The 56212-nt window shown below is 70.9% G+C and carries 54 protein-coding genes and 1 tRNA gene (1 of these 55 running past the window's edge); 34 read left to right on the top strand and 21 right to left on the bottom strand.

All coding sequences use genetic code 11. The annotated features are described in order from the left end of the window. Positions 1-7 precede the first annotated feature (7 nt). Genes rsmI through P8R59_RS17390 form a run of 3 tightly spaced genes read left to right on the top strand, consistent with a single transcriptional unit; the run spans position 8 to position 3363 of the window. Positions 8-826, top strand: a complete 819-nt coding sequence (rsmI, locus tag P8R59_RS17400; RefSeq protein ID WP_278102084.1) for a 16S rRNA (cytidine(1402)-2'-O)-methyltransferase — start codon at positions 8-10, stop codon at positions 824-826. 48 nt (positions 827-874) lie between these two features. After that, entirely contained in the window at positions 875-2449 is a 1575-nt protein-coding gene (metG, locus tag P8R59_RS17395; RefSeq protein WP_278102083.1) for a methionine--tRNA ligase, read from the top strand. Then, complete coding sequence (locus P8R59_RS17390) at positions 2446-3363, top strand: TatD family hydrolase (RefSeq protein WP_278102082.1); 918 nt, start codon at positions 2446-2448, stop codon at positions 3361-3363. Before metG ends, P8R59_RS17390 begins: the two co-directional genes overlap by 4 nt. A gap of 56 nt (positions 3364-3419) precedes the next feature. Here P8R59_RS17390 and P8R59_RS17385 read toward each other — a convergent pair whose 3' ends face one another. Further along, positions 3420-4874, bottom strand: a complete 1455-nt coding sequence (locus tag P8R59_RS17385; protein WP_278102081.1) for a sugar porter family MFS transporter — start codon at positions 4872-4874, stop codon at positions 3420-3422. A gap of 67 nt (positions 4875-4941) precedes the next feature. Between P8R59_RS17385 and rsmA the strand changes: the two genes are divergently transcribed. Further along, a complete protein-coding gene (gene rsmA, locus P8R59_RS17380) occupies positions 4942-5781 on the top strand; it encodes a 16S rRNA (adenine(1518)-N(6)/adenine(1519)-N(6))-dimethyltransferase RsmA (protein WP_278102080.1) in 840 nt (279 codons plus the stop codon). A 215-nt stretch (positions 5782-5996) separates the two neighbouring features. Further along, the gene (locus P8R59_RS17375) at positions 5997-6932 is read left to right on the top strand and encodes a phosphodiesterase (protein ID WP_278102079.1); all 936 of its coding nucleotides are present in this window, start codon (positions 5997-5999) and stop codon (positions 6930-6932) included. Here P8R59_RS17375 and P8R59_RS17370 read toward each other — a convergent pair. After that, positions 6883-8466 (bottom strand): stealth family protein, encoded by a 1584-nt coding sequence (locus P8R59_RS17370; protein ID WP_278102078.1) that lies wholly within the window; start codon positions 8464-8466, stop codon positions 6883-6885. The two genes, P8R59_RS17375 and P8R59_RS17370, sit on opposite strands and share 50 nt — an antisense overlap. A 243-nt stretch (positions 8467-8709) precedes the next feature. Between P8R59_RS17370 and P8R59_RS17365 the strand changes: the two genes are divergently transcribed. The 7 genes from P8R59_RS17365 (at position 8710) to P8R59_RS17335 (ending at position 15292) form a co-directional block, all read left to right on the top strand. Then, the gene (locus tag P8R59_RS17365; RefSeq protein WP_077051890.1) at positions 8710-9642 is read left to right on the top strand and encodes a 4-(cytidine 5'-diphospho)-2-C-methyl-D-erythritol kinase; all 933 of its coding nucleotides are present in this window, start codon (positions 8710-8712) and stop codon (positions 9640-9642) included. Positions 9643-9779: 137 nt separating this feature from the next. Then, positions 9780-10082, top strand: coding sequence for a DUF427 domain-containing protein (locus P8R59_RS17360; RefSeq protein WP_077051889.1), 303 nt, complete (start codon positions 9780-9782; stop codon positions 10080-10082). A gap of 13 nt (positions 10083-10095) precedes the next feature. Further along, positions 10096-10920, top strand: coding sequence for an ABC transporter ATP-binding protein (locus P8R59_RS17355; protein WP_278102077.1), 825 nt, complete (start codon positions 10096-10098; stop codon positions 10918-10920). After that, a complete protein-coding gene (locus tag P8R59_RS17350; RefSeq protein ID WP_077051887.1) occupies positions 10917-11597 on the top strand; it encodes an ABC transporter permease in 681 nt (226 codons plus the stop codon). The genes P8R59_RS17355 and P8R59_RS17350 overlap by 4 nt, the downstream gene beginning before the upstream one ends. Next, positions 11594-12355 carry an ABC transporter permease gene (locus P8R59_RS17345; RefSeq protein WP_278102076.1) on the top strand — a complete coding sequence of 254 codons (762 nt, stop codon included), beginning with the start codon at positions 11594-11596 and terminating at the stop codon, positions 12353-12355. Before P8R59_RS17350 ends, P8R59_RS17345 begins: the two co-directional genes overlap by 4 nt. A 35-nt stretch (positions 12356-12390) precedes the next feature. Next, a complete protein-coding gene (locus tag P8R59_RS17340; protein WP_278102075.1) occupies positions 12391-13305 on the top strand; it encodes an ABC transporter substrate-binding protein in 915 nt (304 codons plus the stop codon). A 196-nt stretch (positions 13306-13501) separates the two neighbouring features. Further along, positions 13502-15292 carry an ABC-F family ATP-binding cassette domain-containing protein gene (locus tag P8R59_RS17335; RefSeq protein ID WP_278102074.1) on the top strand — a complete coding sequence of 597 codons (1791 nt, stop codon included), beginning with the start codon at positions 13502-13504 and terminating at the stop codon, positions 15290-15292. Between the two features lie 42 nt (positions 15293-15334). Here P8R59_RS17335 and P8R59_RS17330 read toward each other — a convergent pair whose 3' ends face one another. Next, positions 15335-15847 (bottom strand): hypothetical protein, encoded by a 513-nt coding sequence (locus tag P8R59_RS17330; protein WP_278102073.1) that lies wholly within the window; start codon positions 15845-15847, stop codon positions 15335-15337. After that, complete coding sequence (locus P8R59_RS17325; protein WP_278102072.1) at positions 15844-16341, bottom strand: MarR family winged helix-turn-helix transcriptional regulator; 498 nt, start codon at positions 16339-16341, stop codon at positions 15844-15846. Before P8R59_RS17325 ends, P8R59_RS17330 begins: the two co-directional genes overlap by 4 nt. Before the next feature lie 68 nt (positions 16342-16409). Here P8R59_RS17325 and P8R59_RS17320 point away from each other — a divergent pair. The 6 genes from P8R59_RS17320 (at position 16410) to P8R59_RS17295 (ending at position 22003) form a co-directional block, all read left to right on the top strand. After that, positions 16410-16481, top strand: a tRNA-Gln gene (locus P8R59_RS17320). 1 nt (position 16482) lies between these two features. After that, complete coding sequence (gene glmU, locus P8R59_RS17315) at positions 16483-17931, top strand: bifunctional UDP-N-acetylglucosamine diphosphorylase/glucosamine-1-phosphate N-acetyltransferase GlmU (protein WP_278102071.1); 1449 nt, start codon at positions 16483-16485, stop codon at positions 17929-17931. After that, the gene (locus P8R59_RS17310) at positions 17921-18955 is read left to right on the top strand and encodes a ribose-phosphate diphosphokinase (protein ID WP_076493865.1); all 1035 of its coding nucleotides are present in this window, start codon (positions 17921-17923) and stop codon (positions 18953-18955) included. The genes glmU and P8R59_RS17310 overlap by 11 nt, the downstream gene beginning before the upstream one ends. Positions 18956-19066: 111 nt before the next feature. Then, positions 19067-19570 (top strand): hypothetical protein, encoded by a 504-nt coding sequence (locus P8R59_RS17305; RefSeq protein WP_278102070.1) that lies wholly within the window; start codon positions 19067-19069, stop codon positions 19568-19570. A gap of 4 nt (positions 19571-19574) precedes the next feature. After that, on the top strand, positions 19575-20450 hold the full coding sequence (locus P8R59_RS17300) for an FAD:protein FMN transferase (protein WP_278102069.1): 876 nt from the start codon (positions 19575-19577) through the stop codon (positions 20448-20450). After that, positions 20450-22003: an FAD-dependent oxidoreductase gene (locus P8R59_RS17295; protein ID WP_278102068.1), complete on the top strand. Its 1554-nt coding sequence runs from the start codon at positions 20450-20452 to the stop codon at positions 22001-22003. The genes P8R59_RS17300 and P8R59_RS17295 overlap by 1 nt, the downstream gene beginning before the upstream one ends. Before the next feature lie 42 nt (positions 22004-22045). On the opposite strand, the gene P8R59_RS17290 is transcribed toward P8R59_RS17295, so the two are convergent. The 7 genes from P8R59_RS17290 to P8R59_RS17260 form a co-directional block, all read right to left on the bottom strand. Further along, positions 22046-22816 carry a hypothetical protein gene (locus tag P8R59_RS17290; protein WP_278102067.1) on the bottom strand — a complete coding sequence of 257 codons (771 nt, stop codon included), beginning with the start codon at positions 22814-22816 and terminating at the stop codon, positions 22046-22048. A gap of 151 nt (positions 22817-22967) precedes the next feature. Further along, positions 22968-24413 carry a sensor histidine kinase gene (locus tag P8R59_RS17285; RefSeq protein ID WP_077052666.1) on the bottom strand — a complete coding sequence of 482 codons (1446 nt, stop codon included), beginning with the start codon at positions 24411-24413 and terminating at the stop codon, positions 22968-22970. Between the two features lie 44 nt (positions 24414-24457). After that, entirely contained in the window at positions 24458-25192 is a 735-nt protein-coding gene (locus P8R59_RS17280) for a response regulator transcription factor (RefSeq protein ID WP_077051876.1), read from the bottom strand. A gap of 22 nt (positions 25193-25214) precedes the next feature. After that, positions 25215-25643: a VanZ family protein gene (locus P8R59_RS17275; protein ID WP_278102066.1), complete on the bottom strand. Its 429-nt coding sequence runs from the start codon at positions 25641-25643 to the stop codon at positions 25215-25217. A gap of 29 nt (positions 25644-25672) precedes the next feature. Continuing rightward, the gene (gene gndA / locus P8R59_RS17270) at positions 25673-27277 is read right to left on the bottom strand and encodes an NADP-dependent phosphogluconate dehydrogenase (RefSeq protein WP_077051875.1); all 1605 of its coding nucleotides are present in this window, start codon (positions 27275-27277) and stop codon (positions 25673-25675) included. An 85-nt stretch (positions 27278-27362) separates the two neighbouring features. Continuing rightward, positions 27363-27881 carry a gluconokinase gene (locus tag P8R59_RS17265; protein WP_278102065.1) on the bottom strand — a complete coding sequence of 173 codons (519 nt, stop codon included), beginning with the start codon at positions 27879-27881 and terminating at the stop codon, positions 27363-27365. 27 nt (positions 27882-27908) lie between these two features. After that, entirely contained in the window at positions 27909-28604 is a 696-nt protein-coding gene (locus tag P8R59_RS17260; protein ID WP_278102064.1) for a FadR/GntR family transcriptional regulator, read from the bottom strand. A 139-nt stretch (positions 28605-28743) separates the two neighbouring features. Here P8R59_RS17260 and P8R59_RS17255 point away from each other — a divergent pair, with 139 nt between their 5' ends. The 3 genes from P8R59_RS17255 to P8R59_RS17245 are packed head-to-tail and all read left to right on the top strand — an operon-like array spanning position 28744 to position 31927. Next, positions 28744-30132, top strand: coding sequence for a GntP family permease (locus P8R59_RS17255; protein WP_278102063.1), 1389 nt, complete (start codon positions 28744-28746; stop codon positions 30130-30132). Next, positions 30129-30908, top strand: a complete 780-nt coding sequence (locus tag P8R59_RS17250; protein ID WP_278102062.1) for an SDR family oxidoreductase — start codon at positions 30129-30131, stop codon at positions 30906-30908. The genes P8R59_RS17255 and P8R59_RS17250 overlap by 4 nt, the downstream gene beginning before the upstream one ends. A gap of 17 nt (positions 30909-30925) precedes the next feature. Further along, on the top strand, positions 30926-31927 hold the full coding sequence (locus tag P8R59_RS17245) for a zinc-binding dehydrogenase (RefSeq protein ID WP_278102061.1): 1002 nt from the start codon (positions 30926-30928) through the stop codon (positions 31925-31927). Between the two features lie 63 nt (positions 31928-31990). Here the strand turns inward: P8R59_RS17245 and P8R59_RS17240 are convergent, their stop codons facing one another. Next, on the bottom strand, positions 31991-32116 hold the full coding sequence (locus P8R59_RS17240; RefSeq protein WP_272918310.1) for a hypothetical protein: 126 nt from the start codon (positions 32114-32116) through the stop codon (positions 31991-31993). Between the two features lie 289 nt (positions 32117-32405). Here P8R59_RS17240 and P8R59_RS17235 point away from each other — a divergent pair, with 289 nt between their 5' ends. Continuing rightward, a complete protein-coding gene (locus P8R59_RS17235; protein ID WP_278102060.1) occupies positions 32406-33044 on the top strand; it encodes a 50S ribosomal protein L25/general stress protein Ctc in 639 nt (212 codons plus the stop codon). Between the two features lie 105 nt (positions 33045-33149). Beyond that, a complete protein-coding gene (pth, locus tag P8R59_RS17230) occupies positions 33150-33731 on the top strand; it encodes an aminoacyl-tRNA hydrolase (RefSeq protein WP_278102059.1) in 582 nt (193 codons plus the stop codon). 36 nt (positions 33732-33767) lie between these two features. Here pth and P8R59_RS17225 read toward each other — a convergent pair whose 3' ends face one another. The 3 genes from P8R59_RS17225 to P8R59_RS17215 form a co-directional block, all read right to left on the bottom strand. Continuing rightward, positions 33768-34094, bottom strand: a complete 327-nt coding sequence (locus P8R59_RS17225; RefSeq protein WP_278102058.1) for a hypothetical protein — start codon at positions 34092-34094, stop codon at positions 33768-33770. A gap of 262 nt (positions 34095-34356) precedes the next feature. Beyond that, positions 34357-34875 carry a hypothetical protein gene (locus P8R59_RS17220; protein ID WP_278102057.1) on the bottom strand — a complete coding sequence of 173 codons (519 nt, stop codon included), beginning with the start codon at positions 34873-34875 and terminating at the stop codon, positions 34357-34359. A gap of 116 nt (positions 34876-34991) precedes the next feature. Continuing rightward, entirely contained in the window at positions 34992-35462 is a 471-nt protein-coding gene (locus tag P8R59_RS17215) for a hypothetical protein (RefSeq protein ID WP_278102056.1), read from the bottom strand. A 98-nt stretch (positions 35463-35560) separates the two neighbouring features. On the opposite strand from P8R59_RS17215, the gene mfd reads away from it, so the two are divergent. After that, complete coding sequence (mfd, locus tag P8R59_RS17210; protein ID WP_278102055.1) at positions 35561-39148, top strand: transcription-repair coupling factor; 3588 nt, start codon at positions 35561-35563, stop codon at positions 39146-39148. A gap of 16 nt (positions 39149-39164) precedes the next feature. On the opposite strand, the gene P8R59_RS17205 is transcribed toward mfd, so the two are convergent. Continuing rightward, on the bottom strand, positions 39165-40118 hold the full coding sequence (locus P8R59_RS17205) for an NAD(P)-dependent alcohol dehydrogenase (RefSeq protein ID WP_278102054.1): 954 nt from the start codon (positions 40116-40118) through the stop codon (positions 39165-39167). Between the two features lie 58 nt (positions 40119-40176). Here P8R59_RS17205 and P8R59_RS17200 point away from each other — a divergent pair, with 58 nt between their 5' ends. From P8R59_RS17200 to P8R59_RS17190, 3 genes are all read left to right on the top strand, one after another. Further along, a complete protein-coding gene (locus P8R59_RS17200; RefSeq protein ID WP_278102053.1) occupies positions 40177-40641 on the top strand; it encodes a hypothetical protein in 465 nt (154 codons plus the stop codon). Beyond that, positions 40641-40856, top strand: coding sequence for a helix-turn-helix transcriptional regulator (locus tag P8R59_RS17195; RefSeq protein WP_077051863.1), 216 nt, complete (start codon positions 40641-40643; stop codon positions 40854-40856). Before P8R59_RS17200 ends, P8R59_RS17195 begins: the two co-directional genes overlap by 1 nt. Before the next feature lie 61 nt (positions 40857-40917). Continuing rightward, complete coding sequence (locus P8R59_RS17190) at positions 40918-41517, top strand: gamma carbonic anhydrase family protein (protein ID WP_278102052.1); 600 nt, start codon at positions 40918-40920, stop codon at positions 41515-41517. 66 nt (positions 41518-41583) lie between these two features. On the opposite strand, the gene P8R59_RS17185 is transcribed toward P8R59_RS17190, so the two are convergent. After that, entirely contained in the window at positions 41584-44256 is a 2673-nt protein-coding gene (locus P8R59_RS17185) for a phosphoenolpyruvate carboxylase (protein WP_278102051.1), read from the bottom strand. A gap of 353 nt (positions 44257-44609) precedes the next feature. On the opposite strand from P8R59_RS17185, the gene P8R59_RS17180 reads away from it, so the two are divergent. Together P8R59_RS17180 and hisS are read left to right on the top strand one after the other, a co-directional pair. Beyond that, the gene (locus tag P8R59_RS17180) at positions 44610-45200 is read left to right on the top strand and encodes a MazG family protein (protein ID WP_278103851.1); all 591 of its coding nucleotides are present in this window, start codon (positions 44610-44612) and stop codon (positions 45198-45200) included. A 169-nt stretch (positions 45201-45369) separates the two neighbouring features. Further along, entirely contained in the window at positions 45370-46617 is a 1248-nt protein-coding gene (hisS, locus tag P8R59_RS17175; RefSeq protein ID WP_278103850.1) for a histidine--tRNA ligase, read from the top strand. Between the two features lie 15 nt (positions 46618-46632). Here the strand turns inward: hisS and P8R59_RS17170 are convergent, their stop codons facing one another. Then, on the bottom strand, positions 46633-47490 hold the full coding sequence (locus P8R59_RS17170) for a helix-turn-helix transcriptional regulator (RefSeq protein ID WP_278102050.1): 858 nt from the start codon (positions 47488-47490) through the stop codon (positions 46633-46635). A 124-nt stretch (positions 47491-47614) separates the two neighbouring features. Between P8R59_RS17170 and P8R59_RS17165 the strand changes: the two genes are divergently transcribed. Then, entirely contained in the window at positions 47615-49057 is a 1443-nt protein-coding gene (locus P8R59_RS17165) for an MFS transporter (protein ID WP_278102049.1), read from the top strand. A 48-nt stretch (positions 49058-49105) separates the two neighbouring features. Here P8R59_RS17165 and P8R59_RS17160 read toward each other — a convergent pair whose 3' ends face one another. The 3 genes from P8R59_RS17160 to P8R59_RS17150 are packed head-to-tail and all read right to left on the bottom strand — an operon-like array spanning position 49106 to position 52362. Further along, entirely contained in the window at positions 49106-50563 is a 1458-nt protein-coding gene (locus P8R59_RS17160; RefSeq protein WP_278102048.1) for an aldehyde dehydrogenase (NADP(+)), read from the bottom strand. 20 nt (positions 50564-50583) lie between these two features. Continuing rightward, positions 50584-51753: a fumarylacetoacetate hydrolase family protein gene (locus P8R59_RS17155; RefSeq protein WP_278102047.1), complete on the bottom strand. Its 1170-nt coding sequence runs from the start codon at positions 51751-51753 to the stop codon at positions 50584-50586. A gap of 33 nt (positions 51754-51786) precedes the next feature. After that, complete coding sequence (locus tag P8R59_RS17150; protein ID WP_278102046.1) at positions 51787-52362, bottom strand: Lrp/AsnC family transcriptional regulator; 576 nt, start codon at positions 52360-52362, stop codon at positions 51787-51789. A 127-nt stretch (positions 52363-52489) separates the two neighbouring features. Between P8R59_RS17150 and P8R59_RS17145 the strand changes: the two genes are divergently transcribed. The 4 genes from P8R59_RS17145 to P8R59_RS17130 all read left to right on the top strand — a co-directional run. Further along, the gene (locus tag P8R59_RS17145; protein WP_278102045.1) at positions 52490-53734 is read left to right on the top strand and encodes a pyridoxal phosphate-dependent aminotransferase; all 1245 of its coding nucleotides are present in this window, start codon (positions 52490-52492) and stop codon (positions 53732-53734) included. A gap of 69 nt (positions 53735-53803) precedes the next feature. Beyond that, the gene (locus P8R59_RS17140) at positions 53804-54613 is read left to right on the top strand and encodes an SGNH/GDSL hydrolase family protein (protein ID WP_278102044.1); all 810 of its coding nucleotides are present in this window, start codon (positions 53804-53806) and stop codon (positions 54611-54613) included. Then, positions 54606-55514: a cytochrome c oxidase assembly protein gene (locus P8R59_RS17135; protein ID WP_278102043.1), complete on the top strand. Its 909-nt coding sequence runs from the start codon at positions 54606-54608 to the stop codon at positions 55512-55514. The genes P8R59_RS17140 and P8R59_RS17135 overlap by 8 nt, the downstream gene beginning before the upstream one ends. 31 nt (positions 55515-55545) lie before the next feature. Then, positions 55546-56212 carry the 5' portion of an O-methyltransferase gene (locus tag P8R59_RS17130; protein WP_278102042.1) on the top strand. Its footprint extends 41 nt past the window's final position, so only the first 667 of its 708 coding nucleotides appear in the window; the start codon lies at positions 55546-55548; the stop codon falls past the right edge of the window.

The following is a 56212-nucleotide window of genomic DNA, read 5'->3' as shown; positions in this document are numbered from 1 at the left end:
TGGGGCGGTGATCATCCTCGCGGCGACCCCCATCGGCAACCTGGGCGACGCGTCGCGGCGGCTGGTGGAAGCGCTCGAGAACGCCACGGTCGTCGCGGCCGAGGACACTCGCACCACCCAGCGGCTGCTCGCCGGTCTCGGCGTCGCCAACCGCCCGCGGCTGATCGCGCTCCACGACCACAACGAGAAGGAGCGCGCCGCCGAACTCGTCGAGCTCGCCCGCGAGGACGACCTGCTCGTGCTGAGCGACGCCGGCATGCCCACGGTCAGCGATCCGGGCTACGGGCTCGTCGCGGCGGCCGCCGCCGCGGGCGTCACGGTCACCGCGATTCCGGGCCCGAGCGCCGTCGTCACGGCCCTCGCCGTCGCCGGGCTCCCCACCGACCGCTTCGCGTTCGAGGGCTTCCCGCGCCGCAAGCCCGGGGAACGGCGTCGCGCCTTCGCCGACCTCGCCGCCGAGACGCGGACCCTGGTGTTCTTCGAGTCGCCGTCGCGACTGGCATCCACTCTCGACGACCTCGCGGCGACGTTCGGAGCCGACCGTCCCGCCGCGGTCTGCCGCGAACTGACGAAGCTGCACGAGGAGGTGCGCCGCGGCACCCTCGCCGAACTCGCCGCGTGGGCGGCCGAGGGCGTGCGCGGCGAGATCGCGATCGTCGTGGGCGGCGCGTCGGCGCGCGACGTGGCGTTCCCGGATGCCGTGACCCAGGTGCTCGAACTGGTGCGCGACGGCGCGCGGCTCAAGGAGGCGGCCGGCGAAGTGGCGTCCCTCACGGGGCATTCCTCGCGCGAGCTGTACCAGGCGGCGCTCGCCGTGAAGCGCTGACGCCGACATACGACCGGACGGGTCGGCCGTCCCCCGTAGAATCCTGGGGTGACTTCCGGCCGTTCGTTCTACATCACCACGCCGATCTACTACCCGAGCGACGTGCCCCACATCGGGCACGGCTACACGACGGTGGCGGTGGACGCGCTCGCGCGGTGGCACCGGCAGTCCGGTGACGACACCTGGATGCTCACCGGCACCGACGAGCACGGCCAGAAGATGATGCGTGCCGCCGCCGCGAACAACCACACGCCCCAGGAGTGGGTCGACAAGCTCGTCAGCGAGTCGTGGTTCCCGCTGCTGAAGACCCTCGACGTCGCCAACGACGACTTCATCCGCACGAGCCAGCCGCGCCACGAGGAGCGCGTCGAGAAGTTCGTGCAGGCGCTGTACGACCGCGGCTACATCTACGCGGGCGAGTTCGAGGCGCTGTACTGCGTCGGCTGCGAGGAGTTCAAGACCGAGGCCGAGATCGTCGACGGCGAGGGCCCGTTCGAGGGCCTCAAGGTCTGCGCGATTCACTCCAAGCCTCTCGAGCTGCTGCAGGAGAAGAACTACTTCTTCAAGCTCAGCGAGTTCCAGGAGCCGCTGCTCGAGCTCTACCGCTCGGTGCCCGACTTCGTGCGGCCCGATTCGGCGCGCAACGAGGTCGTCTCGTTCGTGAAGAACGGCCTGAAAGACCTGTCGATCTCGCGCTCGACGTTCGACTGGGGCATCCAGGTGCCGTGGGACGACTCGCACGTCATCTACGTCTGGGTCGACGCGCTGCTGAACTACGCCACGGCCGTCGGCTACGGCAGCGACCCCGAGGAGTTCGCGCGCCGTTGGCCCGCGTACCACGTCGTGGGGAAAGACATCCTGCGCTTCCACGCCGTGATCTGGCCCGCGATGCTGATGGCGGCGGGGCTCGAGGTGCCCCGCGGCGTCTTCGCGCACGGCTGGCTGCTGGTGGGCGGCGAGAAGATGTCGAAGTCCAAGCTCACCGGCATCGCACCGACCGAGATCACCGACGTCTTCGGCTCCGACGCGTACCGCTTCTACTTCCTCTCCGCGATCGCGTTCGGTCAGGACGGGTCGTTCTCTTGGGAAGACCTGTCGGCCCGCTACCAGGCCGAACTGGCCAACGGCTTCGGCAACCTGGCATCCCGGTCCATCGCGATGATCGAGCGGTACTTCGAGGGGATCGTGCCGCCGGCGGGGGAGTACACCGACGCCGACCTCGCGATCCAGAAGACGGTGGCGGATGCCGTGAGCACCGCGGACGCGGCGATCGAACGGTTCCGCATCGACGAGGCCATCGACGCCATCTGGACGATCGTCGACGCGCTGAACCTGTACATCACCGAGAACGAGCCGTGGGCGCTGGCGAAGGACGACGCGCAGCGTGAGCGCCTGGGCACGGTGCTGTACACCGCGGCCGAGGGCCTGCGCGCCCTGGCGGTGCTGCTGTCGCCGGTCATGCCGGTCTCGACCGAGAAGCTCTGGATCGCGCTGGGCGCCGCCGAGAGCATCGGACGCCTGCAGGACCAGCCTCTCCGCGAGGCCGGCGCGTGGGGGGTGCTGCGGCCGGGCACGTCGGTGAACGGCCTGTCGCCGCTGTTCCCGCGCGTCGAGCAGGCATGAGCACGCCGGTCGAGCGTCCCCGCGGCACGATCGAGGGCGGCGACCCGAGCCAGTACGTGCGCGAGCGTTCGGTCGACGGTCGCCGCGACGTGAGCTACCCGCCCGCGCCCGAACCTCTCGGCGTGCCGGTGTACGACAACCACACGCACCTCGAGATCGAGGACGGCGAGACCGGCCTCTCGCTCGACGAGCAGCTCGAGCGGGCGCTGGCGGTCGGCGTGCACGGAGTCGTCCAGGCCGGCGGCGACGTCGACTCGTCGCGCTGGTCGGCGTGGGCCGCGGCGACCCATCCGCGCGTCCTCGCCGCGGTCGCGATCCATCCGAACGAGGCTCCCGCGTACGCGGCCGCGGGCGAGCTGGATGCCGCGATCGCGGTGATCGACGAACTCGCGGCCGAGCCGCGCGTGCGGGCGATCGGTGAGACGGGTCTGGACTTCTTCCGGACCGAGGCCGATGGCATCCCGGCTCAGATCCGCTCGTTCGAGGCGCACATCGCCCTCGCGAAGAAGCACGGCATCGCGATGCAGATCCACGACCGCGACGCGCACGACGCCGTGCTCGAGACGCTCGAGCGCGTCGGCGCCCCCGAGAAGACGGTGTTCCACTGCTTCTCGGGCGACGCCGACATGGCCCGCGTCGCCGCCGACCGCGGGTACTACCTCTCGTTCGCGGGCAACGTCACGTTCAAGAACGCCCAGAACCTGCGCGACGCCCTCGCCGTAACCCCGCGCGAGCGGATCCTCGTCGAGACCGACGCGCCGTTCCTGACGCCCGCGCCGTACCGCGGTCGCCCCAACGCGCCGTATCTGATCCCGGTGACGCTCCGCTTCCTGGCATCCGAACTCGGTGCCGACGCTGACGAGCTCGCCGCCCAGGTCGCCGCGAACACCCTCGAGGTCTACGGGGAGTTCTGACCCGCGTCGAGCACGACGAAGGCCGGCACCCCTCGGGGCGCCGGCCTTCGTCGTCGTCAGGCCTTGCTCTTGTCCTTCCGGACGAACAGGGTCTCGGTCTGCTCGAGCTCCATGCCCTTGGTCTCCGGGATGCGCAGCGCGACGTACACGAGCGACAGGGCGGCGAACAGCGCGTACATGCCGTACGTGAGCGGCAGCGACCAGCTCGCCATCGCGGGGAACGACACCGTGATCGCGAAGTTCGCGATCCACTGCGCACCGGCCGCGACACCGAGCGCCTTGCCGCGGATGCGACTCGGGAAGATCTCGCCGAGCAGCACCCACACCAGCGGACCCCACGAGGCGCCGAAGCCGATCACGAACAGGTTCGCCGCGACCAGGGCGATCCCGCCCCACGGAGCGGGGAGCGACACGTCGTCGCCGCTGCCCTGGGCGAACGTGAACGCCAGCGCCATCGCGGCCAGCGACACCGTCATCAGGACGGAACCGGTCAGCAGGATCGGCTTCCGGCCGACGCGGTCGACGAGGAAGATCGCGACGAAGGTCACGACCACGTTGGTCACCGACGTGATGACGGAGATCAGCAGCGAGTTGCTCTCGTCGAATCCGACCGCCTTCCACAGCGTCGTGGAGTAGTAGAAGATCACGTTGATTCCGACGAACTGCTGGAACATCGACAGCAGGATGCCGGTCCAGACGATGCCCTGGAGTCCGAGCACGGGGCCCCGCAGGGAGACGTTCTTGTTTTTGCGGTCGGTCTCGATGGCGCTCGTGAGCTCGTTCATGGTCTTGTCGAGGTCGGCCGGCGGGACCAGGCGGGCGAAGATCGCGCGCGCCTCCTCCTTGCGTCCCTTCGCGAGCAGGAACCGCGGGGACTCGGGGACGGTGAACGACAGGATGCCGTAGACGGCGGCGGGCACGACACCCACCAGGAACATCCAGCGCCACGCCTCCATGCCCAGCCACAGCTCGTTGGCGGCGCCGCCCGCGGAGGTGGCGAGGAGGGCGTCGGAGAGCAGAGCGCCGAAGATGCCGAGCGTGATCGCGAGCTGCTGCAGCGAGGCGAGGGATCCGCGGATCTGGCGCGGGGCCACCTCCGCGATGTATGCGGGGGCGACGACCGAGGCGATACCGATTCCGAGACCGCTCATCACGCGCCACAGGATGAGGTCGGGGACGCTGAACGTGAGCGCCGCACCGATCGACGAGACGAAGAACAGGACGGCGCCGAGCAGCATCACCTTGAGGCGACCCCAGCGGTCGGACAGCGCGCCGGCGACGACGGCACCCACCGCGCAGCCGAGCAGGGCGACGGCGACGACGAAGCCGGTCAGCACCTGGCTGAGCTCGAAGTTGCCCTGGACGGCATCCACCGCTCCGTTGATGACGGAGGAGTCGAAGCCGAACAGGAAGCCGCCCACCGCGGCGGCGATCGAGAGCCCGACCGCTCGTCGCCCGTACGGGCCGCGGAGGGTGAAGGCATTGGCGGGGATCGACTGCGTCTGGCTCACCCACCCACGTTACTGCCGCTCGGGCGCCGAGGCGGTGACTGGCGGCCGCCCTGGTTACAGTGGAACAATGCCCGTTTCGCTCCTCGGCGCCTCCGAGATCCGCCGGCTCGCCGCCGACCTCGACGTCACGCCGACGAAGAAGCTGGGCCAGAACTTCGTCGTCGACGCCAACACCGTCCGCAAGATCGTGCAGGCGGCGAAGGTGGAGGCATCCGATCGTGTGGTCGAGATCGGGCCGGGCCTCGGATCGCTGACGTTGGCGATCCTCGAGACGGGGGCGTCCGTCGTCGCGGTGGAGATCGACCACCGCCTCGCCGCGCGGTTGCCCGAGACGACCGCCGCCCACGGCGTTCCCGCCGACCGCCTGACCGTGATCGATGCCGACGCCCTGCAGGTGCGTGACCTGCCCGGTGAGCCCGAGGTGCTGGTGGCCAACCTGCCCTACAACGTCTCCGTGCCGGTGCTGCTCCACTTCCTTGAGACCTTCCCGTTCCTGCAGCGCGGGGTCGTGATGGTGCAGGCCGAGGTGGGGGAGCGGCTCGCCGCCCCGCCCGGGTCGAAGGTGTACGGCGCTCCCAGCGTCAAGGCCGCCTGGTACGGTCCGTGGCGCCTGGCCGGAACGGTCTCCCGCCAGGTCTTCTGGCCGGTTCCGAACGTCGACAGCGTGCTGGTCGGATTCGAACGGGATGCCGAGTCCCGCGGCGACGAAGAGCTGCGGCGCCGCACGTTCGCGATCGTGGATGCCGCGTTCCAGCAGCGCCGCAAGATGCTGCGGCAGGCGCTGTCGACCGTGCTCGGCGGGTCGGCCGCCGCGGCGTCGGAGGCTCTGGAGGCGGCGGGGATCGACCCCACGCTGCGCGGCGAGCAGCTGTCGATCGACGACTTCGTGCGGATCGCCCGCGGCTGACCTCTCCCTGCTCCGCGATGTCGTCGCGTGAGTCGCCAAGATTTGTCGCTTCTCCGCGGGCGGAGGCGACAAATATTGGCGACTCACGCGGATCGCGACGGCGTAACTTCTTGCCGTGTTCATCACATGTTCCTGAAACATGCCGGTAACATTTCAGCCCAACCGGGAGCATCACGCCGGGCAGAGGTCGCACCCGACGACCCGAAGGGAACGAGATGCGCTACGCCGAATATCCGCGCGCCGAACGTGTGCTGTTGCACCTGAGCGACACCCACCTGCGTGCCGGCGGTGCCCCGCTGTACGACCGCGTCGACTCCGAGGCGCACCTCGCCCAGGCGATCGCCGCGATCGAGGCATCCGGCATCCGGCCCGACGGTCTCGTCTTCACCGGCGACCTCGCCGACTTCGGCGAGGGTGACGCCTACGCACGGGTGCGGGCGATCGTCGAACCGGCCGCCGCCCGGATCGGCGCCCCGGTCATCTGGGTGATGGGCAACCACGACGACCGCGCGACGTTCCGCTCCCACCTGCTCCCGGGCGACTCCGCCGATCCCGAGGCCCCGGTCGACCGCGTCGACGAGCTCAACGGCCTCCGCATCATCACGCTCGACACCTCGGTGCCCGGGCAGCACCACGGCGAGGTCACCGCGGCGCAGCGCGCGTGGCTCGCCGACGTGCTGTCGGTCCCCGCACCTCTGGGCACGATCCTCGCCATGCACCACCCGCCGGTGCCGAGCGTCCTCGACCTCGCCGCGACCGTCGAGTTGCGCGATCAGCGCTCGCTGGCCGACGTGCTGCGGGGGAGTGACGTCCGGACCATCCTCGCCGGCCACCTGCATTACTCGACGTTCGCCACCTTCGCCGGCATCCCCGTGTCGGTGGCCTCGGCCACCTGCTACACGCAGGACCTGATGGTGCCGGTCGGCGGCACGCGCCCCCAGGACGGCGCGCAGGGATTCAACCTCGTCCACGTGTACGACGAGACGATCGTGCACTCGGTCGTGCCGGTCGGCACAGCCGAGGTCCTGCAGTACGTCGACGCCGCCGAGTCGCAGGAACGGCTGCGGTCGGCCGGAATCGCCGTGCCGACCGCGGGCGAGCTCAGCGGCCGGGTGTCGCCGCCGACGACGCCCCTGCCGATCCTGCGCTGATCGCCTCGGACTTCTCCCACGGCGCCGCCACGGGGAAGTAGCGCTCGAGGCACGCGCGGAGCGCGGGCACCCGGACCTCCTCGGGGATCTCGGGCACGCTGCCGTCGTTGAGGCAGAACATGTCGGTGTCGCGTCCGGTGACGAGGCGTTCCATCCGGCGGAGCGAGTCCAGCTGCGTCGTCTGGACGTACCGGGTACGCGGTTCGGTCGTGATGACGGCCCGGCCGGTGGCCAGCGCGTAGTAGTGGTAGAGACTGTTGGTGACGGAGATGTCGGTCGCCGAGCGGAAACGGCTCGCCGCCGTGCGGGCGTAGTCATCGGCGAACTCGCGTTCGAGTTCGTACGCCACGGAGCGCCGCAGCGGCGTCGCGCAGTGTTCGAGGTCGAGGGTGATGACGCGCCCGAACCGCTCCTCGAGCAGAGCGCGGTTCACGCGCAGCCCGTTGTCGTGACCCGACCGGCCGAGGTGCGGGGCGCCGCTGCCGATCCGGATGCCGCTCTCGACGAAGCGGCTGATCCCCGCCCCGCTGAAGAACAGCTCGGGGGTGACCGGGCGGCCGAAGAACATATCGTCGTTGCTGTAGAGGAAGTGCTCGGCGAGACCGGGGATGCGGTGCAGTTGCGCCTCGACGGCGTGCGAGTTGTGCGTGGGCAGCACCGAGGGGTCGCCGAAGAACTCCTCGCTGCGCACGACGGTGACCTTGGGGTGATCGGCGAGCCACTCGGGCGTCGGCGAGTCGGTCGCGATGAAGATGCGACGCACCCACGGCGCGTACATGTGGACGCTGCGCAGGGCGTAGCGCAGCTCGTCGACCTGGCGGTAGCGCGCGGCGTTGTCGTCGCCGTCGCCGACGACGTACCCCTTCATGCGGGCCGCGCGCTGGCGCTGGAACTCGCTGGAGGAGCCGTCCACCCAGGAGAAGACCATGTCGACGTCTTCGGTGAACTCGTTGGGGTGCGGATCGAACATGCCGGCGACGGTGCGCCAGCGGCGCCCGTAGCGCTCGACCTCGACGACGTCCAGGTCTGCGGTCGCGAACTTCCGGCGCGTCAGCGCGCTCGGGCGCGGCGCCTCGATGGTCTCGGCACCGAACCGCCACAGTTCCAGACGCGGCGCGAGCGCGGCACCGTAGCGGTACGAGCCCTCGATCGAGGTGCGCGGGCGGAAGACCGCGTACGCCTCCACGGCGTTGCGGCTCGGGACCACGCTGTGCGCGGGCACCGGGTCTTCGCCGCGGGCCTTCAGGTAGACGGGGCCGAGGTCCGGATCGCGAAGAGCGGCCAGGGCGACCTCGGCGTGCGCGGTGTCGACCACGATCTTGGGGCGGCGATTGGCATCCCGGACCAGCATGACCGCGACGCCCGCCGCCTCGATCGCCGCAGCGACCGTGAGCAGGTCGTCGCGTTCGGCGTCGGCGGGGGTGCGGGTGTCGTCGACGACGTGCAGGATGCCGTCGACCATGCGGATGTCATCCCTCGACAGGAGGGCGCGCCACGGGTCGGTCTCGACAGAAAGGGGGACCATCGATCGCATACTGTGCCTCCTCGGGGGATGTGGGGACGGGTTCGTACACCGTAGGGAGCCGGCGTTACGTCCGCGTTTCGGCGACGGCGCCGAAGGGCGGTGAGGGGGGCGCTACTGTCGAAGAGTGAGTGAGATCGCCCGTTCCGGACCGGCCGCCGTCGACCCGTCGTCAGCGGGTCGGGGGATGTCGGTCCGACGTTCCAGTTTCGCACACGGCGGAGCATGCGGACTCACGGCCGTGCGGGGTCGGCGATGAGCGCTCACACCCCGGCTCCGGTGCGCGTGCGCGCGCCCGGGAAGATCAACGTCTTCCTCGAGGTCGGCGACGTCGCCGACGACGGGTACCACGAGGTCGCCACCGCCTATCAGGCGGTCTCGCTCTACGAGGAGATCACCGCCACCGCGTCCGACGACGTCACGATCGAGATCGCCGGCACGTCCGCGGTCGACGTCGAGGGCGTGCCCACCGACGAGCGCAACCTCGCGGTGCGCGCCGCTCGGCTCCTGGCCCGTGTCAGCGGGATCGAGGCGGGCGTCCACCTGTCGGTGCGAAAAGCGGTCCCGGTCGCCGGAGGCATGGGCGGCGGGTCCGCGGACGCCGCGGCGGCACTCGTCGCGTGCGACGCGCTGTGGGGCATCGGGATGCCGACCGCCGACCTTGCGCGTCTGGCGGCGCAGCTGGGCGCCGACGTGCCGTTCGCGCTGCTCGGCGGCACCGCCGTCGGAACCGGCCGGGGTGACGAACTGAGCCCCGCGCTGGCGTCCGGACGCTTCGATTGGGTGCTCGTCCCCAACGACCACGGGCTGTCCACGCCCGTGGTGTACGGCGAGCTCGACGCCCATCGCGAGCGGCACGCGGTCGACATCGGACCGGCGCCCCGCGTCCCGGCGGTCGATCCCGACGTGCTGCACGCGATCCGCCAGGGCGATGCCCGGATGCTCGCCGCCACCGTGCGCAACGACCTCCAGGCTCCGGCGCTGCACCTGCGGCCCGATCTGGCGCGCGTCCTGGAGCGGGGAGAGCGCTCCGGAGCGCTCGCAGGGCTGGTGTCGGGCTCGGGTCCGACCCTGGCGTTCCTGGCCGCGGATGAGACCGCGGCGATCGACCTGCAGGTCACCCTGAGCGCGGCCGGGTTCCACGCCCTCCACGTTCACGGGCCTGTCTCCGGCGCGCGCGTGGTCTGACCGCGCCGCACCATAGCCCAGGTCGTCACACGGGGCAATCTTGCGTTTCGTGTCGGTGGCCCTCAGTAGCCTCGGTCGAGGTGCTCCCGCACCGGCGGGTGCTGTGCCCGCGAGCGGCCACGAAAAGGGGAACTCCCATGAAGGCAGAACTCGACGGCGTGGTCATCGCCGAAGCCGACCGCGACGATCTCGTCTCGATCGAGGGCAACTGGTACTTCCCGCCGAGCGCGGTCCGCGAGGGTGCGCTGTCGCAGAGCCCCACCCCCTACACCTGCCCGTGGAAGGGTGCGGCCCAGTACTGGAACGTCGCCCTCGACGGTGCCGAGCTCCGCGACGGCGCGTGGTCCTACCCCGACCTGCGTCCGGGCGCGGTCGACCGGGTCGGCACCGACTTCGCGGGCTACGTCGCCTTCGACCGGAAGGTCGTGGTCTCCGACTGAGTCGGGCACGCGCATGATCGAGTTCTCGAGCGTTTCGAAGGTCTTCCCCGACGGCACCCGCGCCGTCGACGACTTCAGTCTCGTCATCCCGTCCCGCAAGACGACCGTCTTCGTCGGGTCGTCGGGGTGCGGGAAGACGACGCTGCTCCGCATGATCAACCGGATGGTGGAGCCCTCTGCGGGCACGATCACGATCGACGGCGACGACATCGCGTCGCGGCCGCCGGTGCAGCTCCGGCGCAGCATCGGCTACGTCATGCAGAACTCCGGCCTCCTCCCGCACTTCACGGTGGCCGACAACATCGCCACGGTGCCCGTGCTCCAGGGCGAGAACCGGAAGAAGGCCCGCACGCGCGCCCTCGAGCTCATGGAGACCGTCGGACTCGACACCGCGATGGCCGACCGCTACCCGAGTCAGCTGTCCGGCGGTCAGCAGCAGCGCGTGGGCGTCGCCCGCGGCCTCGCCGCCGACCCGAACATCCTGCTCATGGACGAGCCGTTCGGTGCGGTCGACCCCATCGTGCGCGACGAACTCCAGCAGGAGCTCATCCGGCTGCAGAGCGACATCGGCAAGACGATCGTGTTCGTCACGCACGACATCGACGAGGCCTTCCTGCTCGGCGACCAGGTGGTCCTGCTCGAGAAGGGTGCGCACGTGGCCCAGGTGGGCGCGCCGAGCGAGATCATCGAGAACCCCGCGAGCGACTTCGTCGCGAGCTTCATCGGCGCGGTCAAGGGCAAGCGCGCCCTGCGACTGAAGACGACCGAGCACGGCACGGTCGTCGTGGATGCCGAGGGACGCACGCAGGGTGCTCTCGTGGAGGAGCCGCGCGCGTGACCTGGGTCCTCAACAACCTCGGTCTGATCGGGGAGCTGACGGTGGCACACCTCCGCCAGAGCCTGATCGCGCTCGTGGTGGGGTTCGTCCTGAGCGTGCCGCTCGGGTGGGTCGCGTGGCGCTACCGGCTCGTGCGCAGCAGCGTCATCACCATCACCGGACTCCTGTACACGATCCCCTCGCTCGCCCTCCTGATCCTCATGCCCGTGATCACCGGGTGGTACTCGATCGTCAGTGAGACCAACCTCATCGTGGCGCTCGCGATCTACGCCGTCGCCATCCTGGTGCGCGCCGTCGCCGACGGCCTTGACTCGGTCGACGCCGGCGTCCGGCAGGCGTCGACCGCCCTGGGGTACGGCTCGTTCCGCCGCTTCTGGGCGGTGGAGTTCCCCCTCGCCGGGCCCGTGATCCTGGCGGGCCTCCGCGTCGCGTCGGCGAGTACGATCGCCCTGGCGACGGTCGGCATCCTCGTCGGCATCCAGAACATCGGGTACCTGTTCACCAACGGTCTGCAGCGACGGATCATCCCCGAGGTCTTCACGGGTGTGCTCGCGGTGGTCGTGATCGCCCTGGTGATCGACCTGCTCCTGATCATCGCGGGTCGCCTGCTCATGCCCTGGACCCGCGGCACGAAGACCGTCTCACGCCAGGCGAACCGGACGTTGGTGAAGGCATGAACCTCATCGGCGAAGCGATCGCCTGGATCTTCTCCGGCAACCCCGGGACCGGTTTCGACTCCATCCCCGCCGCGATCGGCGTGCAGCTGCTCTACACGCTCGTCTCGATCGTCGTCGCCGGTGCCATCGCCATCCCGCTCGGGTGGTACATCGGTCACACGGGCCGGGGGCGCGAGACCGCGGTCGCGATCGCGGGCGCGGCGCGCGCGATCCCGTCCTTCGGGCTCCTCATCCTGCTGACCCTGCTTCTCGGCGTGCTGCACAAGCCCGAGGCCGCGGTGATCTCCTTCGTCGTCCTCGCCATCCCGTCGCTCCTCGCCGGGGCCTACACCGGCTTCGAGGCGATCGACCGCCGCGTGATCGACGCCGGACGTTCGATGGGCATGACCGAGGCGCAGATCCTCTGGCGGATCGAGGTGCCGCTCGGCTTGCCTCTCCTCGTCGGCGGCATCCGCGCCGCCACCCTCCAGGTCCTCGCGACGGTGACGATCGCGGCGTACATCGGTCTGGGCGGTCTCGGGCAGTACATCATCGCCGCAATTCCGCTCCGCCGGTTCGACATCCTGATCGGCGGCGCGATCCTCGTCGCGGTGCTCGCGCTCGTGATCGACGGTCTGTTCGCCCTCCTGCAGCACCTCGTCGTCCCGCGCGGCATCCGGGCCGCGGGCGCCGCCTCTCCGCGGACGCGATCGGCGCGCGAGCGTCGCGCCGAGGCGATCGCGGTCGGAGCCCCGGCCGCGCCGCCGAGCACCCCCTGACTCACCCGACTCCCCACCACCAGAAAGAGGAACCCATGTTCACAGCACGAACTCGCAAGGGTCTCGGCGTCTTCGCCGGACTCGCGGTCGCCTCGCTCGCCCTCGCCGGTTGCGGCGCCTCGAGCGATCCCCTGAGCAACAACGGCGGCGACGCCAGCGCCTCGTCCGCCGAGATCGTCGTCGGCTCGCAGGCCTACTTCTCCAACGAGATCATCGCCGAGATCTACGCGCAGGCTCTCGAGAACTCGGGTCTGACGGTCAAGCGTCAGTTCCAGATCGGTCAGCGCGACGCGTACATCCCGCTGCTCGAGGACGGCACCGTCACCGTGTTCCCGGAGTACAGCGGCAACCTGCTGCAGTTCTTCGACGACGCGACCACCGCCCGGACCGCAGACGAGGTCTACGCGGCCCTGCCGTCGGCGCTGCCCGAGGGCCTCGAGGTCCTGGACCAGTCGACGGCCACCGACCAGGACTCGTACACGGTCACGAAGGCGTTCGCGGATGCCAACGGCCTGACCTCGATCGCCGACCTGTCCAAGGTCACGACCGGCCTCACCCTCGGCGGCAACGCCGAGCTCGCCGAGCGCCCGTACGGCCCGCAGGGCCTGAAGTCGACCTACGGTGTCGACGTGCAGTTCTCGCCCACCGGTGAGACCACTGTGGACGACCTCGTCGCAGGCACGATCCAGGTCGCGAACGTCTACACCGCCGACCCGCGCATCCAGACCGACGACCTCGTCACGCTGGAAGACCCGAAGGGCCTGTTCCTGGCCTCGAACGTCGTCCCGGTCGTGAACTCGAAGGTCGCCTCGCAGGTGTCCGACGTCCTGAACAAGGTCTCCGCCGCCCTCACCCCCGAGGGTCTCGTGGAATTGAACGTGAAGTCGACCGTCGACCAGCAGTCCTCGGCCGACATCGCGAAGGCCTGGCTCGCCGACAACAACCTCTGAGCCGACGCCACACCAGCGGGGCTGTCCGGGATTCCGGGCGGCCCCGCTGTCCGTTCCGGTTGTGCGGGCGCTCGCGCACGCGCGTCTCCGCGAGACCGCACGTGCCTGACGAACCCCCCGCAGGGTGCGCGGGTTTCGTCCGCCGGATGCAGTCTCGCGGTTCGTCCCCGCCGGAGCCGCGTAGCCTGGGACGGATATGGCACATCTGCTCGGGGGCGAAGCCCTGCACCTGGAATACCCGACCAAGGTCGTGTTCGACTCCGTTTCGCTCGGCGTGAACGAGGGAGACCGCATCGGCATCGTCGGCCGCAACGGCGACGGCAAGTCGAGCCTGCTCGGCATGCTCGCCGGCATCCGCGAGCCCGACGGCGGACGCGTGACCGTGCGCGGGGGAGTGACGGTCGGCGTCCTCGACCAGCAGGACACCCTCGACGACGACGACACGATCGGTCACGCCGTGGTCGGCGACCGCGCCGAGCACGAGTGGGCCGGCGATGCGCGGACGCGCGACGTCATCGCGGGACTCCTCGGCGACCTCCCGTGGGACGCGCGCCTCGGCGACCTCTCCGGCGGTCAGCGTCGTCGCGTGGCGTTGGCGAAGCTGCTGTCGGGCGACTGGGACGTGCTGTTCCTCGACGAGCCGACCAACCACCTCGACGTGGAGGCCATCACCTGGCTCGCCGGGCACCTCAAGAAGCGCTGGGCGCCGAGCGCGGGGGGCCTGCTCGTCGTGACCCACGACCGGTGGTTCCTCGACGAGATCTGCACCGCGACGTGGGAGGTGCACGACCGCATCGTCGAGCCCTTCGAGGGCGGGTATGCGGCGTACATCCTGCAGCGGGTCGAGCGCGATCGCCAGGCGGCATCCATCGAACAGCGTCGTCAGAACCTCGCTCGCAAGGAGCTGGCGTGGCTTCGCCGCGGGGCTCCGGCGCGCACCTCGAAGCCGAAGTTCCGCATCGACGCGGCGAACGAGCTCATCGCCGATGTGCCCGAGATCCGCGACAAGGTGGCTCTGCAGTCGCTCGCGGTCGCGCGCCTCGGCAAGGACGTGGTCGATCTGCTGGACGCGGGGGTGTCCTACGGCGAGAAGACGGTGCTCCGCGACATCGAGTGGCGCATCGCGCCCGGTGAGCGCACCGGCATCCTGGGCGTGAACGGGGCCGGCAAGTCCACCCTGCTGAGTCTGGTCACCGGCACCCTCGAGCCCACCGCGGGCCGAGTGAAGCGCGGCAAGACCGTCAAGGTCGCGACCCTCACCCAGCGTCTCGACGAGCTCGAGCAGCACCTGAACGACCCCGTGCGGGTGGTGATCGCGGGGCTCCGCACAACGTACAGCTTCGGCGCCGGCTCCAAGGCGCAGGAACTGACCCCCGGCCAGCTGCTCGAGCGTCTCGGGTTCTCCAGTGCGCAGCTCTCCACGCCGGTGAAAGACCTCTCCGGCGGGCAGAAGCGGCGCCTTCAGCTGCTGCTCATCCTGCTCGATCAGCCGAACGTCCTGATCCTCGACGAGCCCACGAACGACCTCGACACCGACATGCTCGCGGCGATGGAAGACCTGCTGGACTCGTGGTCGGGCACCCTCATCGTCGTCTCGCACGACCGCTACTTCCTCGAACGCGTCACCGATCAGCAGTACGCGATCCTCGATGCGCGCCTGCGTCACCTCCCGGGCGGGGTCGACGAATATCTGCGCCTGCGGGCGATCCAGGATGCCGAACCGCAACGGTCCACGGCGACCGCGGCCGCGGCATCCGCGGGTCTCCAGGGGGCCGACCTCCGTGCCGCGCAGAAGGAGGTCTCGGCCGCCGAGCGCAAGATCGAGAAGCTGCAGCAGCAGATCGACCGGGCCAAGGCGGCCCTCGCGGACCACGATCAGGCCGACTACGTGGGGCTCGGCAAAGAGATGGAGCGCATCTCGCAGTGGGAGTCCGAGCGCGACGAACTGGAACTGCGCTGGTTCGAACTCACCGAGGCCATCGGCTGAATCGGCGCCCCGATCGCCTCGGCGTTCGCGGCGTGCGCCGCGTCAGTGGACCGCGACCTCCAGGATCACGATCACGATGCCGAGGAACGACGTCGCGAGCGCGCCCATGATGCGCCCGAACACGCGGTAGCCGCGGCGCCGGAACGCGTGGTACCCGAGGATCGCGAGGACCACGAACATCGCCGTGATGCAGTTGTCGACGGCGTCCAAGACGGTCTGACCCGTGGCGATGCCGAACGCCAGGGCGAGGATCGACGGCACCGAGGCGTAGAGCATCCCCGCGGCATGGCGGACGGCGTTGCGCGTCGACGCGCGGAAGCCGTGGTCGCCGTGGTCGGTCAACGTGTGGGCGAACACGTGCGCGATGAAGAAGACGATCAGGGTCGAGGTCGAGTTCAGCAGCACCTCGGCCACGTCGTGCGCCTCGTCGTCGGCGAGGGTCACGAACGTCGTGAACACGATCAGTCCGTAGATCGCCGAGGGCGAGCGGAACCGCACGTCCAGCCACGCCTTGACCCGCTGCCACGGCGTCGGTCCGGCCACGGTGGCGCTCACGCGTCGAACCCCAGACTGAGTTTGCGCAGGAGCGTCGCGAGCCGGTCGCGGTCTCCGCGGGAGAGCCCCTCGAGCAGCAGTGCCTCGGCGTCGACGAGGCGGGTGATCGCGGCATCCACGCGCACACGGCCGTCGTCGGTGAGGGTCACCAGGATGCTCCGTCCGTCGCCGGGGTCGGCTTCGCGTCGGACGAACCGGCGGGCGACGAGCCGGTCGATGCGGTTGGTCATCGTGCCGCTGGAGACGAGCGTCTGCTGCAGCAGCTGCTTGGGGCTGAGCTGGTAGGGCTCGCCCGCACGGCGGAGGGCCGAGAGCACGTCCCACTCCCACGACTCGATGTCGCTGCGACGGAACGCCTCTTTGCGCGCGATGTCGAGGTGTCGCGAGAGACGGGCGACGCGCGAGAGCACCTCGAGCGGCGAGAAGTCGAGGTCGGGTCGCTGCTGCACCCACGCCTCGACGATGCGATCGACTTCGTCGCTGTCCCGGCTCACCCGTTCATTATGTCGAGAACGCCCCGCCGTCGCCGTCTGGCAGACTTGACCGGTGCCCGCGGGCACGGTCCGCCGTGGTGTAACGGCAGCACGACAGCCTTTGGAGCTGTTAGGTCCAGGTTCGAATCCTGGCGGCGGAGCATGACCTCATCGACCGAGCTCGCCGTCGTCGTCCTCGCCGCGGGCCAGGGCACCCGCATGCGATCGCGCACCCCGAAGATCCTCCACGCCGTCGGTGGTCGCCCGCTCGTCGGTCACGTGCTCGACACCGCGGCATCCCTGGATCCCGCCCGCATCGTGGTGGTCGTCCGGCACGAACGCGACCGTGTCGCAGAGACAGTCGCCGATCTGGCGCCGGGCGTGGTCATCGTCGACCAGGACGAGATCCCCGGCACCGGTCGTGCCGTCGAGGCCGCCCTCGGCGCGCTCGAGGACTTCGCCGGTGACGTGCTGGTCCTCAGCGGCGACGTCCCGCTGCTCCAGACGCACACGCTCGCCGACCTCGTCGAGACGCACCGCTCCGGAGGATCGGCGGTCACCCTCCTCACCGCGCACGTGGACGACCCGCAGGGGTACGGCCGGGTCATCCGCGACGACGCCCGGGGCGTGCGCCGGATCGTGGAGCAGAAGGATGCCACGGCCGACGAGGCCGCGGTCACCGAGATCAACGTCGGCGTCTACGTCTTCCGCGCGGCTCCGCTGCGCGACCAGCTCGCGCGGGTCGGGACGGCGAACGCCCAGGGCGAGAAGTACCTCACCGACGTGATCGCCCTGCTGCGCGACGCGGAACTGGGCGTCGCGGCATCCATCACTCCCGACGCGTCCGCCGCTCTCGGAGTGAACGACCGCATCCAGCTGTCGGAGGCGGGGCGCACGCTCAACGCCCGCACCGTGCGGCACTGGCAGCGCGAGGGCGTCACGGTCGTCGACCCCGCCACCACCTGGATCGACGTCACCGCGGTGCTCGCGCCGGACGTGACGCTCCTGCCGAACACGCACGTCCGCGGGGCCACGGTGATCGCCGCGGGCGCGACGATCGGGCCGGACACGAGCCTGGTGGACTGCGAGGTCGGCGAGGACGCCTCGATCACGCGGACCGACGCGACCCTCGCCGTCGTCGAAGCCGGCGCGACGGTCGGCCCGTTCGCGTACCTCCGACCCAACGCCCGCGTCGGCGTGAACGGCAAGGTCGGCACGTTCGTCGAGGTGAAGAACTCCTCCATCGGCGAGGGCAGCAAGGTGCCGCACCTGTCGTACATCGGCGACACCCAGATCGGGCGCAACGTCAATCTCGGCGCCGGAGCGATCACCGCCAACTACGACGACATCGCCAAGCACCGCACCGTCATCGGTGACGAGGTGCACAGCGGCTCGCACAACGTCTTCGTCGCGCCCGTTACGATTGGGGATGGCGCCAAGACCGGTGCCGGCGCAGTGATCCGCAAGGACGTCCCCGCCGGTGCCCTGGCACTCAGCGTTGCCCCCCAGCGGAACATCGAGGGGTGGGTCGAGAAGAATCGACCGGGCACCGGAGCGGCCGACGTGGCCGTGCGGGCCCGGGGTGAACAGGAAGCGGCCGATGGCTCGTAAGAAGAACCGTGTAGATCTCGACCGCGACAACGGCATCGCCCCCGGGCTCGTCGCCAAGACCAAGAAGCGGCTCGTCGTCGCCTCGGGTCGCTCGCACCCCGAGCTCGCGCACGAGGTCGCCCGTCACCTCGGCACCGAGCTCGCGCCGACCGAGCACCGGACCTTCGCCTCGGGCGAGATCTACACGCGCTTCGAGGTCTCGATCCGCGGCTGCGACGTGTTCGTCGTGCAGTCGTTCGGCCCGCCGGTCAACGAGTGGCTCATGGAGCTGCTGATCATGCTGGACGCCCTCAAGCGCGCCTCGGCGAAGCGCATCACGGTCGTGGCGCCGTACTACCCGTACTCGCGTCAGGACAAGAAGGGCCGCGGCCGTGAGCCGATCAGCGCCCGCCTCATCGCCGACCTGCTGAAGACCGCCGGCGCCGACCGCATCATGAGCGTCGATCTGCACGCCGCGCAGATCCAGGGCTTCTTCGACGGCCCCGTCGACCACCTCTTCGCCAAGCCCGTCCTGCTCGAGCACTTCGAACAGGGGCTCACCGGCGAGGACCGCGAGACCCTCACGGTCGTCTCGCCCGACATGGGCCGGGTGCGCGTCGCCGACACGTGGTCCGACAGCCTGGGCGCCCCCCTCGCGATCATCCACAAGCGTCGTGACCCGAAGGTCGCCAACCAGGTCTCGGTGCACGAGATCGTCGGTGACGTGAAGGGCCGCACGTGCCTCCTCGTCGACGACATGATCGACACCGGCGGCACGATCCAGAAGGCCGCGCAGGCGCTCAAGGCGAGCGGTGCGCGCAAGGTCATCGTCGCCGCGACCCACGCGATCTTCAGCGATCCCGCGACCGAGCGTCTGCAGGACCCCGCGATCGACGAGGTCGTCGTGACCGACACCGTCCCGCTGCCCCCCGAGCGTCGGTTCGACCGCCTCACGGTCCTGCCGATCGCGCCGCTGCTCGCGCGCGCGATCCACGAGGTCTTCGAGGACGGTTCCGTCACCAGCATGTTCGGCGGCGACGCCTGACATTCATGGCGCACTCATAGGTTCGGTGAGGTCTGAACCAGGTCCGTTTCGAGATCGTGTGTTCATCGTGAGCACGACCGCTCCGCGAGGCACGACCGAAAGAGGACCCTCATGATCCGAACGACCGCCGTCCCCCGCCCCGTCCGCATCGGCACCGCCCTCCTGGGCGTGGCCGGAGTGGTCACCCTCGCCGGATGCTCCGGCGGCAACGCCGACGCGGCCGCGCCCGCGGAATCGTCGTCCGCTCCCGCGGCGTCCTCGACGCCGAGCGCGAGCGCCACGGCCGACGCGTCCTCCAGCGCGGCGGCGTCCAGCACCGTCTACACCGACGGCACGTACGAGGCCACGGGCCAGTACGCCACCCCCGAGAGCGTCGAGACGGTCGACGTGACCCTCACGATCGCGGGCGACACGGTGACCGATGTCACGGTGACCGGTGACCCGCAGGCGGCGGAATCCCGCCGCTACCAGAGCGAGTTCATCGGGGGCATCAAGGACGAGGTGGTCGGCAAGAACGTCGACGAGATCTCGGTCAGCAAGGTCGCGGGGTCCTCGCTCACCAGCGGCGGCTTCATGACGGCCCTCGAGACGATCAAGTCCGAGGCGAAGGCCTGATCTCGTGACCTCGGTGACCGCGACCGGTGCGGTGTGGACGTTCGACGCGATCGGCACCGCCTGGGCGATCGAGACGGCGGAGCCGTTGCCCGAGGCCACGCGCGCCGCGGTCGCCGACGTCGTCGACGGGTTCGACCGCGAGTGGTCGCGTTTCCGCGGCGACTCGCTGGTGTCCTCGCTCGCGGAGGGACGCGTGGCATCCGTCGACGCGCCTCGCGACACGGATGCCATGCTGGCGCTCTACGACGAGCTCGACGTCGCGACGCGCGGGGCGGTGAACCCGCTCGTCGGCGACGCCCTGGCCCGGCTCGGGTACGACGCGCGCCTGACCCTCGCGCCGTGGGGGTCGCCGGAGCCCGCGCCGGACTGGCGCGCGGTCGTGACGTGGGGGAGCGGCCTCCTCTCGCTGTCCCGCCCCGCCACGCTCGACGTGGGCGCGCTCGGCAAGGGGCGACTGGTGGACCGCGTGCTCGAGGTCGTTCGCACCGATGTCGACGGCGACGTGATCGTCGACGGTTCCGGAGACCTCGCGGTGAGCGGAGCGCCCGTCCGCATCGGACTCGAGCACCCGTACGACCCCACCCGCGCGATCGGCATCGTGGAGGTCCGCGATGCGGCGCTCTGCGCCTCGGCCATCACGCGCCGCGCGTGGGGCGACGGACTCCACCACGTCCTCGACGCCCGCACGGGAGCGCCCGTCCAGGCGTACGCGGCCACCTGGGCGGTCGCCGACACCGCGATGCGCGCGGACGCCTTGGCGACGGCCCTGTTCTTCGACGGCGGTCCCGAGCTCGCGGCCGCCTGGAACGCACCCTGGGTGCGGATGCGCACCGACGGCCGCGTGGAGTGGTCGCCCGGATTCGAGGGAGAGATCTTCTGATGAGTGCGACCCTGACCGCCGGTTCGACCCGGGTCCTCGGCGTCCTCGGCCGCGTCTCGATGTACCGGCTCGTGCTGGCGTCGCTGGGCCTTCTGACGCTCATCGCCCTCGCCCTGGCGTTCGCGGGACTCGTGGTCCCCGACCCGCTCGAGATCCTCGTGAGCGCCGTGGTGCTCGCCCTCGCGTGCGGCCTCACCGACCTCGTCGCGCAGAGCGTGCTCCGGATGCCACGGCGCCTGGAGTCCTCGCTGATCACGGCCGCGATCCTGCTGTTCGTCGTACGCCCGACCGTGGAGCCGCTGGGCCTCGCGGGGCTCGTGCTCGCCGGGGTCGCGGCATCCCTGTCGAAGTACGTGCTCGCGTGGCGCGGGCGGCACATCTTCAACCCGGCGGCGACGGGCGCGACCGTGCTCACGATCGTGGGCATCTGGGCTCCCGACCTCGGCGCCTCGGCGTGGTGGGTGGGGTCGCCCTGGCTCGCAGGTCCCGTGCTGGTGCTGGGGATCCTGCTCCTGGCGCGCACCGAGCGCTTCGCGATCGTGGCGGTGTTCTGGCTGGTGGCGGCCGTGGTGGCGTTCGTCCGCACGACCGTGCAGTTCCAGGCGGCGGGCTTCCCCGTCGACGTTCCGGCAGTGCTCGTGCAGGTCGCGTTCTCGTCGCCGTTCCTGTTCCTCGGCGCGTTCATGCTGTCCGAGCCGCTGACCCTGCCTCCCCGTCGCCGGCAGCAGTTCGTCGTCGCCGTCGTCGTCGGCGTGCTCGCGGGCTGGCCGATCGCGCTCGGGGGGATCACCCTCGGTCAGGAGCGTGCGTTGCTGGTGGGCAATCTCGTGGCGTTCCTGTTCTGCCTGCGCGCCGCCGTGCGACTCCGGCTCGAGGCGCGACGCGACCTCACCCCGACCGTGCGCGAGCTGACGTTCCGGGCCGAGCGGTCGTTCACCTTCTCGCCCGGGCAGTATCTCGAGCTCGACGTGCCGCACCGCCGTCCCGACGCCCGCGGCACGCGGAGGGAGTTCTCGATCGCCTCGGCCCCCGAGGACCTGCCGACCGTGCGCATCGCCTTCAAGGACGGCTCGCAGTCGTCGTACAAGCGAGCCCTCGCCGCGGTGCCGGTCGGTGGCACGCTCGCCGTGACAGGCGTGTGGGGCGACTTCGTGCTTCCGTCGCGTCCGACGTCCCCGGTGCTCCTGGTCGCGGCCGGCATCGGCGTGACGCCGTTCGTCTCGCAGCTGCGTCACCTCACGGCGACCGGTCAGACCCGCGACGTCGTGCTCGTGTACGTCGTCTCCGAAGCGAGCGAGCTCGCGTTCCGCGACGACATCGCGGCCGCCGGCATCCCCGTGGTCGTGTTCTCCCGCGACGAGCCGCGTGACCTTCCCGCCGGGTGGGTGTGGGCCGGTCCCGACCGGGTGGATGCCGATGCGCTCCTGCGCACGGTGCCCGACATCGCGCAGCGCACGGCGTACGTGTCCGGACCGCCGCGGCTGATCGCGTCGCTCGCCCCCGCGCTGTCGCGCGCGACCTCGCTCACCACGGACGCCTTCGCGGGGTACTGACGAAGGCCGGCGTCCGGTTCCCGCGAATCGCCGTCCGGGCGATCAGCCCGAGAGCCCCCACAGCACGTAGCCGATCGTGACGACGCCCGCCAGCGCACCGAATGCACCGACGAGGGCGACCGGGAAGGGGCCCCGGAGTCGCGGAGCGCGGTCGGCGGAACCCCTCGTGAACCACCGCGCCTCCGCTCGCGCCGCGGCTGCGTACACCGGTCGGCGATACCCCACGATCGCCACTCCGGCGACGAGGACGATGATGCCGATGATCAGACCGGGCAGGGCGGACGCGGGCGCTCTCTGCGCCGAGATCGTCGGCTCGGCCGTCTCCGGTTGCACCGATGGTTCCGGTGTCCCGGTGGGGGACGGTGATGCGGAGGGAACCTCCGGGGAGGGCGATGCGGGGGCTGTCTCGGCGGGCTCCTCCACCGATTCGACACCCTGAGGCGCGGGGGCGATGTCCTGCGGCACCTCGCCGTCCGTGCCGCGATACGTCGTCGTTCGGCCTCCTGAGGGGAAGTACGGTATGGCGGTCTCGGCGGGGTGGCTCGACTCGAACGTGCCGGTGCCGATGGGTGCCTCCGGACGCACCGTCGACCACCCGGTCGGCACCGGTTCCTCGGAATCGGGGGAGAACGTGCCTTCGGGTACCGAGGACTCGTTGTGAGGGGGGTCGCCGCCGGGCAATGCCGGCTGGTCGATGACGCCGCCGGAGGGCTCCGGTGCGGGTACGGTCTCCGCGCGCGCCGCGCCGGCGGTCGAGATGACCGATGCGATGACGGCGACGGTGAGGAATCCGCACATGCGGGCACGAACCATCACACAGACCTCCGATTGCTCCTCCTCGACTTCCGCGAGAAGGACCCGGGCCCCCCAGGTGATGCCCAGCCTATCGAGAGGGACGTTTCCGAAAAGTGACGGTGGGCGACCTGCCGCCAACGCCGGGTGACATCGGTTCGCCGGGGCCGTGTCACACCGGGTCGGCGGGCTTGGCCGGGAGCCGCATCTCGAACGTCGTGTCGCCCGGTGTGCTCTGCACCGTGAGCGTGCCGTCGTGGGCCTCCACGATCGCCTTCGCGATCGACAGCCCGAGGCCCGTGCCGCCGGTCTTGCGATCGCGCGACCGGTCGGCGCGGGAGAACCGCGCGAACAGCTGCGGGGCCACGGACGGGTCGATTCCGGGACCGTCGTCGTGCACGCGGAGCACGGCGTCCTCGCCCTCACGCGTCACCGAGACCGTGACCTCCGTCCCGGCGGGTGTGTGCGTACGGGCGTTGGCGAGCAGATTGGCCACGACCTGGTTCAGGCGCGCCGCGTCACCGGCGAGCTCCACCGGCTCGTCGTCGACGTCGAGCGACCACGCGTGATCCGGGCCGGCGGGGCGCGCGTCGCCGACCGCCTCGACCGCGAGACGCGTGAGGTCGACGGTGCCGTAGACGAGTTCCTGTCCCTCGTCCAGGCGCGCAAGAAGCAACAGGTCCTCGACGAGCGTGGTCATCCGCAGCGACTGCGCCTGGATGCGCTCGAGCGACTGCTCGGTCGTTTCCACGGCCATCGCGATGCGCTGTCGGCTCTCGTCGTCCTGCGACTGGCGGATGGCGCGCAGCGACAGCTCGGAGAACCCCCGGATGGATGCCAGGGGAGTGCGCAGCTCGTGACTGGCATCCGCGACGAATCGGCGCATCAGTTCTTCGTTACGCTGGCGGGCGGCGAGTGAGGCGTCGACCCGGTCCAGCAGCGAGTTGAGCGCCAGACCGACCTGTCCGATCTCGCTGTGCTCGTCCACCTGCTCCTCGGGCACGCGTTCGTCGATCGAGACGTCGCCCTGGTCCATCCGGATGGAGGCCACCCGGGTGGCGGTCTCGGCGACGGAGCGCAGCGGCCGGAGGCCCACGCGGATGACGACCGCGATGATCGCGGAGAGCAGCAGCAGACCGCCCGCCGTCACCAGGGCGACCGTGGTGAGGATGGTGCCGATCGTCGCGGTGATCTGGCTGAGGGGGAGTCCGAGCACCGCGACGGTCCCGAACTGGTTCCCTCGCACGCCGATGCGGTAATCCCCGAGGCCCGGCAGATCGACGGTGTCGGACGAGGAGGCCCCGGTCGTGACGGCGTTCGCGACGGCGTCGCGGATCTCGCTCACCTGCTCGTCGTCGAGCGCCTTCACCGACCGTCCGTCGACGTAGGCGCCGGTGTCGCCGGTGCTGGCGCTGCGCAGCACGAGCACGGTGCCATCGGGGAACGGGCCCCCGGCGAGGACATCGCTCGCGGTGCTCGTCGGTCCGACCGCGACGTTGTTGCCGGCGGCCGCGACCTGCGCCGTGAGGTTCGTCTGCAGGACGCCCGTGATGATCGCGCTCGTGGACACCGCGATCATCACCAGGATGAACGCCACCATGCCGATCACCGCGACCATCAGGCGCGACTGCAGCGTCCAGCGGTGGCGCGCCTTCTGTCGGGTCACTGAGGCGCTTTGATCATGTAGCCGACGCCCCGGACCGTGTGGATGAGCGGTTCGTGGCCCGCGTCGATCTTCTTGCGGAGGTACGAGATGTACAGCTCGACGACGCTCGAGCGCCCGCCGAAGTCGTAGTTCCAGACGCGGTCCAGGATCTGCGCCTTCGACACGACGCGGCGCTGGTTGCGCATGAGGAAGCGCAGCAGCTCGAACTCCGTGGCGGTCAGCTCGATCTCGGTGCCCGCGCGCACCACTTCGTGGCTGTCCTCGTTCAGCGACAGGTCGCCCACGCGGAGGATCGGCTCGGAGTCGCGCGTGGACGCGGTGCCGGCGCGGCGCATGAGGCCGCGCAGTCGCGCCACGACCTCTTCGAGGCTGAAGGGCTTCGTGACGTAGTCGTCGCCCCCCGCGGTGAGCCCCGCGACCCGGTCGGCGACGGCGTCCTTCGCGGTGAGGAAGAGCACCGGAACGTCGTTGCCCGAGTGGCGCAGCCGCTGCAGCACGGCCATCCCGTCGAGGTCGGGCATCATGATGTCGAGCACCATGGCATCCGGTTCGAAGTCGCGGGCGGACTGCAGGGCGTCGAAGCCGGAGCCCGCGGTGCGGACCTCCCAGCCCTCCATGCGGAGGGCCATCGACAGCAGGTCGGTGAGCATCTGCTCGTCGTCGACGACGAGGACGCGGAGGGCGCTGCCGTCCGGGCGGGTGAAGGCGGGAGCAGGGGCCGTTGCGGTCATGGCTCTCATTGTGCGCCGGTATCTATGAGCTTTCTATGGCGTCGGCTATGCGCTCGCTGTGAAGACGGACAGCGCGCGCCACGAGCAGTCCCACGACGACTCCGAGGGCCGTGCCGAGGGTGTTCGCCAAGAGGTCGCGCGCGTCGGCGACGCGCGTCGGCAGGAACAGCGCCTGGCTCGTCTCGATCACCGCGCTCGTGGCCAGACCGCTCAGGATGCCGACCCACCAGGCCCCGCCCCAGAGGATCGCGAGCACACCGAACGGGACGAACATCACGACGTTGGCGGCGAACTCGACGACGTCGAAGGTGACCCATGCCGTCACCGGCGAGGAGGCGAGGAGTCCGAGGAACGCGCGAAGCACTCCCGCCGTGCCGTCGTCGTACGGCGTGGGGCGCAGAGTCATCCACCAGAGCCCGAAGGCATACAGCGCCGAGGCGGCGACGAGCAACGCCCGCCGCCGCCTCGTGAGCGCTGTCGTCAGTGCGTGTCCTCTGCCTCGATCTCGGTGCGGTCGCCGGACCAGAGGGTGTGGAACGTGCCCTCCTTGTCGATGCGGCGGTAGGTGTGCGCACCGAAGAAGTCGCGCTGACCCTGGATGAGGGCGGCGGGCAGACGCTCGGCCCGCAGGCCGTCGTAGTAGGCCAGCGACGAGCTGAACGCGGGAGCCGGGATGCCGGCGGCCGCCGCCAGCGACACGATGTTGCGCCACGGCGTCTGAGCGCGGCCGAGGGCTTCGACGAAGTACGGTGCCGTCAGCAGCACGGGCAGTCCGGGCTCGGCGTCGTAGGCCTCGGCGATGCGGTTGAGGAACTGCGCGCGGATGATGCAGCCGCCGCGCCAGATCTTCGACACCGCGCCGAGGTCGATGTTCCAGTCGTACTGGGCTGCGCCGGCGCGGATCTCGTCGAAGCCCTGGCTGTAGGCGACGATCTTCGAGGCGTACAGCGCCAGGCGCACCTGCTCGATGAAGGTGTCGGCATCCTCGCCCTCGAGGAAGACGACGCCCTCCGAGATGTCGGGGCCCGGGAGGTCGCCCGAGACCTCGCGCTGCTCGGGGTGGCTCGACAGCGACCGCGCGAACGTGGCCTCCGCGATGCCCGAGACGGGCACGCCCAGGTCGAGGGCGGTCTGCACCGTCCAGGCGCCCGTGCCCTTGGCGCCGGCCTGGTCGAGGATGACGTCGACGAGGGGCTTGCCCGTGTCGGCGTCGGTCTGACGCAGCACCTCGGCGGTGATCTCGATGAGGTACGACTCCAGCTCGCCGCGGTTCCACTCGGCGAAGACGTCGGCGATCTCGGCGGGGGTCTTGCCCGTGGCGCGACGGATGAGGTCGTACGCCTCGGCGATGAGCTGCATGTCGGCGTACTCGATGCCGTTGTGCACCATCTTCACGAAGTGGCCGGCGCCGTCGTGGCCGACGTGCGTGACGCAGGGCTCGCCCTCGGCGATCGCGGCGATCGACTTCAGGATCGGGCCGAGCGTGGCCCAGGCCTCGTCGGAGCCGCCGGGCATGATCGAGGGACCGCGCAGTGCGCCCTCTTCGCCGCCCGAGACGCCCATGCCGACGAAGTTGATTCCCGTCTCGCGGACGGCCTTCTCGCGGCGGATGGTGTCGGTGAACAGGGCGTTGCCGCCGTCGACGATGATGTCGCCCGGTTCGAAGACCTTCACCAGCTCGTCGATGACGAAGTCGGTGGGGCGGCCGGCCTTGACCATGATGATCGCGGTGCGGGGCTTCGACAGCGACGCGGCGAAGTCCTCGTACGAGAAGGAGGCGACGAAGTTCGCCTCGGGGTGCTGGGCGAGCACGTGCTCGGTCTTGTCGTGGCTGCGGTTGAAGATCGCGACGGTGTTGCCCTCGCGGCTGGCGAGGTTGCGCGCCAGGTTCGAGCCCATGACCGCGAGGCCCACGACGCCGATGTTGGCGCGGCCGTCGCCGTCACCCTGGGGGCGGGAGTCGGCCTCGGCGGTGGGACGCTCCACCTCTTCGATGCCGGGCGCACCCTCGTGCACCTGGGCGGCCTGATGAGGGGCCTGATCCTGGTCGGTCGAAGGTCCGGTCGGGGGAGTGGTCGACGTCATGCGTTGCTCCGTATTCAGGTGCGAGGGGGTGGGCGGGCTCACGCGGGCCGCCTCCGCCACTTTATCGGCTCGGCCCGCGGGTGTTTCAGGACGGGCTGTGCGTGAGCTGGAGGCGGTCGATGACCTCCTGCACCTGCTCGCCCGGCGTCAGGTCGAGGTCGATCTGGATCGCCTGCTCGTCGGCATCCGGGATCTCCAGGGTCTCGAACTGCGAGGAGAGCAGGGCGGGCGGCATGAAGTGGCCCTGGCGGCGCAGGAGACGGTCGAGCACGAGCTTCGGGTCGCCCATGAGCAGCACGAAGGTCACGCCGTCGCGGCGCAGCACGTCCCGGTAGCTGCGCCTGAGAGCCGAGCACGTGATGACGCCGGGGCGCCCCGCGGCGATCTCGCCGTCGATCCACGCGGCGACGCGGTCGAGCCACGGCCAGCGGTCGTCGTCGTTCAGCGCGTGCCCGGCCGCCATCTTCGCGACGTTGACCGCGGGGTGCAGGTCGTCGCCCTCCTGGAAGTCCCACCCGAGGCGGCCGGCGAGCATTCCGGCGACGGTGGACTTACCGGTGCCGGCAGGGCCCATGAAGACGAGGATCGGGGCGGTGGCGGTCATGGCTTCTCTCTTCGTCGGGGGAAGGGGTCAGATGGAGCGGCGGACTTCGGTGAGCACGGCGGCGACGTAGAGCCGCGTGTGCTCCTCGGCGGCGTCGGCGTCGGCCCGGCTGATCGCGGCGGCGGTGGCGACGTGGTTGTCGAGCGCGTCGGGATTCGGGATGCCGGGGGTCAGTCCGTGCATCGCGCGTCCCTCGATCGCCGCGGCGATGGGGGCGCGTGCGGCGGCGAGCATGAGGTTGCCGCTGGACACGAGGATGAGGTCGTGGAAGGCGATGTCGGCCGCGAGGTACTCGGGCGAGTTGCCGAGGCCGGCGGCGCCGAGGCGCTCGAGTTCCTCGGCGAGGCGGAGGATCTCCCCGCGCTGCAGGTCGGTCGCGCGGCGAGCGCTCAGTCGTGCGGCCACCGGTTCGATCGCGGCGCGGAGTTCGGTGGTGTTCGCGATGAGCTGGTCGCGGCGCTTGCCCGCGAGCTGCCAGCCGATGAGCCGGGTGTCCAGGGCGCTCCAGTCCGCGGGGGGACGCACGGTGATGCCGACCCGGCGTCGCTGCTCGAGCATGCCCATCGCCTCCAGCACGCGCACGGCCTCACGCACGACGGTGCGGGAGACGCCGTACTCGGCTTCGAGGGCGGCGAGGGTCAGGACGTGGCCCGGGGGGAGCTCCCCGTCGACGATGCGCATGCCGAGGGCATCGACCAGTGATCCGTGCGACGCGCGGGCCATGACCCCTCCTTAGGTCTTTGGTACGACCTTATCTTGTCAAAGATACGATCTTTGTGTGAAGATGCCCTCACTCACCCATAGGTGCGGGTCGAATCACAGCTTGCCCGATGCCGCGCCACCCTGAATCAACGGAGATCTCTTGGACGACTGGACCCAGACACTCGGCACGGCGCCACTCCTCGCCATCGCCGCGGGCGCGATCGCGCTCATCCTCGTGCTCATCATCTGGCTGAAGGTGCATGCCTTCCTGGCCCTCATCATCGTGTCGCTGGCCACCGCGTTCGCCGCCGGCATCCCCGTCTCGGCCATCGTCACCACCTTGACCGGTGGATTCGGGGGCACGCTCGGGACGGTCGCGCTGCTCGTGGCGCTCGGAGCGATGCTCGGGCGTCTGATCGAACACTCCGGCGGGGCGCAGTCGCTCGCCGAGACGTTCGTCCGCATCTTCGGCGAGAAGCGGGCGCCCTTCGCGCTCGGCATCGTCTCGCTCATCCTCGGGTTCCCGATGTTCTTCGACGCCGGGCTCGTCATGATGCTGCCGATCATCTTCGCCATCGCGCGCCGCGTCTCGGGCAACAACGTGCTGCTGTTCGGTCTGCCCGCCGCAGCCGCCTTCTCGGTCATGCACGTCTTCCTGCCGCCGCACCCGGGTCCGGTCACCGCGAGCGGCCTCTACGGCGCCAACCTCGGACTGGTCCTCATCGTCGGCCTCATCATCGCCTTCCCGATCTGGTACCTCTCGGGTTACCTGTGGGGGAAGTTCATCGCGCGCCGCATCGTCCTGCCCGTTCCCGCGCTCTTCGGAGACATGGATGCCGACCAGCCGGCGAACCCGCCGAAGCCCGCCACGGTCATCGCGGTCCTGCTCCTGCCGATGCTCCTCATCTTCCTGAACACCGGGCTCACCACGCTCAGCGCCGCCGGCGTCGTCGACAAGAACAACACCCTCGTGCAGGTGCTCGTCCTGCTCGGCAACTCGCCCGTCGCCCTGCTCATCACCGTGCTCGTGGCCACCGTCGTGTTCGGCTTCCGTCGTGGCGAGAACGGCACCGCGCTCGAGAAGGTCGTGGACTCGGCGCTCGGACCCGTGGCATCCGTCATCCTCATCACCGGCGCCGGTGGAATGTTCGGTGCCGTCCTGCGCGCCTCGGGCATCGGTGACGCGCTCTCCGACAGCCTCAGCGACCTGGGCCTGCCGGTCATCGTCGCGGCGTACATCATCGCCGTGATCCTGCGTCTCGCGCAGGGCTCCGCCACCGTCGCCCTCGTCACCGCGGCAGGTCTCGCCGCGCCCGCCGTCCTGGCGGGCGGCTTCTCGCCCCTGCAGGTCGTCGCGATCACCCTCGCCACCGCGGCGGGATCGGTGTTCGCCGGTCACGTCAACGACTCCGGCTTCTGGCTGGTGGGCCGCCTCATGGGCATGGACGTCAAGACCACGCTCAAGACGTGGACCGTGCAGCAAGCGATCGAGTCGGTGCTCGGCTTCCTCGCCGCGCTCGCCGTGTTCGGCATCGGAGCGCTCCTGTGACCGGTTCCGCCGCCGCCCTGTTCGACGTCTCCGACCGACTCGCCCTCGTCACGGGGTCGTCGCGGGGCCTCGGCCGTGCGCTGGCCCTGACCCTGGCCCGCGGCGGAGCGCGTGTCGTCGTGCACGGTCGCGACGCGGCCGCGGTCGAGCAGACCCGCGCCGAAGCCGAGGAGCTGTCCGGTCGTCCCGCGCACGCGGTGACGTTCGACGTGACCGACGCCGTGGCGGTCGAGGGTGCGATCGCCCCTCTGCTCCGAGACGTCGGCGTGCCCGACATCCTCGTCAACAACGCGGGCGTGCAGCGCCGGGCGCCGATCCACGAGTTCGCCGTCGCCGACTGGGACGACATCGTCGCGGCCAACCTCTCCGGAGTGTTCTATGTCTCGCGATTCGTCACCCCGGCGATGGTCGCGCGCGGCTCCGGCAAGGTCGTCAACGTCGCCTCGGTGCAGTCGCGGCTCGCGCGACAGACCATCGCGCCGTACTCCGCGACGAAGGGCGGCGTCGCGCAGCTGACCGCCGGAATGGCCGCCGACCTCGCGCGCTTCGGCATCCAGGTGAACGCGCTGTCTCCGGGGTACTTCGCGACCGAGATGAACCGCGACCTGGTCGACGACCCGGAGTTCACCGCGTGGCTCACCCAGCGCACCCCGGCCCGCCGGTGGGGCGACTTCGCCGAGCTCGACGGGGCGCTGTTGTTCCTCGCCTCCGACGCGTCGAGCTTCGTCTCGGGGCAGAACATCTTCGTCGACGGCGGGATGACCGCGGTCGTCTGACCGTGGAGAGGAAAACCATGAAGTCTCTGCTGATCGAGAAGGCCCTGTCCGCCGCGGTGCGCGATGTCGCCGTACCCGAACCGGGGGAGGGGCAGGTCCGCCTGCGCGTGGAGTACGTCGGCATCTGCGGATCCGACCTGCACTACTACTACGAGGGCGCCAACGGTGCCTTCGTCGTGCGCGAACCGCTCGTGCCGGGCCATGAGCTGTCGGGGCGGGTCGACCTCGACCCCTCCGGCGTCCTCGCCGCGGGCACGGCCGTGACCGTGCACCCGGCGCGCTTCGGCACGCCGCGCGAGGGCATCGAGCACGCGCCGCACCTGTGGCCCGGGGGATCGTATCTCGGCAGTGCCTCGACCTGGCCGCACACCCAGGGCGCGGCATCCGAGTACCTGATCGTCGACGCCGACATGGTGCGGGTGCTCCCCGACGACCTCCCGGTGCGCCGCGCGGTGCTGGCGGAGCCCCTGGCGGTCGCCCTCCACGCCCTCGGCAAGGCGGGCGACGTGGCCGGACTCGACGTGCTCGTCACCGGCTCGGGTCCGATCGGTCTCATGGCGGTGGCCGCGGCCGTGGCGGCGGGCGCACGGGTCACCGCGACCGACGTGCTCTCCGGCCCGCTCGAACGCGCCACGGCGCTGGGGGCCTCGGCGACGATCGACGTCTCGGCCGAAGCGGTCGAGCCGAACTCGTTCGCGGTGGTCCTGGAGTGCTCGGGTGTACCCGTGTCGATCTCGACCGCGCTGAAGTCGGTCCGCCCCGGCGGCACCGTCGTCCAGGTCGGCATGCTGCCGGACGACCCGCGGCCGGTGAACCTCGCCCCCTTCATCTCGAAGGAGGTGCGCTACCTGGGGGCGTTCCGATTCCTCGACGAGATCGACCGCGCCGTGGAGCTGCTCGCCCGTACTCCCGGGATCGAGGCGGCGCTCACGCACGAGTTCGCGGTGACGGATGCCGACGAGGCCTTCGCCACGGCACGCGACTCGCAGCGCTCGGGCAAGGTCGTCTTCGCCCTCTGACGCACCACGACGCCCCGGTGACCGCTCGAGAGAGCGGCGGCCGGGGCGTTCTGGTGCGGCGGGTCAGTGCTTCTTGTAGTTGGCGTTGCGCCCCATCGAGAAGAGCGCGCCGATCGCGGCGACGCCACCGATCGCGGTCACCGCTCCGATCGTCCAGAGCACGACGTGAGAGAAGAAGCCGCTGTCCATGATGTTCCTCCGGTCGGGGTGAAAGTCTCTCGCGATCCTACCGGGGCGGCCGGGGGAGCCCCGGTGTCCGGGTCGAAATGCGAGGCGGGTCGCTGGTAGACTTCCCGGGAACTTCGGCGAGGGATGCGTCCTCGTGCGCCCGGCGGGCGCTCACGCATCCGTGATCGACGCGGTGATGCAAGGCTTCCGGCTTTCCTCACGCGATCGCGTTCGAGTCGAATCCAGACCACATACGCGCGGACACCGTCCGCTCACAAGCTGCGGGACCCGAGCCCGCGAGGAGAACAACATGTCGGAAGACAACAAGGTCGTCGCCGAGCTGCGCGAGAACTTCGGCAAGGGCTACGCGCGTCGTCTGCGCGCCGCCGGCAAGATCCCCGCGGTCATCTACGGCCACGGCACCGAGCCCCAGCACGTCGCGCTCCCCGGCCACCAGGTGTCGCTGCTCATCCGTCGCGCCAACGCGCTGCTCGACCTCGACATCAACGGCAAGGGCCAGCTGACCCTGGTCAAGGACGTGCAGAAGGACCCGGTGCGCCAGATCATCGAGCACATCGACCTCATCGTCGTGAAGAAGGGCGAGAAGGTCTCGGTCGACGTCCCCATCTTCGTCACCGGCGAGCCCTTCCCCGGCACCATCGCCAACCTCGACAACACCACCGTGTCGCTCGAGGTCGAGGCCACCCACATCCCGCAGAACATCGAGGTCTCGGTCGAGGGCCTCGAGGACGGCACGCAGATCACCGCGGCCGACCTGGTCCTGCCCGCCGGCGCGACGCTCGTCACCGAGCCCGAGACGCTCATCATCGGCGTCTCGGTCCCGCTCGACACCCTCGCCGCCGACGAGGAGATCGCCGAGGCCGACGCCGAGGTCGCCGAGGAGCAGTCCGAGGAGTCCGAGGCGGCTTCCGAGGGCGACGAGAACTGATCTCAGCGGGCCGTCGTTCGGTCCGCGATCGACGAGGGGGCGTGTCTCACGCCCCCTCGTTTTTTCATGTCAGGGTCCGTGTGCGGATCCGGAAGGATGGATGCCATGGCGGACACGTGGCTCATCGTCGGGCTCGGGAATCCCGGGCCGCGATACGAGACGACGCGGCACAACATCGGCCAGATGGTGATCGACGAGCTCGCCGCCCGACGGCGCGAATCGTTCCGCGCGCACAAAGCCAATGCGCGCGTCGTCGAGACGTGGCTGCGTCCGGGGGGCGCGAAGCTCGTGCTGGCCAAGCCGAACAGTTTCATGAACGTGTCGGGCGGGCCGGTCTCGGGCCTGGCGCGCTTCTACGCCGTCGATCCTGAGCGCGTCGTCGTCGTGCACGACGAGCTCGACATCCCGTTCGACACGATCAAGCTCAAGGTCGGCGGCGGGCACGGGGGGCACAACGGTGTCCGTGATGTGGCGAAGGCGCTCGCGACGCCCGAATTCCCGCGCGTGCGCGTCGGCATCGGTCGCCCCGTGGGCCGGCAGGACCCGGCGGACTGGGTGCTCGATCCCTTCGGCGCGAAGGAGCGCGAGACGCTGCCTATCCTGGTGTCGGACGCCGCGGATGCCGTGGAGCTGCTCGTCGAGGACGGGCTCGTCACGGCCCAGCAGCGGTTCCACGCGCCGCGCTGACCCCGCGGCGCGCCGCGCTGACTCTGAGGCGCGGCGTCATCGTCGGCGCCTTCCCGCTGCGCGGGTCAGCGTGACGCATCCGAAGATCGCGGCGGCGACGCCGCTCAGGCACGCCCCGAGGCAGCTGTAGTCGCCCACAGCGACCAGAAGGGGGTCAGGATCGCGGCGCAGGATTCCGGCGACGGCGAACAGCACCAGGCTGATGGTCCCGAACGCCAGGAACGGGCGGAGTCGCGACGGTTTCGCGTGCGGGACGGCGCCCGTGGCGCCGGGGTCGTGCGGCGGCACGAACGCGGCGGTGTGGGCCGACGCCGGCCGGGGTGCGGGGCGGGCGGGGGGATCCGCGCGGGGGGGCTCGGGCATGGGGGTTCCTCGGGTGGTCCGGCCGGACCGTCCGGCTCCCGGCGAGGCTAGGAGGCGGCGGGGAGCTCTCGCTCAGCAGGAGCGCAAATCTGTGGACAAATCCTTCGGATCGCCGCCTGTGGAGGAGGGGTGCCCGGACGTGATGCAGGTCGCCCCGCGCCGGAGACCGCCCGCCGGAACGACGAAAGAGCCCCGGCCGTCCGGCCGAGGCTCTTTCTCGAAGTGCGGGGATCCCGCGCTGACGCGACGGATCCCGGTGCGGTCAGGACGCGTACGGCGCCGCGCCGATCCCGGCTCCGACGACGAAGAACACGAACACGATGCCGCCTCCGACGACGGACAGCACGATCGCGGCGATGCCCCAGCCGCGTCCCCGGTTCTTCACGCCGGCGATGATGCCCTGGATCAGGCCCCACAGGGCGAACGCACCCCACACCAGGAACGCCGCCACGGAGAGCGCTCCGGCGGCGAGGGCGATCTGGTTCGCGGACGCGGGCAGCGCCCCGCTCTCGACGTTGCCGTTGCTGTCGATGGCACCGGCGAACTGCGCGAGGCTCCCGCTCTGGATACCGCCGAAGAAGGCGAGGATCGACCCGATGACCACGGCCAGCAGAGACGCGACGAACGCGATGAGTCCGAGTCGGTTCGATCCCTGGGAGCGGGTGGGGGATGCCGACGCGGCATACGCGGCGGGCGGCGCGGCGTATCCGTTCTGTGCGGCTTCGGCACGGGTGGCCGGCGGGGGGTTGTGCGGCTCGGGGGGCGGCGGTGTGGTGGTCACTGTGTCCTCCTGGGATCGTCGAGGGCATGTGGCACCCTCGTCCGGACAAGGCTATGGACCGGCCGGGGATGCGCTGTTCGGGGTGGACGAGCCCGGGCCCAACCCGCTAAGGCGCGTCAGACGACGGTGCCGGCGAGCCCGCCCGCTCCCGCGGCGAGGGCGATGAGCACGAGAGCGGCGAACACGAACGGTCCGAGGGCGGAGACGACGATCGCGGCGATGCCGGGACCACGGCCCAGGTTCCGGGCGGTCGCCACGATCCCCATGACGAGCGCCGCGATGCCGAGCGCCGTTCCGGACCAGAAGGCGACCTCGGCCACGAGCACGAAGTCGCGCACGGGCGAGAGCAGCCGCCAGTCCACGGCCTGGCCGCCGCGGGCGACGAACTCGGCCCCCGCGCCCTGTGCGACCCGGAAGCAAGCGAAGCCCGCGATGCCGGATGCCACGACCCCGGCGAGGATCGACAGGACCAGGGCGGTCGCGCCCAGCGGTCGTCGCCTCGGCGCGGGCGGGGGAGGCGCGAGAAGCGTCCCGACCGGCGGGGCAGGGTGCGGCGAGGCGAATCCGGGCACGCCAGGCGAGGTCATGAGCCCACTGTACGACCCTGGCTTCGTCGAGCCGCGGCGGGCGTCTGCGTGGCCGCGACACGAGCCGCATGTCGGAGCCCCCGCGTAGGATGTGTCGAGTGACAGTTCCCGGGATCGTGCGCGCCCTCGAGCAGGCTGAGTCGTACCGGGAGGCCGCTGCAGCGGCATCCTCCGATCTGTCTCTCTCCCTCGTCGACGGGCTCGATGCGCCCGTCATCGCCGGTCTCCTCGAGCATCGACGAAGCGCGGGTGCGCCGGGCGCGGTCCTCGTGATCGCGCCGACCGGACGCCGCGCGGAGTCGCTCGGGCCCGCCCTCGAGGCCGTGCTCCCCGGTGCGCAGGTGCTGCATTTCCCGGCGTGGGAGACGCTGCCGCACGAGCGCCTCAGCCCGAGCCCCGAGACGGTCGGTCGTCGCCTGGACGTGCTTCGCCGCGTCGCGGCCTGGGACGGATCGGTTCCGCTCGTGGTCACCGCCTCGGTCCGCAGCGCGCTGCAGCCGCTGGCGCCCGGTCTCGGCGACGTCGAGCCGGTGCACCTGCGTGTGGGAGGGCGCGGGCGCGAGCTCGAGGCGGTCACCATCCGACTCGTGGAGCTGGCCTATCACCGGGTCGACATGGTCTCGCGTCGCGGCGAGTTCGCCGTGCGCGGCGGCATCCTGGACGTGTTCCCGGCGGTGGCCGACCACCCCTACCGTGTCGAGTTCTTCGGGGACGAGGTCGACCAGATCCGCGCGTTCTCCGTCGCCGACCAGCGTTCGCTGCCCGGCGAGGTGTCGGAGGTCTCGCTCGTCCCGAGCCGCGAGCTGCTGCTCACCGCGGAGGTGCGCGAGCGCGCCGCCGAGCTGCGCGACGGCTACCCGGGGCTCCGGCAACTCCTCGAGAAGATGGCCGAGGGCATTCCGGCCGAGGGCATGGAGTCCCTGATCCCCGTGCTCGTGGACGACCTCGTCACGATCGCGGACTATCTCCCGGGCGGAAGCGCCGTCGCGCTCGTCGACCCCGAGCGGTCCCTCGCGCGCGCCACGACGCTGGGCGACACCAACCGCGAGTTCCTCGAGGCCGCGTGGTCGGCCGCGACGGCGGGCGCCGACACCCCGGTCGACCTGGGTGCCGGCGATTTCGTGACGCTCGACGATCTGCACGAGATCGCCAGCGGTCGCGGCGGCGTGTGGTGGCGGCTGAGCGCGTTCGACTCGGGGGCGGTGGATGCCGAGGCCGAGGGCCTCGTCGTCGCCGACGACTCGGCCCAGCGGGTGAAGGCCGACCCCGTACCGTCGTTCCAGGGCAACGTCGACGGGGCGACGGCCCACGTCGGGGCACTTCTCGCCGAAGGCTGGGCCGTCGTGGTCACGGCATCCGGTCCGGGGCTCGTCGACCGTGCGCGTGACGTCCTCGCCGAGCGGGGGATCGCCGCCCGCAAGGTCGACGACGTGCACACCCCGCCCGAGCCGGGCGTCGCACACGTCGTGTGCGCGCCGCTGGAGCGCGGGTTCGAACTGACGGAGATCAAGTTCGCGGTCATCACCGAGACCGAGTTCTACGGGCGGTCGGTCGGCGGCGACAACCGCGGGGCCAAGAAGCTCGCGTCCCGTCGGCGCAACGTCGTCGACCCGCTGCAGCTCAAGCCGGGCGACGTGGTCGTGCACGCCACCCACGGCATCGGCAAGTTCCTCGAGCTCACCCAGCGAGAGGTCTCTAGCGGCGGTCGCAACGCCGTGAAGACCACGAAGGAGTACCTCGTCCTGGAGTACGCGCCCGCGAAGCGCGGCTACCCGGGCGACAAGCTCTTCGTCCCCACCGATCAGCTCGATCTGCTCTCGAAGTACGTCGGCGGCGAGGCGCCCGTGCTGTCGAAGATGGGCGGCAGCGACTGGGCGGCGGCGAAGGGTCGCGCGCGCAAGGCCGTCCGCGACATCGCGGTCGAACTGGTCAAGCTGTACTCGGCGCGGATGGCATCCAAGGGCTACGCCTTCGGTCCCGACACACCGTGGCAACGCGAGCTCGAAGAGGCGTTCCCGTTCGCCGAGACGCAAGATCAGCTGCAGACGATCGACGAGATCAAGGCCGACATGGAGAAGCCGATCCCCATGGATCGTCTGCTCTCGGGCGACGTCGGCTTCGGCAAGACCGAGGTGGCGGTGCGCGCCGCGTTCAAGGCCATCCAGGACGGCAAGCAGGTCGCGATGCTCGTCCCCACGACCCTTCTGGTGAAGCAGCACCTCGAGACCTTCGCCGAGCGCTTCGCCGGTTTCCCCGTGACGGTCCGGCCGCTCTCGCGCTTCCAGAGCGACAAGGAGGCGAAGGCGACGCTCGCGGGCCTGACCGACGGAACCGTCGACATGGTCATCGGGACGCACCGCATCCTCACCGAGAAGGTGATCTTCAAAGACCTCGGCCTCATGATCATCGACGAGGAGCAGCGCTTCGGCGTCGAGCACAAGGACTCGCTCAAGAAGCTCAAGACCAACGTCGACATCCTCGCGATGAGCGCCACACCCATCCCGCGCACGCTGGAGATGGCGGTCACCGGCATCCGCGAGATGTCGACGCTCGCCACGCCGCCCGAGGACCGGCATCCGATCCTGTCGTACGTGGGTCCGCGCAACGACAAGCAGATCGCCGCGGCGATCCGGCGTGAACTGCTGCGCGAGGGACAGGTGTTCTACGTGCACAACCGCGTCTCCTCGATCCAGCGGGTCGCCGCGCACCTCGCCGAGCTGGTGCCCGAGGCGCGCATCGTCGTCGCCCACGGCCAGATGGGGGAGCACGCGCTCGAACAGGTCGTCGACGACTTCTGGGAGCGTCGCGCCGATGTGCTCGTGTCGACCACCATCATCGAGACCGGCCTCGACATCTCGAACGCGAACACGATCATCATCGACCGCGCCGACAAGTACGGCCTGTCGCAGCTGCACCAGCTCCGCGGTCGCGTGGGTCGCGGGCGCGACCGCGCCTACGCGTACTTCCTGTACGACGAGATGAAGCCGCTGTCCGAAACGGCCGCCGACCGCCTCGAGACGATCGCGGTCAACAACGACCTCGGCAGCGGCATGCAGGTCGCGCTGAAAGACCTGGAGCTGCGCGGCGCCGGAAACCTCCTGGGCGCCGAGCAAGCCGGTCACATCGCGGGTGTCGGATTCGACCTGTACCTCCGCATGATCGGGGAAGCCGTCGCCACCTTCCGCGGCGAGGACACCGACGGACCCACCGAGCTGCGCCTCGAACTCCCGGTGGATGCGCGCCTGCCCGAGACCTACATCGACAGCGAGCGCCTGCGCCTCGAGGCGTACCAGAAGCTGTCGGCCGCGGCATCCGCCACCGCCAAGGACGACGCGATCGATCTCGTGGTCGAGGAACTCCGCGACCGCTACGGCGAGCCGCCGGCAGAGGTCGAGGGACTCATCGCCGTCGCGCGTCTGCGGCGGCGCGCCGCACAGGCGGGGCTCGCCGACGTCGTCGCGATGGGGTCGAACCTGCGGATCGCCCCGGCGCACCTGCCCGACTCGATGCGCGTGCGTCTCCAGCGCCTCTACCCCAAGGCGAAACTCGTCGCGAACGGGGATGCCATGGTCGTCCCGCTTCCGCAGGACGCCGATGACGCGAACCTCATCGCCTGGGTCCGCCAGCTCCTCGACGCGCTCTGGCCGCTGCCGACCGCGAAGGAGTCGGAGGGCGCTTCCGTCTGATCGGGCGGCCACCCGCTCACGGGCGCACCAGGATGCTGCCCACCTTGTGTCCGGAGTCCACGCGGGCGTGCGCTTCGGCGATGCGGTCCAGCGGGAGCGTCGTCTCGATCACGGGCGTGAGGGTGCCCGCGGCGACCCGGTCGAGCAGGTCGCTCACGAGTTCGCGGCCCGCGCCGGCGGTTCCGGTGATCACGCGCGACCTCCGCACGAGGGTCTCGGCGAGGGTCGCCGCCGCGAGGATCGCCCGCCCCTCGGTCGTGAGCAGGGGTGCGGCGGTGGCCGGGTGGAGGGCGCCGACGGTGTCGAAGACGACGTCGTACGGACCGGGGAGGTCGGACAGCGGAACCGCCGTGCGGTCCACCGCGTGATGGGCCCCGAGGCGCGAGAGCAGCCCCAGGTTCCCGGTGCTCGCCGTAGCCGTGACCTCCGCCCCGAGGGAGCGGGCCAGCTGCACGGCGTGGGTGCCGACGGCGCCCGCACCGCCGATCACGAGGACGCGCTCGCCGGGACGCACCCGCGCGCGGTCTCGGAGGAACCACAGGGCGGTGGTTCCTCCGAACAGCACGGCGGCGGCGTGGTCGTCGCTCACCCCGTCGGGGATCCGCACCAGTCGCCCCTCGGGGACGGCGGCGTACTCGGCGTGCGCGCCCATGCGCATGTCGGTCATTCCGCACACGCGATCGCCCGGTCGCAGATCGGTCGTCCTCGGGCCCGTCTCGACCACGCGTCCGGACAGGGCCACGCCGAGCACCGGTCGACGGGGCCGCCACACGCCCAGCGCGATCCGGGCGGGGACGCCGAAGCCCCGTGGGAAGCGCGCGCCGCGGATCCGGGCGTCGCCGCTGTTGACCGATGCCGCCGAGACGTCGACGACGACGTCGCCCCGGGCGGCGCGCGGGCGGGGGCGGCGCTGGATGCGGACGACCTCGGGCGATCCGTAGGTGTCGACGACGGCCGCGTTCATGTCCATGATGACTCCTAAGTGTCAAAGATTCTTGACACCGGATCGTGCCCGTTCTACGGTCGCTATGTCAAGTTTTCTTTACATGGAGGCCCCGATGTCGTTCGAGGAGCGCAACACCTGGGCGGGGCTGGTCGCCAGTGTCCCCGGGGTGATCGTCTACACGGTGTGGATGCTCGTGATCGCCCGGGACACCCCCGTCGACCGCATCGACTGGGTGTGGCCGATGGTCTCGACCATCGTCGCCGGCATCGTCGTCGCGATCGCCGTGAGCATCGTGTGGGGGATCGTGCAGTCACGCCGCGATCCCGATACCGACCACCGCTCCGACGTGCGTGATCGCGAGATCGCCACGCAGGGCGACCGCGTCGGCCAGGCCTTCCTCGTGTTCGGGGGATTGGCGGCGCTGGTGCTGTGCGCCGTCCAGGCGCCCCTGTTCTGGATCGCGAACGCCGTGTACGCGGGCTTCGCCCTGTCCGCGATCATCGGCAGCCTCGCGCGGCTCGGCCTGTACTACCGGGGGATGCCGTGATGGCCAAGCCCACGCGCGTCACGAACACCATCCGCGAGCATCGCGAACGCGCGGGGACCACCCAGGCCGAACTCGCCCGTCGACTGGGCGTCACGCGACAGACGGTCATCGCGATCGAGCAGGGGCGGTATTCGCCGAGCCTGGAACTGGCGTTCCAGATCGCCGGCGAGTTCGGGGTCGGTCTCGACGCCGTCTTCGCCTACGACCGCGAGTGAGCATGTCCTCGCCCCGGCCCGCGGGACTACGCTGACGGGCACCGATGGGAAGGACGCCGCCATGCGCTTCGCTCACCTCGGGGCCGAGCCCCGCATCCACCCCGACGCCGTCGTCGCCCCCACCGCGGTCATCAGCGGTGATGTGACGATCGGCCCCGGATGCCAGGTCCTCCATGGCGCGGTCCTCACGGCCGAGGGCAGCCGGATCGTGCTGGGGGAGAACACCATCGTGATGGAGAACGCGCTGCTGCGGGCGAGCTCCACCCACGCGGTGCACGTGGGCGCGCACACGCTCATCGGCCCGATGGCGAGCGTCGCGGGAGCCGATATCGGCGAAGAGGTGTTCCTGGCCACGGGCACCCGGATCTTCAACGGAGCCGAGATCGGCGACCGCAGCGAAGTGCGCATCAACGCGATCGTGCACCTGCGCACCGTCCTGCCCGCCGAGACCGTCGTCCCGATCGGTTGGGTGGCCGTCGGCGACCCCGTGCAGTTGCTCTCGCCCGACCGGCACGACGAGATCTGGGCCGCACAGAAGGAGCTCGACTTCCCCGGATACGTCTTCGGCCTCGACCGCGAGACGCCCGACCTCATGGTGCAGCTGACCGAACGCTACGGCCGCAGCCTCGCCCGGCACGCGCACGACCGGCACCTCGACTGAGCGGGCACCGGAGACGCGGAAGCGCCGACGTCCCGGAGGACGCCGGCGCTTGCGCGTGGGACCGGATCAGCCCGTGTTCTGCAGACCCGCGGCGACACCGCTCACCGACAGCAGCAGCAGGCGCTGGTGCTCGGCATCCGGGGTCGGGTCTTCCGCGTGGGTGTCGCGCAGTGCGCGCAGGGCGCGCAGCTGCAGGAGCGACAGCGCGTCGACGTAGGGGCTGCGCATCTTCACGGCACGCTGCAGCACCGGCTTGTTGCCGAGCAGTTCGCCGCCGGTGATGCGCTCGACCCACGTGCGGGTGAGGAGCATCTCGTCCATGACGAGACCCGCCAGGTCGTCGCGGTCGCCGAGGGCCAGGTAGCGGCGGGCGATGCGTTCGTCGGCCTTCGCCAGGCTCATCGCGACGTTGTCGATCATCGTGCGGAACAGCGGCCACTGCTCGTACGCGTCGCGGAGGCGCTGCTCGTCGCCGACGGCGTCGAGGGCGGTGCCGAGGCCGAACCATCCGGCGAGGTTGATGCGCGCCTGCGTCCACGAGAACACCCAGGGGATGGCGCGGAGGTCTTCGAGCGACTCGACCGACAGCCCGCGGCGGGCGGGCCGCGAACCGAGCGCGAGGTGGCCGAGCTCCTCCATGGGCGTCACGGTCGCGAACCACGGCGCGAAGCCGGGTGCCTTCACCAGCGCGAAGAACCGCTCGCGCGAGGCGACGTCCATCGTCGCCGCCACCTCGGCGAACGCCTCGGCCGCCCCGCGGTTGCGACGTTCGATCGAGGGCGAGGATGCCGTGAGCACGGCCGCCGCGACCTGGTCGATGTGTCGCATCGCGATGTCTGGGTCGCCGTAGCGAGCGAAGATGACCTCGCCCTGCTCGGTGAGCTTGAAGCGGCCGTCGACCGAGTGCGGGGGCTGCGCGAGGATCGCGGAGTTGGCGGGGCCGCCGCCGCGACCGAGTGCGCCGCCGCGGCCGTGGAAGAGCGTCAGCTCGATGCCCTCGGCCTCGGCCCACGTGGAGATCTTCGCCTGCGCCTCGTACAGCGCGAGGTTCGCGGCGACCGGTCCGACGTCCTTCGACGAGTCGGAGTAGCCGAGCATGACCTCGAGGCGGCGGCCGGTGGCATCCAGGCGACGGACGAACGCGGGGTGCTCCACGATCTCCGCCAGGATGCCGGGCGCCGCCTGCAGGTCGGCGAACGTCTCGAACAGCGGGATGACGTCGAGCACCGGGAGCGCCTCGCCCGGACCCATGGCGTAGGACGCGAGCTCGTGGACGTTCGCGAGGTCTTCCGCGGATTGCGTGAACGACACGATGTAGCGGCCAGCCGCACGCGGCCCGAAACGCTCCTGCACGTAGGCGACGGAGCGGAACACGTCGAGCACCTCGTCGGTCAGCTCGCTGCGCGCACCGCCCGAGCGCAGCTCGGCGAGCACCTTGCGGTGCACGGCGGAGTGCTGGCGCACCTCGAGCTCGGTGAGGTGGAAGCCGTACGTCTCGACCTGCCAGATCAGGCGCTGCAGCGAGCCGTACGCCTGGCGGGCCGCGCCGGCGGAGACCAGCGAGTCCTGCACGGTGCGGAGGTCGGCGAGCAGGTGCTCGGGGTCGCGATAGGCGAGGTCGGCGTTGCGCGTGCGCGTCGCGGCGATCTTGCGGGCGAGCAGCAGCAGGATCCGGCGATGCGGCTCGGCGGGGGAGCGCTCGGCGATCTCGGCCGCGGCGTCCTCGTCGGCGGCGCGCAGCCGGTTCCAGAGCGCGAGCAGGGCGTCGCTGGGCGGGGTGGTCTCGGCATCCAGCGTCAGGCCGCGTCCGACCCGCTGGGCCGTGCGCTCGAGGCCCAGCAGGACGTGCTCGCTCGCGATCGCGGCGGCCTTGCGGGTGACGGATGCCGTGACGAACGGGTTGCCGTCGCGGTCGCCGCCGACCCACGAGCCGACGCGGACGAACGGCTTGACGATGGGGGCCTTCGCCCCGGCATCCTCGCCCTGCAGGATGTCGTCGATCCGGCGGTAGACGCGCGGAACGGCCGTGTAGAGCGTCTCGTCGAACACCGCCATCACCGAGCGCACCTCGTCGACCGGCGACGGCTTCTCACGACGCAGCGGCGCGGTGCGCCACAGCGTGTCGATCTCCTCGAGCATGCGCCGCTCGGTGCGGCGGACCTCGCCCTCGTTCTCGGCGGCCGCATCGTGCTCGCCGAGCAGCTCGGACAGGCGGCGGATGCTCGTCGAGATCGCACGACGGCGGGCCTCGGTCGGGTGGGCGGTGAAGACGGGGTGGAACCGCAGCGCCTGGAGGCGGGAGAGGGCGGTCTCCTCGCCGACCTCGCCGGCGAGCCGTTCGAACGCGGCCGCGATCGTGTCGGGCGTGCCGCCACGCGAGGGGCGGTCGCCGCGCTCACGCAGGACGCGGACGCGCTGGTGCTCCTCGACGAGGTTGACGAGGTGGAAGTACGCGGTGAACGCGCGGGCGACCTCGTCGGCGCGGGCGATCGAGAAGCCGTCGGCGATGGCCGCCGCGCGCTCGAACGCCTCGGGCGTCTCGTCGGTGTACGCCTGGATCGTCGCCGTCCGCAGCTTCTCCACATCGTCGTACAGGCCGGGGGAGCCGCTCTCGCGGAGCACCCGGCCCAGCAGGGAGCCGAGGAGGCGCACGTCGGCGCGCATCTGTTCGGGAAGCTCTTGGCCGGCTTCGAAGCGGCCCACGAGGTCGATGGCCTCGGTCGGGGTCAGTTCACGCACACGCCCCAGAGTAGTTGCGTCACGTTGCGGCCATGTCACACGGTACATTTCGCCCCGTCGGAGGCGCACGATGCAGGAGATCCTCCGGGCGGACGAAGCGGATGCCGCAGGATTTCGCGTGGGCTGGGGGTTCGGCATCCGGAAACTCCTTCGTCGTGTCGCCCCAGGCTCGGTACGTCGTCGGCGCGCGGGAGCACGGGAGCACGCGCCGCGTCGGCGCGGCGGATCCGCCGGATCGTGCCCGGCCTCGACGCGTGCGACCCCGCACCGGGGGATACTCGGGGCAGTGGCGCGCCGGTGCCGCAGGAGGAGGGGCCGTGAGCGAGGACGCGCTGCGGGAGGCCGCCGAGACGATGCGTGCGGTGCGCGAGCGCTGCGCCTGGACGCAGACGATCGATCACCACGATCTCGTGCCCTACCTGGTCGAGGAGAGCGCCGAGGTCATCGACGCCGTGGAGTCCGGGACCCGTGCCGACCTGCGGGAGGAGCTCGGCGACCTGCTGTGGCAGGTTCTGTTCCACGCCGAGATCGCCGCGGGCGACCCCGAGGATCCGTTCGACATCGACGACGTGGCTCGCGGGCTCACCGAGAAGATGGTGCGCCGCCATCCGCACGTGTTCGGTGACGCCGTGGCATCCACGCCCGAGGAGGTGCTCGTGCACTGGAACGCGGCGAAGGCCGCCGAGAAGCGCGAGCGCACGAGCGTGCTGGACGGGGTCTCGGCCCACATGCCCTCGCTCGCTCTGGCGCAGAAGGTGCTCGGCAAGGCCGCGCAGGTCGGCGTCGTCGCCGGTCGCCCGCCGCTCGCCCCCGCCGACGAGTCCGAGCTCGGCGACGCGCTCCTCGCCCTCGTGCAGCTGGCCCGCGAGCACGGCTGGGACGCCGACCGCGCCCTCCGGTCGCGCCTCCGCGCCCTGTCCGCCGAGGTGCGGGCGGCCGAGTAGCCGCGACGAATCCGTACGTTCGGGTCGAGCGCACACATCCGCGCGGTCCGCACCGTGTGCGCTCGGGCGGATCGTGTGCTTTCGGCGCCGGCTCGCGTCCGCGACGCGCGGGCGCCGCGCGGGAGCCTGGAACAATGGGACCGTGGCATCCGTGAACCCGCCGCGCGGCATGCGCGACTTCCTCCCCGCTGACAAGGCCCGTCGCGAGCGCGTGCTCGCCGTCATCCGCGAGCGCTACCGCGCGCACGGCTTCGACGAGATCGAGACGCCGGTCATGGAGGAGTACTCGCGCCTGCACGCGGGCATGGGCGGCGACAACGAGAAGCTCTCGTTCAGCATCCTGAAGCGGGGGATGGATTCCGAGGCGATCCGCGCCGCAGCCGAGGATCCGGCCGCACTCGCCGACCTCGGGCTGCGCTACGACCTGACGGTGCCCCTCGCCCGGTTCTACGCGACCAACCGTGCGCAGCTGCCGACGGTGTTCCGCGCGATCCAGATGGCGCCCGTGTGGCGTGCCGAGCGGCCCCAGAAGGGGCGCTACCGCCAGTTCGTGCAGTGCGACATCGACATCATCGGAGACGCCTCGTCGCGCGCCGAGGCCGAGCTCATGACCGCGAGCCTCGATGTGCTCGACGCGCTCGGGCTCGAGGGCGGCGTCATCCGGGTGAACGACCGTCGGGTCCTGGACGCGATGCTGGACGTGTTCGGGTTCGCTGCCGACGAGCGCCCGGGCGTGCTCATCACGATCGACAAGCTCGACAAGATCGGTCCCTCGGGCGTCGTCGCCGAGTTGAGGGAACGCGGAGCCGCCGCCGCGGCCGTCGACGCCTTCGAGGCCTACCTCGGTCGACCCGCGGGGACCCCGACGTTCGACGACGCGGGCATCCGATCGGCGTTGCCCGACGGCATCCCGGACGACATCGTCGATCACCTCGTCGCCCTCGGCGACACCGTCGCCGCCGCGCGCGGCGTCGAGGCTCCGCTGCGCTTCGACCCGTTCCTGGTCCGAGGCATGGGGTACTACACGGGCACGATCTTCGAGCTCGCCCACCCGAGCGTCGACTACTCGCTCGGTGGCGGAGGTCGTTACGACGGCATGATCGGGCGCTTCCTCGGGCAGGACGTCCCGGCCGTCGGCTTCTCGATCGGCTTCGAGCGGATCGTGGATCTGCTCCAGGATGCCGCGGACTCGGGCGAGCGATCCCTCGTCCTCGTCCACGACCGCGACGTCCCGTTGTCGACCCTGCTGCGCCTCAAGGCCGCACTGGTGGCCGAGGGTGCCCGGGTGCGTCTGGAGCAGCGGCCGAAGAACCTCAAGGCACTGCTCGAGCGCTCCAGCGCCGACGGTTACACGACGTTCGCGGCGGTGCGGTCCGACACCACGGTCGAGTCGCTGGAGATCAAGCCCCTCGACTGACCCGCGCGGCGCGCGTCACGCGACCGCGCTGATGAGCGCCTGGTCGGGGTGCTCGGCGGCGAGACGCTCCAGACGCGCCGCGGTCGCGGCATCCCGCGGGGCGAACCACACCACGCGCGAGCCCAGGCTCTCGTCGACCCACAGGCTCGACATCTCGAGGTGCAGCTCTCCGACGCGGGCGTTCACCAGATGCTTGACCGCGTTGCGCTCGCCGCCGACGTCCCCCCGGCTCCACAGCTCGGCGAAGCGGGGCGAGGCCTGCTCGAGCTCGGCGATGAAGCGCTGCCACGTCGGCTCGTCGTGGTGGCGGCCGTACGCGGACCGGAGGCGCGCCGCCATGCGCCGCTGCGCGTGGTCGAGGTCGACGTGCGCGCGCTGCCATGTGTCGTCGGTGAACAGCAGCACCGCGCAGTTGCGCCGTTCGACGGGCATCTCGTCGAGGTCGTCGAAGAGGTAGCGGTACGCGCGGTTGTAGGCGCGGATCTCGAAACGCGACGTCTGCAGCGCCGCGGGGTAGGGCAGCAGCTTCTCGAGCAGATCCAGGTGCGGCGTGTCGACGCACGCCCGCGCCGCGCGCTCAGGGCGCGGAAGGTCGGCGAGTGCGAAGAGGTGGTCGCGCTCGTCGTCGGTGAGACGGAGGGCGCGGGAGATGGCGGAGACGACCTGGGCGGATGCCGCGATCGGGCGCCCCTGCTCGAGCCACGTGTACCAGGTCAGCCCCACGCCGGCGAGCTGCGCCACCTCTTCGCGTCGGAGTCCGGCGACGCGGCGGCGCGTGCCGTCGGGCAGGCCGACCTCGGACGGCTGCAACCGCGCGCGGCGGCTACGCAGGAAGGCGGCGAACTCCGCGCGGGCGTCGTCGGATCGGGTCATGGCGTCTCCTTTCGTCGTGAGCATAGGCGCGGGCGCCGGGGGGAGACGGCCGGAGAGAGGTGCCGCCAGTACCAGGATGAGCAGGCTCCTGGTACCAGGATGCCGCACCCCTCATGCTGGCATCATGACGACCTCCGCTCGACCCGACACCGGCGCGACCCCCGTGCCGGGAGACACCGCACCGGCGGTCCCGACCTGGCGCTACATCGGGTTCCTCCTCGGACCCGGGGTCGGCACGTTCGCGTTCAACGCGGTCACCGTCATCCTGCCGACGCTGCGCGAACGGTTCGGGGCGGACGACGTCTCGCTCGAGCTCGTCATCGCCGGGTACGGCATCCCGTTCGCGGTGTTCCTGATCCTCGGTGGTCGCTTGGGCGACCGCTTCGGCAGACACCGTCTCTACACGGTCGGCATGGGGCTGTTCCTCGTCTCGGCGGTCGCGTGCGCGCTGGCGCCGTCGGTGCAGACCCTCGTGGCCGCCCGCGTCGTCCAGGGGCTGGGGGCGGCACTGTGCACCCCGCAGGTGCTCGCGACCATTCAGGCGACCTCGCGCGGCGCGGCCCGCACGCGGGCGATCGCCGCGTTCGGCGCGAGCGGCGGGATCGGATCGGCGGTCGGGCAGGTCGCGGGCGGTGCGCTCGCCGCGACGAGCTTCGGCGTCGTCGACGGCTGGCGGGCGGTCTTCGTCGTCGTGGCGCTGGTCGCCGCCGCCGCCATCGCCCTCGCGCCGCTCGCCCCGCGGAGTCGTTCGCACGAGCACGTCGCGATCGACCTGGTGGGCACGGCCGCGCTCGGTGTCGGCATCCTCGCCGCCTCCGTCGCCCTCACCTTCGGGCCGGCGTGGAACTGGTCGTGGCCCGTGCTCGGGGCCCTGGTCGTCTCCGCCGTCGCGCTGGTGGCGATGTGGCGGCATCAGGATGCCGTGGAGCGGAGCGGGCGCGTACCGCTCCTGCCGCCGAGCGTGCTGCGCCTGCGCCCGTTGCAGCTCGGCCTGCTGTCGGCGGCGCTGTTCTTCGCCGGTTACTCGGCCCTGCTGTACGTGTTCCCGCGGGCCGTGGAGCACGGCGGGATGACCTCCCTCCAGGCGGGTTTGGCGCTCCTGCCGTTCGCCGTGGTGTTCGCGGTGGTGTCGCTCACCGTCGCCCGGGTGCAGGCGCGGCTCGGCGACGCGACGCTGGCGTGGGGCGTCGGGGTGCAGCTGGTCGCCCTGCTCGCGATGACCGGAACCGTCGTGCTGGCCTGGGGGCCGGACATCGGTCTGTGGTTGCAGCCCGCATTGGTGCTCCTCGGCGCCGGGCAGGCGCTGATCTTCTCGCCGCTCACGCAGCTCGTCGTGCGCGAGGTCCCCGTCCGGGCCGCCGGCCTCTCGGGCGGCATGTTCAGCACCGCCCAGCAGCTGGCGCTGTCGTTCGGGGTGATCGTGATCGGCGGGGTGGTGTCGTTCACGGGTGTCGTCGGCCGTGACGAGCTGCTGGCGGGGCTCGCCCTCGACGTCCTGCTCGCGGCGGCGGTGCTCGTCCTCGCGCTGGTGCTCCGGGCGCGCGGGCGTCGGCACCTCGCCGACTGAGTCGCCACGTCGCCGACGCGCCGCCCGACCCGAGTCGATCGGTCGCCGTCAGCCGAGACGGCCGTCGATCAACCGGGGCACGTTCTGCGTCGGCGTGTCCGTGAGTTCGTGCGGCAGGAGGTCGAGGGGGAACCCCTGGTAGGCGACGGGCCGGAGGAATCTGGTGATCGCGGCGGTCCCCACCGACGTGGTCCCGGCGGCGGTGGTCGCGGGATACGGGCCGCCGTGATGCTGGGCGTAGGTGACGGAGACGCCGGTGGGCCACTGATTCCAGAGCAGGCGCCCCGCGCGTCTCGCGAGGAGCCGGACCAGTTCGGGGAGATAGTTCTCGTCGCCCTGACCCATGAGGGTGGCCGTGAGCTGCCCGTCGATCGCTGCGGCGAAGTCGAGGAGTTGCCTTTCGTCGCGGTAGGTGACGACGATCCCGGTCGGTCCGAAGCACTCTCGGAACAGCTCTTCCCGCGCGCGCAGCACCGCGTCGATGTCGACGGTCAGGACGGTGGGTGTCGGCGGATCGGCGAAGGCACCGTCCGCCGATGTGATCAGGGTGACGTCGGGGTGCGCCAGGAGATCGCCCAACACGTCGGTGTACCCGCGCTGGATACGGGCGTTCAGCAGCGCGGCGGGTGCCGGAGGAGCGAGGTCGCGCAGCACGTGGGGGATCGGCGAGTCGTGGGGGACGAGCAGGACCCCGGGCTTCGTGCAGAACTGCCCCGCGCCCAGCGTCATCGAGGCGAGGAACTGTCGGGCGATCTCCTCGGCCCGTGCGGCGTCGGCGGCCTTCGTGACGAAGACGGGGTTGACGCTCCCCAGCTCGCCGTAGAACGGAATGGGTTCGGGTCGGGAGTTCGCGAGGTCGAAGAGGGCTCGACCCCCCTGGATGGATCCGGTGAAGGACGCGGCTTTGACCCGGGGGTCGGTGAGGGCGATGCGACCGGCCTCATCGCCGTGGATGACGTCGAGGATCCCCCCCGGTGCCCCCGTGGCGGCGAGGGCTTCGCGAATCAGCTCGCCCGTGCGTGCGGACAGCTCGGGGTGTCCGGGGTGGGCTTTCACGATCACCGCGCACCCGGCCGCCAGCGCGGCCGCCGTGTCACCGCCGGCGACGCTGAACGCGAACGGGAAATTGCTCGCGGCGAAGACGACGACGGGGCCGAGCGGCTCGAGGATCCGGCGCAGATCGGGGCGGGCGCCCATCGGCCACGCCGGATCCGCATGGTCGATCCGGGCGTCGAGGTAGCCGCCGTCCCGGAGGACCTCCGCGAACAAGCGGAGCTGAAAGGTCGTCCGCGTCAGCTCCCCGAGGAGCCGTGCCTCGGTCAGATGCGTCTCGCGGACGGCGATCGGCACGAGCTCGTCGGCACCCGCGTCGAGGCGATCGGCGATGGAGGTCAGCACGGCGGCGCGCGCCGATCGTCCCGTCCGAGCCCAGCGGTCGGAGGCGGTTTCGGCCCGGGCGAGGAGCGTCTCGAGCGCGTCGGGCGCGGTATCCGGAATCGTCGTCATCTCAGTACTCGTTTCGGGGGTCATCGAGCGGTCGTCTCGAGGGCGATGAGGTGGCGCAGGAGCTGGGTCAGACCGAAGGTCCACCGGGGGAGTTCCTCGGCGATGCCGACGGTGTTCACCAGGGTGCCCAGGTGCTCGCTGTGAATCCGAACGACGTCGCCGGGCTTGTGCGTGAATCCCTGCCCCGCGACGTCGCGGTCGGCTGTGGGGGCGAAGAGGGTGCCCGTGTACAGCGCGAAGCCATCGGGGTACTGATGGTGGTCTCCCACGGTCGCTGCCACGAGCTCTTCGAAGGGGCGACTGATGCGGGCGAGGCTGTTCCGTCCCTCGAGGTGGAACCCGTCGGTGCCGGTCACGTGCAGGAGGATCTCCTCGGTGCGCAGGGTGTCGAGAGTGAAGTCCGCCGTGAACAAGCGGATGAAGGGGCCGACGGCGCTGGAGGCGTTGTTGTCTTTCGCTTTGCCCAGCAGCAGGGCCGAGCGGCCCTCGACGTCGCGCAGGTTGACGTCGTTGCCGAGCGAGGCGCCGACCATCTCGCCTCGGGAGGAGACGATGAGAACGAGCTCGGGTTCGGGGTTGTTCCAGTGAGATGCCCGGGGGACGCCGATGTGCGCGCCCACGCCCACGGAGGCGAGGACGGGCGCCTTCGTGAAGACTTCGGGGTCGGGGCCGATGCCGACCTCGAGGTACTGCGACCACAGTCCTTGCTGCTGGAGGATCGTCTTGGCCCGGAGGGCTTCGGGCGAGCCCGGCCGGATGGCGGAGATCTCGCCGCCCAGCGCCTCCGCGACCTGAGCGCGGGCGGTCGCGGCGCGGGTCGGGTCCCCGCTGATGCGCTCCTCGATGACCCGCTCGATCATGCTGTCGACGAAGGTGACGCCGCACGCTTTGACGACCTGGAGATCGATGGGGGCGAGGAGGGTCGGGCGGTCGGCGGCCTGGGCGAGGGAGGCGTCGACGAGGTCGTTCGCGTCCCACGTGGGCTCGCCCTCGCACGCGCCCGCGACGATGCTGAGGCGGTCGTCCCGCTCGAGCAGTTCCGCGACGGTGCCGGCCACGGCCGTCAGGTCGTAGACGTCGACACCGCGCACAGCGACCACGCGCGGCCCGCCGAGGGACGGATCCCACACGCGTCCGACGAGGAGCGCATCGGGGTCGGCGGGGAGGACGGGCAGGGTGCGGTGACTCATGGTGGGCAGATCCTCGGGTGGCGGTCGATCGTGTCAATCGGTGGCGGTACGTGACTGCTCGACGAGGACGGCGAGCAGCTCCTCGGTGAAGTTCTTCTGCTTCGTCGACGCCAGGCAGAGCAGCGTCTCCGTGCGCTGCAGGCTGGGGATCGGCCAGATCCGATCGAGCAGCAGGTCGGTGAGGTGCTGGTTGTCGCGCACGCGGACGAAGACCAGCAGGTCGTAGGCGCCGGAGACGACGTTGATGCTCTCCACCTCGGGCAGGCGGGAGAGGTGCTCGAGGATCTCGGTGATGTCGGTGCCGACGGCGGCCACGATGGGCAGGAAGACCGACAACGGGTACCCGATCCGCGCCCAGTCGACGGCCACGGTGTAGCGCTGCAGCACTCCCAGGCGTTCGAGCCGGGCGAGGCGCTCGCCCACCGCGCCCGCCGACATCTCGATCTCGCGAGCGAGCTGCCGTTGCGAGAGCCGTGCATCCGCGGCGAGAAGTCTGAGCAGGGCCAGGTCCGTGGCGTCGACGGCGACGGGGTCGGGGACGGGCTGCAGTGCCGCCCGGCTCACGGGAGTGAGGGCGGATGTCGGATGCCGCGTGTCGACCGGTTTCATGTTCGCTCCCTCTCGTGCCCTCGGACTCTGCACACAGCGACAATAGTCGCTTCGCGGTGATCGAATGTCCAGTGGCACACGCCGAAACTTGACAATCGCACACCGTGGAGGGGAGAGTCGTCACGACATGACCATCACCCTCGGAGGGAGCGTCGACGTGGAGAATCCGCTGTCGAACCCGGACCTGCGCGCGCGCGAAGGTGTGCGGGCGCTGCGCTCGTCGAAGATCCGCGACGTCGCGAACGCCGGCATGGGACGACCCGGCGTGCTGCCGTTCTGGTTCGGCGAGCCGGACGTACCCACGCCCCAGGCCATTCGCGACGTCGCCATCGCCGAGCTCGACGCGGGCAACGTGTTCTACACCCACGGCCTCGGGACGGCCTCGCTCCGGTCGGCGCTCGCCGATTACGGCGCGACTCTGCACGGAGCGGTCGAGGCGGATCGGATCGCCGTGACGAACTCCGGCACGGCCGCGCTCATGATCACCGTCCAGGCGCTGATCACCACGGGCGACCGGGTGGTCGCCGTGACCCCGTTGTGGCCCAATCTCGTCGAGATGCCCAAGGTGTACGGCGCGGTCGTCGAGACCGTGTCGCTGGATTTCGGTCCGGCCGGCTGGCAGCTGGATCTGGATCGCCTGCTCTCGGCGCTCACTCCCGGCACCAAAGCCCTGCTCATCAACTCGCCGAACAATCCGACCAGCTGGGTCCTCACCGCTGCCGAGCAGCGGGTGATCCTCGAGCACTGCCGGCGCCTCGGCATCTGGGTGGTCTCCGACGACGTGTACGAGCGCTATTACTTCGCGGGAGACGCCGCGCCGTCGTTCCTCGACATCGCCGACGCGAGCGACCGGCTCGTGAGCACCAACTCCTTCTCGAAGACGTGGCTCATGACCGGCTGGCGGATCGGGTGGATCACCGCCCCCGCCGTGCTCATCCCCGAGATGTCGAAACTCATCGAGTTCTCCACCACGTGTTCACCCGGCTTCGTCCAGGCCGCCGCCGAACATGCGGTGCGACACGGCGAACCGATCATCGCCGACACCGTCAGCCGCCTGCGCCGTTCGCGTGATCACCTGGCGACCGCGCTCGGCGCCCTGCCGCAGGTCGAACTGGGCGCCCCGGCCCGAGGGGCCATGTACAGCTTCTTCCGTGTGGAGGGCGTCACCGACAGCCTCGCGTTCTGCCGCGACCTGATCGACAAGGTCGGCCTCGGCCTCGCTCCGGGGATCGCTTTCGGTGACGAGGGAGAGGGCTTCGTCCGGTGGTGCTTCGCCAGCGACGGCGACCGCATCGACGACGGGGTGAATCGCCTCGCGGACTACCTGCAGAACCACCACCGGCCATCCGCGGTGACGACCACAGCTCCCTAAGCCCGCTCCGCCGCTCCGGACGCCCCGGCGCGTCACCCGCCGTTCACCGCGGCGAGGTGGGATGTCGGCATGCGCAGGCGTCGGCCGATCACCGTCACCGTGGCATCGTTGGTCGCGGTGCTCGGCACCGCCGCGGTGGGGGTGCGGACCCTGATCGCCCGCCAGGCGGCGATCGCCCGTCGCCGTATCGGCAAGCCGCTGGGGGAGCAGGCGCTGGATGCCGACCGGGTGTGGCGGCGTAAGAAGCACGCGGGCGCGCCGGTGGAGCTGCTCCTCCTCGGCGATTCCATCGCGGCGGGCCTCGGAGCCGGTCACCGCCGCGACACCCTGGGCGCGCGGCTCGCGAAAGGGATCGCACGCGTCGAGGGGCGTCCGGTGCGGCTGCGTACGGCCGCGGTCGTCGGCTCGGAGACCTCGGCGCTCGCGCGGCAGCTGGCGGCCGTCCCCGAGCCGTACCGCGCCGACGTCGCGGTGATCGTGGTGGGCGGAAACGACGTCACCCACCGGATCCCCGCGTCCCGCGCCGCGGGGCAGCTCGAACAGGTCGTGCGCGACCTGCGGGATCGCGGCATCCCCGTGGTGGTCGGGACCTGCCCCGACCTGGGAACGCTCCGCGCGATCCCGCAGCCGCTGCGTGCGCTTGCCGCACGGTCGTCGCGACAGCTCGCCGCGGCGCAGGCCGCGGCGGTGCACCGTGCGGGCGGACGCGTCGTCGCCCTCGCGCGTGCGGTGGGACCGGTGTTCGCCGAGCGCCCCGACGAGATGTTCAGCGTCGACCGCTTCCACCCGAGCGCGCTCGGATACCGCCGCACCGCCGACGCCCTGCTCCCCGCGGTCCTCGCCGCGCTGGAGAAGCACCGCGTCCCGGCGAATGCATAGCCGCGCGGCCTACCGTGCTGCCACGCCTCCTCTGCATGTCCTCTTCTCCACCTGGCACGCCGCGCCCGTCCCGCTCGGCGTGCTGCTCGTGGCATCCATCGCCTACATCGTCGGGGTGGTCCGCGTGCGGCGCCGCGGGGAAGCGTGGCCGGTGCTGCGCACGATCGGTTTCTTCGGGCTCGGGCTCGCCCCGTACGCGGTGATCGAACTGGGGTTCCTCGGGACGTACTCGTCGGAGCTGCGCTGGGCGTTCTCGACCCGCATCGCGCTGCTGATCTTCGCGGTCCCCGCGGGTGTCGCGGCGGGGCGTCCGCTCGAGCTGTACTCCCGCGCGACCGGGGATCGCGGCCGCGCGCGCCTCGATCGACTGCTGGCGACCCGGATCGTGCGGATCACCGGCAACGCGATGGTCGCCACCGTCGTCATCGCCGCCGTGTTCTGCCTGTTCCTCACGCCCGTGGCCGGCATCCTGCGCGTGAACCCGGTCGTCGAGGCGTCGCTCGGCGTCGTCGTGCCGCTGGTGGGCCTGGCGATGGTGCTGCCGATGATGGCGCTCGGCGCCGTCCACACGGGGACCTTCATCGCGATCGAGTTCCTGCTCGCGTTCGTCGAGCTCCTCATCGATTCCGTCCCGGGCCTGCTCCTGCGCCTCAACGACACGGTGCTCGACCTGATCCCGGATGCCGCGCGGGCGGTGTCGTGGTGGCCCTCGACGCTGCACGACCAGCATCTCGCCGGCGACCTCATCTGGTTCATCGCCGAGTTCGCCGACGTCCCGATCCTCGTGATCCTCATGGTCCGCTGGATGCGGACCGACCGGGCCGAGGCGAAGACCTTCGACGACCTCACCGACGAGGAGTACGACGAGATGACCCGCGCCCACCTCCACGGACCCCGTTGACCCGCGGGCCGCGCCTCGTCAGGCTGGGGGAGTGCCCACACACGACGACGTCGACGCGTTCCTCACCGACACCCTGGTCGGGCGCGATCCCTCGCTGGATGCCGCACTCGCCGCGCAGCAGGAGGCGGGACTCCCCGCGATCGAGGTGTCCCCGGTCAGCGCGAAGCTCCTGCACCTGCTCGTACGGATCAGCGGGGCGCGGCGCGTCCTGGAGATCGGCACGCTCGGCGGGTACTCGACGATCTGGCTCGCCCGCGCCCTGCCCGAGGGCGGTCGGGTCGTGACGATCGAGGCGGAGGAGCGGAACGCCCGCCTCGCCCACGACAACCTGTCGCGTGCCGGGGTGGCCGACCGGGTCGAGATCCGGGTCGGCCGGGGGCTCGACGTGCTCCCGACCCTCGTCGGCGAGGAGCCGTTCGACCTTGTCTTCATCGACGCCGATAAGGAATCGAACCCCGGCTACCTCGACTGGGCGGCGCGCCTCGGGCGCCCCGGGACCGTGGTCGTGCTCGACAACGTCGTCCGCGCCGGCGCCGTCGCCGACCCGCCCCCCGGCGACACGAAGGTCGCGGGCGCGAGGGCGGGCGTCGTGATGCTGGGGGAGGACCCCCGTTTCGACGCGACCGCGCTGCAGACGCTCGACCGCAAGGGGTGGGACGGGCTCGCTCTGGCCCTCCTGACCGACGCCGTGGCATCCG

The organism is Microbacterium proteolyticum, from assembly GCF_029639405.1.
Taxonomy (GTDB): Bacteria; Actinomycetota; Actinomycetes; order Actinomycetales; family Microbacteriaceae; genus Microbacterium.
The sequence above is the reverse complement of the archived record's forward strand: the minus strand, read 5'-3'. Positions and strand labels throughout refer to the sequence as shown.

Bases quoted from the DNA above. Each gene is read 5' to 3' on its own strand.
- P8R59_RS17390 (WP_278102082.1), top strand. From the start codon at position 2,446: ATGAGCACGCCGGTCGAGCGTCCCCGCGGCACGATCGAGGGCGGCGAC.
- rsmA (WP_278102080.1), top strand. From the start codon at position 4,942: ATGCCCGTTTCGCTCCTCGGCGCCTCCGAGATCCGCCGGCTCGCCGCC.
- P8R59_RS17375 (WP_278102079.1), top strand. From the start codon at position 5,997: ATGCGCTACGCCGAATATCCGCGCGCCGAACGTGTGCTGTTGCACCTG.
- P8R59_RS17370 (WP_278102078.1), bottom strand. From the start codon at position 8,466: ATGCGATCGATGGTCCCCCTTTCTGTCGAGACCGACCCGTGGCGCGCC.
- P8R59_RS17365 (WP_077051890.1), top strand. From the start codon at position 8,710: ATGAGCGCTCACACCCCGGCTCCGGTGCGCGTGCGCGCGCCCGGGAAG.
- P8R59_RS17360 (WP_077051889.1), top strand. From the start codon at position 9,780: ATGAAGGCAGAACTCGACGGCGTGGTCATCGCCGAAGCCGACCGCGAC.
- P8R59_RS17355 (WP_278102077.1), top strand. From the start codon at position 10,096: ATGATCGAGTTCTCGAGCGTTTCGAAGGTCTTCCCCGACGGCACCCGC.
- P8R59_RS17345 (WP_278102076.1), top strand. From the start codon at position 11,594: ATGAACCTCATCGGCGAAGCGATCGCCTGGATCTTCTCCGGCAACCCC.
- P8R59_RS17340 (WP_278102075.1), top strand. From the start codon at position 12,391: ATGTTCACAGCACGAACTCGCAAGGGTCTCGGCGTCTTCGCCGGACTC.
- P8R59_RS17335 (WP_278102074.1), top strand. From the start codon at position 13,502: ATGGCACATCTGCTCGGGGGCGAAGCCCTGCACCTGGAATACCCGACC.
- glmU (WP_278102071.1), top strand. From the start codon at position 16,483: ATGACCTCATCGACCGAGCTCGCCGTCGTCGTCCTCGCCGCGGGCCAG.
- P8R59_RS17310 (WP_076493865.1), top strand. From the start codon at position 17,921: ATGGCTCGTAAGAAGAACCGTGTAGATCTCGACCGCGACAACGGCATC.
- P8R59_RS17305 (WP_278102070.1), top strand. From the start codon at position 19,067: ATGATCCGAACGACCGCCGTCCCCCGCCCCGTCCGCATCGGCACCGCC.
- P8R59_RS17295 (WP_278102068.1), top strand. From the start codon at position 20,450: ATGAGTGCGACCCTGACCGCCGGTTCGACCCGGGTCCTCGGCGTCCTC.
- P8R59_RS17290 (WP_278102067.1), bottom strand. From the start codon at position 22,816: ATGGTTCGTGCCCGCATGTGCGGATTCCTCACCGTCGCCGTCATCGCA.
- P8R59_RS17285 (WP_077052666.1), bottom strand. From the start codon at position 24,413: ATGGTCGCGGTGATCGGCATGGTGGCGTTCATCCTGGTGATGATCGCG.
- P8R59_RS17280 (WP_077051876.1), bottom strand. From the start codon at position 25,192: ATGACCGCAACGGCCCCTGCTCCCGCCTTCACCCGCCCGGACGGCAGC.
- gndA (WP_077051875.1), bottom strand. From the start codon at position 27,277: ATGACGTCGACCACTCCCCCGACCGGACCTTCGACCGACCAGGATCAG.
- P8R59_RS17265 (WP_278102065.1), bottom strand. From the start codon at position 27,881: ATGACCGCCACCGCCCCGATCCTCGTCTTCATGGGCCCTGCCGGCACC.
- P8R59_RS17260 (WP_278102064.1), bottom strand. From the start codon at position 28,604: ATGGCCCGCGCGTCGCACGGATCACTGGTCGATGCCCTCGGCATGCGC.
- P8R59_RS17245 (WP_278102061.1), top strand. From the start codon at position 30,926: ATGAAGTCTCTGCTGATCGAGAAGGCCCTGTCCGCCGCGGTGCGCGAT.
- P8R59_RS17240 (WP_272918310.1), bottom strand. From the start codon at position 32,116: ATGGACAGCGGCTTCTTCTCTCACGTCGTGCTCTGGACGATCGGAGCG.
- P8R59_RS17235 (WP_278102060.1), top strand. From the start codon at position 32,406: ATGTCGGAAGACAACAAGGTCGTCGCCGAGCTGCGCGAGAACTTCGGC.
- pth (WP_278102059.1), top strand. From the start codon at position 33,150: ATGGCGGACACGTGGCTCATCGTCGGGCTCGGGAATCCCGGGCCGCGA.
- P8R59_RS17225 (WP_278102058.1), bottom strand. From the start codon at position 34,094: ATGCCCGAGCCCCCCCGCGCGGATCCCCCCGCCCGCCCCGCACCCCGG.
- P8R59_RS17215 (WP_278102056.1), bottom strand. From the start codon at position 35,462: ATGACCTCGCCTGGCGTGCCCGGATTCGCCTCGCCGCACCCTGCCCCG.
- P8R59_RS17205 (WP_278102054.1), bottom strand. From the start codon at position 40,118: ATGGACATGAACGCGGCCGTCGTCGACACCTACGGATCGCCCGAGGTC.
- P8R59_RS17200 (WP_278102053.1), top strand. From the start codon at position 40,177: ATGTCAAGTTTTCTTTACATGGAGGCCCCGATGTCGTTCGAGGAGCGC.
- P8R59_RS17195 (WP_077051863.1), top strand. From the start codon at position 40,641: ATGGCCAAGCCCACGCGCGTCACGAACACCATCCGCGAGCATCGCGAA.
- P8R59_RS17190 (WP_278102052.1), top strand. From the start codon at position 40,918: ATGCGCTTCGCTCACCTCGGGGCCGAGCCCCGCATCCACCCCGACGCC.
- P8R59_RS17180 (WP_278103851.1), top strand. From the start codon at position 44,610: ATGCGTGCGGTGCGCGAGCGCTGCGCCTGGACGCAGACGATCGATCAC.
- hisS (WP_278103850.1), top strand. From the start codon at position 45,370: ATGCGCGACTTCCTCCCCGCTGACAAGGCCCGTCGCGAGCGCGTGCTC.
- P8R59_RS17170 (WP_278102050.1), bottom strand. From the start codon at position 47,490: ATGACCCGATCCGACGACGCCCGCGCGGAGTTCGCCGCCTTCCTGCGT.
- P8R59_RS17165 (WP_278102049.1), top strand. From the start codon at position 47,615: ATGACGACCTCCGCTCGACCCGACACCGGCGCGACCCCCGTGCCGGGA.
- P8R59_RS17160 (WP_278102048.1), bottom strand. From the start codon at position 50,563: ATGACGACGATTCCGGATACCGCGCCCGACGCGCTCGAGACGCTCCTC.
- P8R59_RS17155 (WP_278102047.1), bottom strand. From the start codon at position 51,753: ATGAGTCACCGCACCCTGCCCGTCCTCCCCGCCGACCCCGATGCGCTC.
- P8R59_RS17150 (WP_278102046.1), bottom strand. From the start codon at position 52,362: ATGAAACCGGTCGACACGCGGCATCCGACATCCGCCCTCACTCCCGTG.
- P8R59_RS17145 (WP_278102045.1), top strand. From the start codon at position 52,490: ATGACCATCACCCTCGGAGGGAGCGTCGACGTGGAGAATCCGCTGTCG.
- P8R59_RS17140 (WP_278102044.1), top strand. From the start codon at position 53,804: ATGCGCAGGCGTCGGCCGATCACCGTCACCGTGGCATCGTTGGTCGCG.
- P8R59_RS17135 (WP_278102043.1), top strand. From the start codon at position 54,606: ATGCATAGCCGCGCGGCCTACCGTGCTGCCACGCCTCCTCTGCATGTC.